Genomic DNA, 56523 nt, shown 5'->3' on the forward strand with positions numbered 1-56523 from the left:
GCGCAGTCCGTTTTGCTTCTGGTGTTTGAGCCAGGCAATCGTATCATCATAAGCATCCACCCCGCCTTGCTTCACCAATTCCTGAAAGTACATGTTTTTCAGATTCCCAAGTCCTCCTACCGTCTCTTCGCCTTCTTCATCTTCCGGTGTGCCCTCTGGCAAACTGATACCGCGTGACTCCAAAAAATTGCGCACCCCGTCATAGCGCGGAATCCCATCGATAAGCTCCCGGTAATCGGTTTCTATGTCGAGTGGCTCGTATAGCTTGCCATCTTTCTCACCACGCTGCTGCAGGTAGGCATCAAACATGCGCTTCCAGGCCTGGGCGTGTACACGGGCAGTTTGCGTCACGACACCGTCGAGATCAAAAATCAGGGCCTTGATGTTTTTCTCCTGGAGATTTTGCTGAAGGGTATTCATGTTTTCGATTGGTTTTAAAATCAGGATACCGAACGAGCCTTAGGCCCGGACATAACTGTAAAGTATACGCCTGGTGTACCCAGGCATGTACTTCACAAAAAATGGGTGATCGTTTAAGGAATACCTTCTGTGCGTTCGTGTGGGGGCACGTCAGGTCCCTGCTCCGGTCTATTAGCCGGATTGTCGCCGCCCGTAATATAACCCGTGTGGGCAGGAGGCGTGCGTTTGCCTTCGTCTTCGCGCAGTATACCTGTCTTCGGTTTATTTTTGTTTTCTGTTTCTTTTCTATTTTCCTTCATGTTCCTCTTCTTATATATAACAATGTCCTATACCTTACATACGCAACAATCTGACGCATTGAATGAAAGTATCCGGTTATAGACCTACGCAGGAGGAGGTTAAATGATACCAATTCGGACGACCTCCGAAATTTACTTTAACTTTACAGCCTGCCAAAGGCAATACCTTTACTTAAAATCAATAACCCGATAGTTGCTTTTAGAGTAATTTCAGCCATAGACATTTACACAAAATAAAACATGCTACACACGGACAACCCGACTACGACCAATGCCTGGAAAAAACTGGGAACACACTTCGCTGAGCTGAAGCACCAGCACCTGCGCGACCTGTTTAAAGCCGACTCAAAACGTTTCGAGAAATTCTCGTTCGAAGTAGACGGAACGCTGTACGATTTCTCTAAAAACCGCATCACGGAAAAGACGCTGGACCTTTTAGCTGAACTGGCCGAGGAAACGCAGGTGCCATCCGCTATTGAGAGCATGCTGCGCGGTAAGAAGATTAACGCTACCGAAGGCCGTGCCGTGCTGCACACCGCTTTGCGCAACTTCAGCGATCAGGAGTTGATGGTAGACGGAGAAAATGTGCTGGAGGAAGTGCGGGATGTGCAACGCCAGATGAAGGACTTCTGCGACCGTTTGCATAGCGGCGAGTGGACGGGCTATACCGGCAAAAAAGTAAAGCATGTGGTAAACATAGGTATAGGCGGCTCGCATCTGGGTCCGCAAATGGTAACCGAGGCGCTCAAAAAATACCAGAAACCGGACATCGAGGTGCATTTCATCTCCAACGTGGACGGCACCGATGCGGCAGAAGTGCTTCGCAAAGTCGATCCGGAAACCACGCTTTTCATCATTGCTTCCAAAACCTTCACCACCAAAGAAACGATTGCCAACGCCCACACGGCCCGCAGCTGGTTTTTGGAATCAGCCAAAGACGAGGCGCATGTGAGCAAGCACTTTGTGGCACTCTCCACCAACACCGAGGCGGTTTCTAAGTTCGGCATCGCGCCGGAAAATACCTTCCGCTTCTGGGACTGGGTGGGCGGCCGCTTTTCGCTCTGGTCAGCTATTGGTTTGTCAGTGGCCTGCGCGCTGGGATATGATAAATTTGAGGAATTGCTGCGTGGCGCCGAAGCCATGGACAAACACCTAAAAGAAACTCCGATGCGCCGGAACATACCGGTACTGATGGCCTTGTTGAGCATCTGGTATACCAACTTCTTTGAGGCGCAGTCGCATGCCGTGCTGCCTTACGACCAATACCTGCGCCTGCTGCCGGAGTACCTGCAGCAACTGCAGATGGAAAGCAATGGCAAGACTGCTATGCGCAACGGCGAGTACGTGAACTACCAAACGCAACCCGTGATCTGGGGAGCAGCTGGCACCAACGGGCAGCACTCGTTCTTCCAGCTGATCCACCAGGGCACTGTCCTGATACCTTCTGATTTTCTGGCCCCGGTGAACAGCCACAACCCGATCGGCGAACACCATCCGATGCTGCTTTCCAACTTCTTCGCCCAGACCGAGGCACTGATGAAGGGGAAAACCGAGGACGAGGTGCGCGCTGAATTAGAAAAGAAAGGTATGGCTGTTGAAGAACTCGAGCAACTGGTACCGCACAAGGTGTTCGAAGGCAACAAACCTTCCACCTCTATCATGTTTAACTCGCTCACCCCTTATGCCTTAGGTAGCCTGATTGCCATGTACGAGCACAAGACTTTTGTGCAGGGCGTGATCTGGAACGTGTACAGCTTCGATCAATGGGGTGTGGAACTTGGCAAGCAACTTGCCGGCGCTATTGAAGAAGAACTACTCAACAATACGGATACAGATCACGACAGCTCCACAGCCGGACTGATCAGCTATTACAGACAAAAACGCAAATAGCGAAAACCTTGCGACGAGGCTGCGTTTAAGGATGGTATCTATACCTTATGCAGCACTTATACCTTAAAACGACGCTTCTGCTGCTTCTCACGCTCTTGCTCAGCAGTTGCGTCGACGATAATTTTTACCAACAAGACGCTTTGGTGCAGCCGGGAGAGTATGACCTGCCCCCGGCTGGCACTGACAGCGCATGGGTAGTGGCAGGCCGTCACTACGACCGCAGCTGGCTGCACCGCCTTTTCTGGGGCGACCACCACCGCGATAGCTGGACCACTCCCGTTAAACTCCCTTTATTTGATCTGTCCCGTGTAAATGGCGGCATGAAAGTCGTGAAGAAAGGCGGTGGATTCCAGACGAGCAGTTTCCAGCTCCAGGACAGTCTCGGCCGCATTTACGCCTTCCGCTCCATCGACAAGGACCCCGTGCAGGTGCTGGCCAAATTCTGGCGACCCACTTTTGTCACCAACATCCTTCGCGACCAAATCTCGTCTGCCAACCCTTATGGGGCCTTAATCCTACCTGGCCTGGCCAAAGCGGCTGGTGTTTTCCATACCACTCCCATACTTTATTATGTTCCAAAGAATGATACCTCTTTCGGAGAATTTGCTGAGGCAGTGCAGGGCAAGGTATACATGCTCGAAGAGAAGTTTGAAGGTATAGCCGACACGTTGAATATGTTCGGAGGTGTCGCTGGGTTTGCAGATTCTGAAGATGCCCTTCGTAATCGCTATGAAACCAATACCCATCATTTTGATCAAAGGGCCTTTGCCTGCGCCCGCCTCCTGGATGTGCTTGTCGGTGACTGGGACCGGCACAAAGGCCAGTGGGATTGGGCCACTTACCAGGAGGGTCCGGAGATAAGGTATAAGCCTATACCCAAGGACCGTGATCAGGTCTTTCTGAAGATGGACGACGGCGCCATACCTTTCCTCGCCACCAGCAAGCTGATGGCCCGCAAGTTCAACTCCTTCGGACCGAAGATCAAAGATGTGAAAGCCCTGATGATCAATGCCAGCTTTATTGACGAGCGCCTGCTTCATGAATTGACGCGTGAAGAATGGTTAGCGATCGCAAAGGATATGCAAGTAAAGCTGACGGATGATGTGATTGAACAGGCTGTGAAGAATCTACCTACTCCCATCTATACTTTAAAGGGAGAAACCGCCACTCAAAACTTGAAAAACCGGCGCGATCAACTACCTGAAGTGGCCGAAGAAATGTATGAAATACTGGCCAAAGAGGTTACCATCGCTGGTACTGACCAGTCGGATATCTTTCGGGTACGGCGGCTGGATGATGACCGTACCGAAGTAACCTTAAGCCGCGCTGCTCAAACCGGTATACCTGAAAAGACGCTCTACCAACGGACATTCCTCCGAAAAGAAACAGAAAAGATTACGCTTCACGGCCTCAGCGGAGACGATGAATTTTTATTGGAAGGCGATGTAAACGAAGGTATACTGGTAGAGGTGTACGGGGGACTCGGGGAAGACGAAATCACGGACAAGTCCTCCGTTGAAGGCTGGCGCAAGATGACACACATTTACGATACCGAGCGCGGAAACGAAATCGATTTCGGGACCGAAGCCAAAGACCTAACCACAAGAGACGTTAAAGTCCACGCCTACGACAGGGAAGGGAATTAAAGTTGGGGAGTTCAGAAGGCAACAAATTCAGCGTTTGCGATTCTACAAACTGATTTACATACCAATACTTAATTTCAAAGTAATTGCCTATTAACTCCTAAACTCTCCAACTCCTAAACCCTTAAACTTTCATGCTTTTCTCAAGCATTTTCAGCACAAAATGCTCCATACTGCTCAGGTGTTCGATTTTCGATTTGGTGGGATCGTGCTTTTTGAGGAAGCTCATTAGTTTGTCTTCGCGAAAGAGGTTTACTACTTCGGGGTGGATGTAGTACTTGCTGCAAACCGTCGGGGTATTGCCCAAACCTTTGGCCACTTCTTTCACCGCTTCTTTTATACCTTTCTCTTTGTCAATCTCCGGGTCCTCGTCAATGACACGCTCCAGACACTCTACCATGCGCACGGTACCGCCCCAGGTCCTGAAATCCTTTGCCGTGAAATCATAGGCAGTCACCTCCCGCAGGTACTCGTTCACGTCGCCTGACTCCAACGTTTGCCGCTCACCATCTTCGTCATAATATTGAAACAGATCATAACCCGGAATGTCCTTGCACTTCTTTACCAATTGCGCCAGACGCCTGTCTTTCAGGTCGATCTTCTGCTCTACCCCTTTCTTACCCACAAACGAGAAAGTCACGGTGTGGCCATTGAAGGTAACATGCCGGTCGCGTAGCGTAGTCAGGCCATAGGATTTGTTTGACTTGGCATAAGCGCGGTTGCCGATCCGGATCAACGCATTATCCATGATCGACACTACCAGCGCCGTCACCTTGCGCTTGTCCAATTCGCGGGACTGTATGTCTTTCTCTATCTGCTCCCGCAGGGTGGGTAGAGACTTGCCAAAGGTAATCATACGGCCAAATTTGGTCAGATTGCGGGCATGCTGCCATTCTGGGTGGTAGATGTACTGCTTTCTTCCTTTGTCATCGCGGCCTGTGGCCTGCAGGTGCCCACGTGCCGCGTTGGATATCCATACCTCGGTCCAGGCAGGTGGTATCACCAGTTTGCTGATGCGGGCCAGTGTTTTTTCATCTGTCACTTTTTCCCCTTTGGAGTTTAGGTAGTAGAAGCCAGTACCGGCCTTTTTACGGGTAATACCCGGCCTTTCGTCTGAGGTATAGCGCAATCCCGCCCACTCCGCTGAGAGGGTAGGATTTTTATGTAAATCGTGTAGTTCTTTCTTCGTCATCCGCTGAGGCATTAGGCGCCATTTGCCTATAATACATTAAAGACATGCAAAAGTTATTCCCAGCTTACGCGCTTGGCCCGCTTTCGTAACTTCCTCCTTAAGATTTACCCTTATATTTGCCTCCGGATAAAGACATACTCATGACCATACATAAACAAATCTCTTACCTCTACGCCTTCTTTGGTGTGTTTTTGCTGGGCTGCGGCGCCGTAGCCGTCGATGTGGCTGGCGAACAGGCCCGAACTGCCCTCATCACAGGTATAGCCGGTGGTTTGCTGGCGCTGGTGGCAGGACATTTCCTAAACAGGAAGCACCGTTGGGGCTTTTTGCTCGGTACAGCTGAAGCGGGCTTGTTGACGCTGCTGCTTGGCTGGCGATCGGGCACCTACTTTATTCGTTTACTTGAGATGGTGCAGGAAGCGCCAGAGCCGAACTCTACACAAACGGCAGGCATGGCTTTTCTGCTCACAACCGCCATGCTGGTAGTGGCCTTACTGACCCTTGCCGTGTCCGTAATGTTTGCCAAACAAGTGTTTGCCGAGACAAAATAGGCGTTCGTCTATATTTTCTTATAGCATTAAACCTTTATGTGTTATATTGGTCCTAACACAAGACCAATCGTTCACCTAAAACAAATTATATGCTACAGAAAATCGGTTTGAGTATCGTGCTCACGGCCAGTGTGGTCAGTGCTGCCGAGGCGCAGACAAAACTCGTGGAAAAGGTAACCAAGAAAAGTGATGAGCTGGTTATACCTTACGAAAAATACAAACTGGCCAATGGCCTAACCCTGATCGTTCACGAAGATCACTCCGATCCGGTCGTGCATGTGGACGTAACCTATCACGTGGGCTCGGCCCGCGAAGAAGTAGGCAAGTCTGGTTTCGCGCACTTTTTTGAGCACATGATGTTCCAGGGCTCCGACAACGTAGCCGACGAAGAGCACTTCAAGATCGTGTCGGATGCAGGTGGTACGCTGAACGGCACCACGAACCGCGACCGCACCAACTATTTCGAAACCGTACCAAGCAACCAGCTGGAAACAGCCCTGTGGCTGGAAGCCGACCGCATGGGCTTTTTGCTGGACGCCGTAACCCAGAAGAAATTTGAGGTACAGCGCGAAACCGTGAAGAACGAGCGTGGCCAGAACTACGACAACCGCCCTTACGGTCTGGTGTACGAGAAAACCTCCCAGCACCTCTACCCGCACGGCCACCCTTACTCCTGGACCACGATTGGTTACATCGAGGATCTGAACCGCGTGAACGTGGAAGACCTGAAGAACTTCTTCCTGCGCTGGTACGGACCGAACAACGCCACTGTAACAGTGGGTGGTGACGTAAACCCGGCTGATGTAGTGAAGCTCGTAGAGAAATACTTTGGCTCTATACCTACCGGCCCGGCCGTGCAGGACATGAAGCCAATGGTAGCTTCACTTACCGCAGACCGTTACATTTCTTACGAAGACAACATCCGTTTCCCGATGCTGCGCATGACGTACCCGGTTCCGGAGGCTGGTCACAAAGACGAGCACGCATTGGATGTACTGGCCGAAATCCTGGGTCAGGGACGTAACTCTATCTTCTACAAAAACTTTGTGAAAGAGCAGAAAGCGCTGCAGGCCTCTGCCATGAACTCTACCTCGGAGCTGGCTGGTGAATTTGGTATTACCATTATGGCGTATCCAAACAGCACCTTGGCCCAGATGGAAGAACTCCTGCGCAAGTCTATCACGGAGTTTGAAACACGCGGTGTAACCGACGAAGACCTGCAGCGTTACAAAGCCTCTGCCGAGTCGAGCCTGGTGAACAGAATGGCAAGCGTGAGCGGCAAAGTATCACAGCTGGCTGCTTATGAAACCTTCCGCAACAACCCGAACTACCTGCAGGAAGAAATCCGCCGCATCAACGCGCTGACCAAAGCGGACGTGATGCGTGTGTACAACCAATACATCAAAGGCAAGCCTGCCGTTATCCTGAGCGTGGTGCCAAAAGGCAAACCAGAGATGGTGGCCAAAGCCGACAACTATAAGGTTGACACCAACGTGTCTGTAGCTGAGCCGCAGGATTACAGCGGACTGAGCTATACCAAAGCAGTTGATTCTTTTGACCGCAGCAAGCGCCCGGTAGCGGGTCAGGCTAAAGCGGTGAGCGTGCCTAACTTCTATACTGCCAAGTTCAAGAACGGCATGAAGGTGATCGGCACCAAGTCGGATGAGATACCAACCGTTACCCTGCAACTGACTATACCTGGCGGACACCGTCTGCTGGCCAACAACAGTGGCAAAGCAGGTATAGCATCCCTTACGGCGTCTCTGATGAATGAAGACACTGAAAACTATACTTCGGAGGCCTTCACCAGTGAGCTTGACAAACTGGGCAGCTCCATCCGCATCGGCTCTGGCACTGAAGACACCTATGTAACCGTACAGTCGCTGAAGAAAAACCTGGACAAGACATTAGTACTGCTTGAAGAGCGCCTGTTCCGTCCTAAGTTCGCGCAGGATGACTTTGAGCGTCTGAAAAAGCAGCAGCTCGAAGGTATAGCCAACCAGTCGACACAGCCTACGGCCATTGCCAGCAGCGTGTACAACAAACTGCTCTATGGCGAAAACCATATCATGGCCATCCCGACATCAGGTACTACGGAGTCAGTAACCAGCATCACCCTGGACGATGTAAAGCAGTTCTATGCAGCCAACTTCACTCCTACAGGCGCTGAACTGGTAGTAGTAGGCGATATCAACGAGAAAGAGATCATCGGCAAGCTGGACTTCCTCAAAAAATGGAAGAAGAAAAACGTGACCCTGCCAACTGATGTGAAAGCTCCGGCTATTGCAGGCACGAAGATCTACTTCGTAGACAAGCCGGATGCAGCACAGTCTGAGATCAGAATTGGCTACGTGGCCCTTCCTTACGATGCGACCGGTGAGTATTACAGAACTTCGCTGATGAACTTCGTGCTGGGTGGTGCCTTTAACAGCCGCATCAACCTGAATCTGCGTGAAGACAAAGGCTATACCTACGGTGCCCGCTCTGGCTTCGGTGGCAGTCGCTTTGCAGGTCCATACACGGCTTCTGCCGGTGTGCGTGCCGATGCTACAGCCGCTTCTGTGGTAGAGTTCATGAAGGAGATCAACGATTTCAGAACCAAAGGCATCACAGAAGATGAACTGCAGTTTATGAAAAACTCGATCGGTCAGTCAGATGCCCGCCAGTACGAAACGCCTGCACAAAAGGCGAACTTCCTGGGACGCATCCTGCGTTACGATCTAAAGAAGGACTACGTGAGCAAGCAGACGCAGATTCTCAACAACATGACGAAACAGGAAATTGACGCACTGGCCGCCAAGCACCTGCCAGCTGACAAGATGCACATCGTGGTAGTGGGCGACAAGAAAACTGTGTTGCCTCAACTGCAGAAGCTGAGCTACGAAGTGGTGGAGCTTGATACCAACGGCAACCCCGTAGGTACCTCATCCGTAAAATAGACCATACTACACTTGGAAAAAGCCCCTGAAATTCAGGGGCTTTTTTATTTGCACTAAATTCTGCGCTCTACCTCTTAGTTCTCCTTCCAACCAAGGCCAATTTTAATTCGTAAGCGCATACTAAAATCTAATCACGTTAGTTTTAAGCAAACTGCAGGGTACGCTTCTTAAGCTTATACCTGCGCACAGCTTTAACTAAATTTTACCACTCTTATTTACATGATGAAGCATATCAATCGTACTGCACCCTGGCTGTTTTTCTTTGTCAGCGTGTTTTTTATGAGCAGTTGCAAAGACAATGAAGGGGTGATCTTCTCTATCCAGGACGATATCCGGCTGGGTGAGCAGGTATCGCAGCAAGTAGACTCTACCTTTCGTGCACAAGGCAAACTATTGGAGCGCACTTCTACCAATGCCAACGTTCAAAAAGCTTACACCCACCTCGACCGTATTGTGAACCGTGTGCTCAACTCCGGCGAGATCAAGTACCGGAACGATTTTGCGTGGACGGTGAAGATCATCGACGACCGTGAGACCCTGAACGCTTTCGCAGCACCGGGAGGGTATATCTATGTTTATACCGGTCTGATGAAATTCCTGGATGACGAAGACCACTTTGCCGGGGTACTTGCCCACGAAATAGCCCATGCTGACAAACGCCATAGTGTACAGCAATTGCAGCGGCAATACGGCATCGCCATCCTGCTTTCTGTGGCATTGGGTAATAATCCGGGAGCCTTGCAGCAGATTGCCGCGCAATTGGGTGGCACCTTGGCCGGACTAAGTTTTAGTCGTGGTGCTGAAACCGAAGCTGATAACGCCTCTGTGCTATACCTGGATGGCACTGATTACTACGCCTGCGATGGAGCAGCCGGTTTCTTTGTGAAGCTCAACGCCGAGGCGCAGAGTAGCAACCCGCCAGAGTTTTTAAGCACCCACCCCAACCCGGACAACCGCATCGAAAACATACAGCAACAGGCCAAACAGCGTGGCTGCGCAACAGACGGAGCCCCTGACAATGACTTTAGCGAACTGAAAAGAAGTTTGAACCTGTAATCAGCAAAGGCCTGCCGCAGGGCAGGCCTTTCTGTTTGACCTCTATACCTGCAGACTATGAAAAAGATAAAAAACACGGCTGGAAAAGCTGCTTTAAAAGTTGAGGAGAAGTTTGACACCTTGACATTTAACCTGCGCCGCAAGCTCAACATGTTTGGTCCGCTGCACATCATGGCCTACCGCAGCTACGGCACTCCCACCCGCCTTTATGTGAAGGGCCGTGTGCTGGTCGATAAGGGCATCACCTTGTCAGAAGAAAATGATACGCTTTGGGAGAATATCCTGAACATGTACAAGCGGTTCAACAGTCGGGAGATACCGGGAGCACGCATAGAGCTGTGCCTGGGAGATCAGAAGCATGAAATCACGACTGACGTGGAAGGCTATTTTGTGCTGAACCTCGCTCCAGAAAAGCCACTTGTGCTTGAGGATGTATGGCACACAATTGATATCACACTTTCAGAATCTCCTGTAGAGTTTGAAGGTCCGGTAAAGGCACAGGCACATGTGCTGGTACCGCCCCCTGACGCAGAGTATGGCATTATCAGCGACATCGACGATACCATCGTGAGGACCGGTGCCACAAGTCTGTTGCAGACTGGCCGGAACGTGCTGCTCAATAATGCCCATACCCGCATACCGTTCCACGGTGTGGCCTCGTTTTACAAGTCCTTGCAACTAGGGCGCAACGGCAAGCGCAATAACCCCTTTTTCTACGTCTCGAGTAGTCCCTGGAACACGTATGATTTACTCTACCACTTTCTGGAGCTAAACGAGATACCGCAGGGCCCGCTCCTGCTCCGCGACTTTGGTCTGGATGAAAGCAAGCTCGGCGCCTCCGACCACATGAGCCACAAGTACAAAGAGATCGAGAACATACTGATCACTTACCCGGAGCTCAAGTTCATCCTGATCGGTGACAGTGGCCAGCAGGATGCAGAGATCTATGCCGAGGTTGTAAAGAATCACCCGGGCCGCGTTCTGGCTATCTATATTCGGGATGTGAACATCGAAAAACACACAACCAAGGTGGTCAGTATCTTCGACGAATTTAAGGACAGCAAAGAGGTGGAAATGGTGCTCGTAAAAGAGACCCTGGAAGCCGCCGAACACGCAGCCAAATACGGCTATATCTTCACAGAGGAACTCCCGGAAATCGCCAGAGAGACCGAAGTGGATGCCGAAGGAGATGAGTAGTTTCTAAATTGAGTGATGGAGTGGTTGAGTGATTTTTTAATTGTTAAATTATTGATTTTTGAACTATTAATTCAATGATTTAAATCACGCACTAACAAACTCTCCAACTCACTCAACCACCAATTCACTAAATCTCTAACTCGAATGGTCTGCTACGATCTTCCAGCCTTCGGGGAAGCGCTTGAGGATGATGGAGAAGTGGCCTTGTAGGTCGCCTAGTTCGGCCTTGCGCTGCAGGTGCCATTTACCTACCACGAGCATATGGTCTGCGGTCAGGTGGCGCATTTCCTTTAGGTCAAAGGTCAGCTTGCCCATGGCTGCCGGATCAGGGTAGCTTTTACGATAGTTGTCGAGGGTCTTCTGCCAGCCGTAGGTCAGGCCGCTTTTGCCCACAAACAGCAGGGAGTCCGATTTCCAGTAGTCCTGCATAAAACAATCAAGATCGCCCTGGCTCCAGCAGGCCGACTGCGAAGCCAGCATATCGCGCACCTGCGCTTCTGCTTCCGCTGTATCATGCATGGCAGGTGCGCTTCTGGCAAGTTCTATTTGCTTTTCATCCTGCTGCAGGCAGGCTGTCAGTGACAGGCCTATACCCAGGGCCAGTGCGCCGATAAACTTATTCCTTTTCATCTTTTTCGGGAAGTATGGTTTTGATGTAAGTGGTTCCGCCCAAGCGGCTCATGGCGCGGGCTATACGCACTTGTCTTCTCAATACGTAAGCCGATGGTCTTTCAGCAGAATAACGGATCGGGTTGGGAAGTACCGCCGCCAATCGTGCGGCCTGCTGACGCCCCACTTCTGATGCTGATTTCTTGAAATACTTCTGAGAAGCGGCTTCCACCCCAAACACCCCATCTCCCATCTCTGCGATGTTCAGGTATACCTCCAGTATGCGCTGCTTGCCCCACAGCATTTCGATCAGAAAAGTAAAATAGGCCTCCACCCCCTTGCGCAGGTAACTGCGGCCGTGCCACAGAAACACATTCTTGGCCACCTGCTGGCTAATGGTGCTGCCTCCCCTGATGTTAGTTCCCTTCTGGTTGCGCTTGAAGGCATCGGCAATGGCGTTGAAGTCGAAGCCGCTGTGCTCCAGGAAAAGCTGGTCTTCTGACGCTACCACGGCCAGCGGCAACTGATCCGACATCTCCTCCAAAGAAACGAACTTATACCTGATCGCAGGGTTATCCTTGCCCGCTGCACCGGCTTCGGCACGGCGCTTCACCATGTGTAGCGTGGCGGGTGGCGCCACCCAACGGTATACCAGCACCCACAGCACACTCAGGAGCACGAGGCTCAGCAAAAGCTTTGTGACGATAAGCCTGATCTCACGAAAGCCCAGCCGTTTCTTCTTCATTTTAAAAGGTCGAAAATAAGTGCGCAAAGCTAAGTGTTTTGGCTCATATTGCAACAAAAGCAGTCTGCTTGAATTGTAATACTTAACACGCACTTAATCAAACCCGTATTCCATATACAAAACCTGTACTTGCCTGTTATCCAGCTAAAAAAAAGACCATGCAAAAGTATTTGCCCTTGTTCCCTCTAAATATTGTGGTATTTCCGGGCGAGAAACTGAACCTGCACATTTTCGAACCCCGTTACAAGCAGTTGATCTACGACTGCCTCGAGAGCGGTGGTACGTTTGGTATTCCCACGTTCATCAACAACGGCGTGGGTGTCTACGGTACGGAGATCGAGCTGCTGCACGTTGAAAAGAAATACGAAACAGGTGAGATGGACATCCGCACGCAGGGCATGGGCATTTTCAAAATCATAGAGTTTGACAAACAGGCACCCGGCAGGCTGTACGCAGGTGGCCAGGTGGAGGAAGTGGAGAACCTGGCAGACGAAGACATCGTGACGAAGGAACGGATACGCGGTAAGTTGCAGGAGTTGTATTCCGCCTTAGGTATAGGCAATATCCTGATGGAATTACCCGAAAACTTCACCTCATACGATGTTGGTCATCATTTAGGGCTCAACACGGAACAGGAATATACCTTATTGCAGTGCAACAGTGAGGCCCTGCGACAGGAGATGATCCTGCAGCATCTCCTCCAGGTACTACCCATTGTAGCCGAAACCGAGAAGCTTAAGGAGCGCGTCAAACTCAATGGCCATTTCAAAAATCTCACGCCACCCAACTTCTGATGCTGCTATACTTTCTCATTATATCTACTGTTTTGTTTTTGGTGTTTGGGCTGTTCAGCTATTGGCAGGAACTCAAGTACCGTAACAAACCATTTTACAGACTCTCCGATGTAGGCTGGCGCAAGTGCTTTCCCAAACCGGAGGCGAAGCTGGTACACAGCATTGCCTTTATGGGTGATGTGGGCTATGTGGCCATCGACGGCACAGATCCCGTTATGCGGCTATTGGAAGAGTGGCAGCAGAATACAGGTCCGGATGGCAGCGTCCTGTTCCTGGGGGATAACCTATACCCGGTGGGGCTTCCTGCCGAAACGCACCGCCACTACCCTGCCGCCAAAGAGCGTCTGGATTTTCTGTTGGGACAAATGGGCGCTTACGAAGGACGAAAGATTTTTCTCAGTGGCAACCACGACTGGAACAAAGGGCGCAAAAAAGGGCTGGAGTATGTGCTGCGCCAGGAAAAACATGTGGTCGATACGCTGCAGGATGAAAGCAGTTACCTGCCCCGCCACGGTTGTCCGGGACCGGAGACCATACAATTGGCAGACGGACTGCTGCTGGTGATTATTAACACGCAATGGTGGGTGCAACGCGGCGAAAAACCCATGGGTACTGCGCAGGGTTGCCCTTATGATAACATTGAAGAGTTTTTTGTGCGCCTGAACCAGATCTTGCGCCGTAACCGACACCAACGCATCGTAGTAGCAGCGCATCACCCGCTCTACAGCAATGCCCTACACGGCGGTAAGTTTACGATCAAGCAGCACATTTTCCCACTCACTGCAGCACACAAGCGTATTTATGTCCCCCTGCCCATTTTCGGTTCGCTTTACCCTTTTTATCGCAAGTTGTTTGGTGCTTATGAGGATATGTCGCATCGAAAATACCGTAAGATGCGCAAGCGCCTGTTACGCATCTTCCACCAATACAGCAATATCGTGTACGTTGCGGGGCACGACCATAACCTGCAGCACTTCGAGGTGCGGGACAATCATTACATTGTGAGCGGGTCGGGCAGCAAAACCTCATTTGTCAAAAAAGGCGGCAAAGCCACCTTTACGCTGGAACAACGAGGCTTCTTTGTGCTCAACTACTATGATACAGGTGAGGTATGGATAGAAGCCCTTGCCGTTACGGAGGGTGAGGATGTTTCATTGCCCGGAAATGTCGTGTTCAGAAAAGAACTCCGCACCATTATGCAACCAAAGGAACTGACACAGCAGGTATAACCTGGTCTATGCTTCTTCCGGTATAGGCAGAATGACTTTCAGGCTTTTGGGGTGCATCGTCACTTTTATCTCCTCTCCCAACTCCACCGGCTCCCCGTCAATGTGCACCACTTCCTTGTCCACGTTGTAGACGGTAGCCCGGCGGCAACTAATGCGTCGGGTATAGATGGAGCCATCGATATTATCTGTGTACATCCGGTACAGCAAAACAGGTGCGGCAGCTTTTGGGAAAGGCTCGATCAGGCATATCTCAAAACGGCCGTCGTTTAGGATTCCACTGGGGTTAATGGCGGCATTACTCCCAAAGGCATTCGCATTGGCGATGGTCACCATAAATGCCTCTCCTTCAAAATTCTCCGTGTCGGTCTCTATGCGATAGAATTTCGGCTCGTAGTTCATATACTCCTGCAGGGCTATCCAGGCATAGGCGCCCGGGCCACGCTTTTCGCCTTCGCAAAAGCGCTTCACCACCAGCGCATTAAATCCCAGATCGCTGAGATGGATAGAAGGCTGTCCATTCAGGTCAATGGTATCGATGTTGCGCACCACATGTTCATGGATCAGCTGCAGGGCCTCTTCAGTATCCTGGGGTATGCCCAGGTCTTTTGAAAGTCCGTTACCGGAGCCCAGTGGAATAATTCCTAAGGGTATGTGCGTGTCAATCAGCAGGGCACCAACCAGACTGACGGTACCATCCCCTCCTACTGCAAATACAGCGTCAAAGGCATTCTCCTTCATACGCCGCTTTATCTCATCTACATCACTCTCCCCCGTTGTGCGGTATAGGACACAGTTCAGTTGATGATCGGCACAAATTGTTTTTATTTCATCCTCCAGTTCTTCTTTGTCTATATCACCCGCTATCGGGTTGATGACGAACAACAGGTTATGGAGTTTTTTTTGATGTTGCATACGCGTGTCGTGGTGTCAGTTTTATTTAGGTCACGTACTTATTCTACCAGGCCGGCAGGCAGACCGTTTGGATATTCCTGCTGGATGGCACGCTCAATTTCAGCGATCCTGTTGCCGGGGTTAGGATGTGTTTGAGCAAACTCTGGACCACTAGCCCCACCGCTGGCCTCCTCTAATATGCGCATCACCTCAATCATGGCCCTGGGGTCATAGCCAGCCTCGCCTGTAAGGCGCACCGCCAACCTGTCCGACTCCAATTCGTCTTCCCGGCCGTATCGCATGTTCATCAACTTGCCGATCATGGCGGCAGCCACAGCACCGGTTTGTGAAGCTGGATTATCCGGATCATAGGTAGCAATGGCTGCAGCACCCGTGAGGCCCTGTGTGAGCTTTGCTTTGGCTAACTGCTGGGCAGAGTGCCGCCCAACTACATGCCCTATCTCGTGGCCCAACACACCGGCCAGTTGCGCTTCGGTACTTAGCCGGCGGAGTAGACCCGCTGTAATAAAGATCTGCCCGCCAGGCAAGGCAAATGCATTTACGGTCTTTTCATCGGCCAATAAATGAAAGTCAAATTTGTACGGCGTTTCGCTTACGCGGGTATTTTGTACCAACCGCTGTCCTATTGCGTTTACCTCTGCTCTCGCCTGTTCGTCCGGGTGAAGTCCACCATACTGGGAGGCCATCTTGGGTGCTGTCTGTAACCCAAGAGCGATCTCCTGTTCTACGGTCATATCCACGTGCTGCACCTGGCCGGTAAATTCGTTTTCCTGCCTGTTGCACCAGTAAGTGACCAGCGATACCACCGCAATCAGAATAGCGACGATAAATTTCATGATTGCTTTCATTTTACTCGATATCTATTTTTCCTCATTATTAGGTTATGCTCTTCAGTTTACTGTAGCATAAATGCATTAGTATACGCCAGATGTGCTGCATCAGCGTATACTTTTAATGCTCTAAAAAGTATACGAAAGTGGCAGGAAATAATAGAACTGGCAGGAGGGCTATACCTTAAGAATTCATAAATAGCTACCCTATTTTATATGAATTTCGTAATACACTAAAATCGCTGCAAAAGCAGCTTCAATTAAAACAGAATATTATGAATATGAAAAGAACATTCGGTGCCATTCTGACCATATTAGGTATAGTCGGCATCATCTGGGGGGCTTATGCTTTTGTTATGGGAGGCGACGGCGCCGCTGTTGGCAAGTATACAGCCGCCGTTCCTTTTATTGTAGGCCTGATCTTTTTCTTTGCAGGCATCAATCTGGTGAAAACCACAAAGGACCAGACCTAACAGTAAAACTCCTTAAAAACAGAAAAGCCACACCGGGGACCGATGTGGCTTTTCTGTTTTATATTTAGCTAACTATGCATTCACCGGGAGTGTGTCCTGAAAAGATGCAAAGCCTTCCACCGCTCTTTCAGTGTTTAGGTAGTCAGAGGTATAGGCCTTGTCTGCGCTGTGTATATAGAGCACCGTGTTGTCCTTGATCAGTTCGATCACGTCACCGGAAATAGCTCTTGGCACTGCCGGGCAACCCAGGCTGCGGCCCAGCCGGCCATACTGCTTCACAAAATCTTCGCTCACATAATCAGCTCCATGCAGTACGATAGCACGCTCCATGGCTTTAGAGTTATACTGCTCGTCCATACCTGACAGGCGCAGTGAAAGTCCGTGCTTGCCATAATAGGTTTTATTGGTCAGGTAAAAGCCCATGCTGCTCATGTTAGAGTTAGGCTCGTTTGAAAATTTCTCGGCTTTAACGTTGCCTGTGTTGCGACCGTGCGCCACCAGGTTATTGTATACAACTTTATTGGCGTCCAGGTCTATGATCCACATGCGCTTCAAATTACTTGGTTTAGTAAAATCAACCACCGTCAGAATCTGCTTGTCGCTAGCTGTCAGTGCTTGCTGCTTGAAATTCTGATAACCGGTATAAGCACGCTCAAACACCCTGTAAGAAAGCCCTGCCTTTTGTAATCCTGCTCTGTTATATACTTCCTGCACATGCTCATCGAAAGCGATTTTCTTCTCAGCGAAAGACAGACTGGCAAGTGATGTAGAGGTTAAAACGGTTTCAGCTGTACGTCCCATTGGATCTGATTCGTCGTGACGCGCCCCACCTGGGGTGGCGATCAGCATGAAGCTTAGGGCAAAAGAGGTGACAATGGTTCTTATCATAGGTTAGTGTTTTCTATCGGGTTTTACGCAATTACTGTACTAACAGGGAAAAACACAACAATTGTTCCCTTGCGCAATGATTATGTCCAATTGGCAGGCCTTTTACTTACCATGTGTCCTTGTGTATATGCTAAACGTGTGTATACCTGTAACTTAGTATAAAAGGGCAGTATATTTTTTATCTTTTATATTTATCGGTTTTATAAATTAGGGCATTTACTTGTATGCCAAAATCGGAAACTGCAATTTTGAGGCAAGAGAATAGCACATGAAAACGTACATCCTTTATACCCTACTACTTATTATGTTTGTGGGCTGCGCTGACCCTGCCCGCATTTCTGGCTTTGACAGCGAAAAGTGGCAACAAGACAAAAAGGGTTGTAAGGGCCATCGAAGCACTATGGTGCAAGACTTTGATGCTATACGCCGCGACCTGTACGGTCGACCGGAAGCAGAGGTGAAGGACATACTCGGCAAACCCGATGCGGAGCAACTGATGCGCCGGGGGCAGCGTGTGTTTATCTACTACCTGGAGCCCGGTTCGCATTGTAATGAACGAAATAAGCTCTCTGAGGCAAACCGGGCTGAGGTTCGCTTCAATGCACTAAGCAAAGTGAGTGAGATCACCTACCTGCGTCCACTCCCTACTTCCAAATAAACCAAAAAGCCCGCCAAATGGCGGGCTTTTTTATGGTCATCCTTTTTGTCTTATTCTTCCTCTTTGCCGGTTAGTAAGTTTATGTGCTGGCGGCCTTCTAACTCCAGAAAGTGTTTCAGCTGCTTTTCATCCAGTATGCCAGCCATTACTTTATCGTGCTTTACCTGTATTTCTCTGTAGGCACGCTGCAATTGAAGCGGATCATCCTGTTTTGACTCCGCCTCAGACATAAGCTGGTATCGTTCTTCGTGAAGCAGTTCAATCTGCATGAGCTGCTCTTCGCTCAGATTCAATTCGCGTTTCATTTCCAGAATAGCCATCTGGGGGCCACTCAGACTGATAGCAAGTACTTTTTTATCAAGCTCGTCGTCTGTCTCTTTTAGCCGCTGAGCTTGCGTTGTACTTATGGTTAATCCAAGTATGATCAATAAAGGTATAATTCTTTTCATGGTATTCGGGTATTAAGCCATCACCTGGCTGCTGTAACGTTATATAGTGTTATGAACGGAATTATATTCTTTTAGTTCTGCCAAAAAAGAGACATTTTTTAGATTTTTCTAATAGCGCGGAATGTCTTATGATACCCGTAAATAGTAACTATTCAAAAATTTATTTAATTAAAAAAACAACTTGTATTCAAAAGAAGCTATATCGTAACTAAGCCTCCTTAGAACAGTATACAAAAAAAACGCTCAAAATAGTATTTTTAACAGTGGCTCCCGGTTTCGCAGTTGCGGCTCCCTCCATACAAAGTGAAAAAATCATGAAAACTAAATATTATAATCCCAGTTCGCTCGAAGTTAACTTCGCCAAGGCTTTTCAGGATCTGGCGCAGCAGCTCGAAGACAGGCTTGATGCAGGTAAGGTTGTCAATATCACGCCGATACATGATGCAGACAACCCAATGGTTATTTATAAACTTAAAGATGAGGAAGGCGATTTGCATGAAGTAGTTGTACAAATCATACAGCGGCCAGATAACCTGGTTAACTGATCTGGCAGTAAAATCCAAAAAACAGAGGCGGCCTGGTAGATTCCAGGCCGCCTCTGTTTTTTGTCTTAAGCAGGATCAAAATTCGATCAAGGACTTCCGGGAACTTTGTGGTCACGCCGCTTGAACCATTGCATGGCAATGAACGAAACCATGAAGCCCGATATCACACCCTCCAGCATCAATACCATAAAAATAACGATACCAGGCGTGATGGCCATTCTGTCACCGAAGAACTGCTCCCCGGCAAGTACTTCTAGCAGCCCGTCATCAAAGGCTTTGATATACACCACCATAAAAACGGCGAATAGCACGGTTGCCAGGGCCGAAGTAATAATGCCTGTTCCCAGTCCCTCGAAATAGCCTATATCGCCTTGCCGCATCTTCTTTAATCCCCGTATGGACAGGGTGACCCCGATTGCCATAATCAGGCCGTTGAGAAAACGTAACTCAATGATCTGCTCCAGGCCGATGAGTTTCATGAGCAAAAAGTAAGCGATCAATGCAAATGCCGTGAACAGGCCGTACTTGAGGCCAATTTTTTCCATGGTGGGATGCTTCGGGTGTTGTTGACTTTGTTAAATTATACGCTGCTTTATTGTACGCTGCAATCAGATACGCTCCGGTACAGTATGATCGGCCCGCTTAAACCACTGCATAGCCACAAAGGCGATGATAAAGCCCGGGATGGTACCATAAATAATGGTCAGCACGAAAAGCGATAGTACCGATAAACTAACCGGGAACAGAGAACTGGTTTGCAGGTTGGCCAGGTATGCCGTGTCAAGAACGGTTACATATAGAACCAGGAAAAGCGCCAGAATAGTAGAAGAAACCACACCAGTGGTAGCACCAATCGCCAGGCCCTGGAAGTAGTTGAGGCTACCACCCTTCGCTTTCTTGAACTGCGAGATAGCGACCGTTATACCTACGATCAGGAAGAGCGCACTCAGGAACGAAAGCTCCACCCTGTCCTGTAAGTTCAGCAAACGCATAATCAGGAAAAAAAGCACGTGCGCTATACCTACGAAAATACCATATTTCAGCGATACCTTTTGATATGTGATTTTTGAAAGTGCCATATGTATACTGTTTTGTTAAGAGTCCTTAGTTTTTTAAAATGAACAGATTAGTAACACGATTGGTTATAAAAAAGAGCTTTTCGTATGCAAAGCTCCCCAAAGCAGGTGCAATCTGCCGTATATAATTAAATCAATATACTAGAGAATGTGGCGTGGCGTTGTGATTTGAACCATAAATTTTTCGGAATACACCCCGAAGCGCTTCATTTAAAAGCAATTAACCCGCACTCTGTAAGCCCTTAGCCTATTGGTTTACAGCAATTTGAAAAAAAGACGGTTTTTATTTCGTAATTTTGCACCGCAATCGTTTCATATACTCATTTTAAGCTATCTATGATCAGCACCAACAATGTAAGCCTGTCTTATGGCAAGCGTACCCTGTTTGAAGACGTTACCATTAAATTTTTGCCCGGCAACTGCTATGGTCTTATCGGAGCCAACGGTGCAGGCAAATCCACATTCCTGAAAATTCTCTCGGGCGAGATTGACCCGAACACTGGCACTGTGGAGATACCAGCCAACGCCCGCCTGGCTGTATTGAAGCAGAACCATTTCGAATACGACGAGTCTCCGGTATTGCAGACCGTTATCATGGGTCACAAGCGCCTGTTTGACATCATGCAGGAGAAGGATGCCATTTATGCCAAAGAAGATTTCTCTGAGGCTGACGGCGTGCGTGCTGCTGAGTTGGAAGGCGAATTCGCTGATTTGGAAGGCTGGAACGCAGAATATGAAGCGGCTGAACTCCTGAGCGGACTTGGCATCACCGAAGACCTGCACTACGCCCTGATGAAAGATCTGAGCGGTAGCGAAAAAGTGCGCGTGCTCCTGGCCCAGGCCCTCTTCGGCAACCCGGACATCCTGCTGCTCGACGAACCAACCAACCACCTGGACGCTGAGTCGATCATGTGGCTGGAGAACTTCCTCGACAATTTCCAGAACACCGTGATCGTGGTATCGCACGACCGCCACTTCCTAGACGCCGTGTGTACGCACGTCGCCGACATCGACTTTGGCAAGATCAAGATGTTTGCCGGTAACTATGGCTTCTGGTACCAGTCAAGCCAGCTGGCCTTGAAGCAGCGCTCTGATGCCAATAAAAAGACAGAGGACAAGCGTAAAGAGCTCGAAGAATTCATTCGCCGATTCAGCGCCAACGCTTCCAAGTCGAAGCAGGCTACTTCGCGTGCCAAGTTACTTGAGAAGCTGACGGTAGAAGACATTCAGCCTTCTTCACGCAAGTACCCTTACATTGCCTTCAAGCCAGAGCGCGAAGCCGGTAACCAGATCCTGCATGTGGAGAACCTGACCAAGTCAATAGACGGCCAGCCGCTTTTCACGAATATTTCTTTTATGATTGATAAAGGAGATAAGATTGCGGTGATCGGTCGTAACGACATTGCCGCTTCTACTTTCTTTAAGATCCTGTTCAACGAAGAGCATCCTGATTCAGGAGATTTCAAGTGGGGAACTACCATTACCGCTTCGTTCTTCCCGAAAGATAACCAGGAGTTCTTCGACACGAACTTGAACCTGGTGGACTGGCTGCGCCAATACTCTGTGGAGAAAGACGAAAGCTTTATCCGCGGTTTCCTGGGCCGCATGCTGTTCTCAGGCGAAGAGTCGCTCAAGAAGGCCAACGTACTGTCAGGTGGTGAGAAAGTGCGTTGTATGTTCTCGCGTATGATGCTGCAGTCCGGTAACGTGCTGGTGTTCGACGAGCCAACCAACCACCTCGACCTCGAGTCGATCACGGCGCTCAACAACTCCCTGCGCGATTTCGATGGCACCATCCTGTTCTCTTCACATGACTTACAGTTTGTGGACACGATTGCTAATCGCATCATCGAGCTTACGCCACGTGGTATCATCGACAAGCGCATGGGTTACGAAGAATACCTGTCTGATGAAACCATCAAAGAGCTGCGCAAGAAAATGTACGCCACAGCCAAGGTATAGCGTATATACCAGCGACAACCTGTAAAAAAGCAAGATATGCCGCTACGCTATCGCTACAAAATACTGGTACTGTCCCTGTGCTGCCTGTTGGGTGGCACAGCGGCCATGGCCCAAATTGAACCTGACACGGTGCGCCGCAAACGCGAACTGCCCACAGGTCCTACTGTGGAACCACAGCAACAACGACAACCCCGCGTTACGCAACCCCAGCCGCAGTCAGAAGTGATTCGCCCGCAAGTGGTACGCCCTGGTGAGGAAGCCCCACAAGCGCTGATCGACCGTATGTTCTGGGGTGGTAGCTTTGGCCTGCAATTCGGCACCTTTACCAACGTGTCGCTTCTACCTGTAATTGGCTATCGGGCTACCGAAACGTTTTGGCTAGGTATAGGTGGTGTGTACCACTACAGAAGGTTCAGAGGTGAGAGCATGCACAATTACGGCGGCCGCATCTTCGCGCAGCAACAGATTTTTGAAAATTTCTTGATCCATGGTGAGTTCGAGCAGCTGAGCGTGGAGCTTCCTTTAATGAACTACAACACCGGTGTATACGAATTCAGCAGGCGCTTTATAGGTATACCTATGGCTGGGCTGGGCTACAGACAGCGAATTGGCGAACGTGGTGCTGCAGACATTCTGTTGCTTTACAACTTTAATGACTCTAATGCCTCCCCCTACTCAAATCCAGTCATCAGAGCGGGCTTTAGCTTTCCATTCAGAAAGTAGGCTGAAGCGCAAAGGTATAAACAAAAAAAGGCTGCAAATCTCTTTGCAGCCTTTTCTATTTTCAAAGTAATGATATTAGCCCCGTATGAGTCGTAAAAGAACTACGATCACGGCGATCACCAATAAGATGTGAATCAATCCACCAACAGCATCAGGGAATCCTAAGAATCCGATCAGCCAAAAGATTACTAGCACAACGGCTATGATATACAATAAATTTCCCATAGTTTTAAATATTTTAATTTCGAAAATAAAGTCTGATATCCTATCTAACGTAGTTCCGCTATATAGGTTAAGCACTTCTTATTAGTCGCAGCAACACTGCGATAACAGCTAGTACTAATAGTACGTGGATAATCCCACCTACGGCATCAGGAAACCCAAGGAATCCGATCAGCCAAAAGATCACTAGCACGACGGCTATGATATACAGTAAATTTCCCATAGTTGTTTAGTTTTATTTCTCCTTTTCAATGCGTTGAAAGCAAAACCGTCTGTCTGGCTTTCAAAACAGATCAACTGACCTGCTTTGCATTTTTTTGTTTTAAGCTTTTTACGAGCCCTATACTTTAAAGGATTTATATAATCGCATTTTTTTGTATACTTTACTATAATATTGTAAAAGTCAGGTATAAGAGCAATCGTAAAACAGGCCCTTATTTATTTGATTTACAGCCTGAACGCAACTTATCTCACAATTAGAATTGGCTAATATAATTTTGTATAGAATATTAACTATACCTAGTACCACTCAGGGGATGCCCTGTATCAAAAGGGCTTACAAAATTAAAGTATTCCAAGAGAAAAGTTTTTAAAACCGATGTTTGCCTGATTTCTGTTAGCTTTGTAATGGATTTTTAACTACACGCATATAGCTCTATGAAAAAAATAGCAGTCATTGGTTCGGGCACTATGGGCAACGGTATTGCCCACGTTTTTGCCCAAAATGGTTTCTCTGTTTCCTTGGTTGACATTTCAGAAGAAGCGCTGAATAAGGCACTCGCCACTATTACTAAAAACCTCGACCGCATCATGGCCAAAGGCAACCTGACGGAAGAGCAGAAAGGCCAGACGCTGGATCGCATCACCACTTATACCGATATGAAGCAGGGTGTGCAGGAAGCGGACCTGATCGTGGAGGCGGCCACCGAAAATGTGGATTTGAAACTGAAAATATTCAAGGATCTGGATGCCTTTGCCAAACCAGAGGCCATACTGGCGAGCAATACCTCCTCTATCTCTATTACCAAAATCGCTTCGGTGACCAACCGTCCTGACAAGGTAATCGGCATGCACTTCATGAACCCGGTGCCGGTAATGAAACTGGTTGAGATCATTCGCGGCTACTCAACATCCGACGAAGTGACCAGCCAGGTAATGGACATGTCGCTTCAACTTGGCAAAGTGCCGACCGAATGTAACGACTACCCGGGCTTTGTGGCTAACCGCATTTTGATGCCGATGATCAACGAGGCTATTTACTCCTTATATGAAGGCGTGGCCGGCGTAGAAGAGATCGACACGATCATGAAGCTCGGTATGGCGCACCCGATGGGGCCGCTGCAACTCGCCGACTTCATTGGCCTGGACGTTTGCCTTTCAATCCTGAACGTGCTGCACGAAGGCTTTGGCAATCCGAAATACGCCCCATGCCCACTGTTGGTGAACATGGTACAGGCCGGTCATAAAGGAGTGAAGTCAGGACAGGGATTCTATACCTGGATACCAGGCTCGAAAGAACTTGTCGTGGCGGATCGATTCAAGAAAAAGTATTTTGCGCAATAAGGATGGCACAGACCTTTAATGTTGTAGGCTGGTTCGAGATACCGGTGACTGATATGCCACGGGCCATTCGTTTTTATGAATCCGTGCTGGGCTATACCTTGCACTACCAGCCGATGGGCGAGGAAGAGATGGCCTGGTTTCCCTGGTCAAATGAAGGCCCCGGCGCTCCTGGTGCTTTGGTGAAGAGCGAAAAGCACTACACTCCTTCGGCTGAAGGCACATTGGTGTACTTCTCCTCTCCTTCCGGCGATCTGGCCAACGAACTCGCGAAGGTAGAAAAGGCAGGCGGAAAACTGCTGCAGGACAAAACCCTCATAGCAGAGGAAATCGGTTTTATGGCACTGTTACTGGACACTGAAGGCAACCGGGTTGCTTTGCACTCCAGAGGCTAGGCTATACCTTGAGATTAGCTTATACCTTAAAAAAGAAATCCCCCTGTCCAACCGGCAGGGGGATTTTCAGTTAAATAAAGGGAAGTATAAAAATTAGACCGCTACTGCATTTTCTCGGAGCGCATCGTTGAGCGAAGTCTTCAGGTCGGTGCTTTCCTTGCGCTGGCCGATGATGAGGGCACATGGCACCTGGAATTCACCTGCCGGGAATTTCTTGGTATAGGAACCAGGTATAACCACGGCACGCGGCGGCACATAGCCTCTGTACTCTTTCGGCTCGCTACCCGTCACGTCAATGATCTTGGAACTGCCCGTGATCGTTACGCCTGCACCAATCACCGCTTCCTTGCCAATGCGGCAACCTTCTACCAGAATGCTGCGCGATCCGATAAAGGCACCATCCTCAATAATGGTAGGGGCTGCCTGCACTGGCTCCAGCACGCCACCCAGACCAACGCCGCCGCTCAGGTGCACGTGCTTGCCCACCTGTGCACAGCTGCCTACAGTCGCCCAGGTATCCACCATCGTGCCCTCGTCTACGTAAGCGCCGATGTTCACGTAAGAGGGCATCATGATCACACCTTTGGCGAGGTAAGCACCATAGCGCGCCACAGCATGCGGTACTACGCGCACACCCAACTGTGCATAGTTCGTTTTGAGCGCAATCTTGTCATGAAACTCAAACGGACCCACCTCAATCGTCTTCATCGCCTGGATCGGGAAGTACATAAGCACCGCCTTCTTCACCCACTGGTTTACCTGCCAATCATCCCCAACGGGTTCTGCCACGCGCAAACGGCCTTTGTCCAACTCTTCTATCACGGCACGAACCGCTTCTATTGTGTTATGTTCTTTCAGCAAGTCACGGTTTTCCCAGGCCTGCTCTATTATTTGCTGTAATGCCATGCTATTTTTCGTTTTTAGAGAATCAATGCGTAAAAGTATTAAATTTAGGCGATGTCTGAAAAGAGAATCCTGCTGGCCTCGCTGCTAAAGCCCATAAATGACACCCGGCTCTACGAAAAGCTGGGTCTGTCACTTAGCAAAATTTCAGGAGTGAGCATCCACATAACAGGCTATGAAGCGCCTATACCTGCCGAAGCGCCTGCCAACATGCATTTCCACCCTATCTTCCGGTTCAGCAGGCTCAGTGCCGGACGCATAGCCGCTCAGCGTGCTCATTACCGTCTACTGCAACACATTCAACCACATATGGTTATTGTGAGCACACACGAACTGCTGCTGCCTACCCTGCTATACAAAGCCAGGTATAGCAACGTCCGGATAGTATACGACATTCAGGAAAACTATAGCCTTAACCTGCGCGCGCAGCACAACTACAGCTGGCCGCTCAAACACCTGCTGGCGCTGAGCATTCGCACCATTGAAAAGATGACAGCCGGTAGTATCGATCACTTTCTTTTGGCCGAGCGCAGCTATGCCGAAGAACTACCTTTTTTGGGCGATCGCTATACCTTTATAGAGAACAAGTACAAAGCCCATCAGGAACTGTCAGCCCTTGCTACGCCTGTTAGCTTACCAACTACGGGTACGCTCCGCCTGCTCTACAGCGGCACTATTGCAGAAGAATACGGTGTCTGGGAAGCAATTGAATCGGCAAAACAGCTGCAGGCTATTCGGCCTGCGTCAAAACTTACTATTATCGGGTACTGTGCCAACAGCGATACCTTGGCAAAGCTCCGACAGGCTTGCCTGGCGCTCCCTTTCGTAGAACTGATCGGTGGCGATAAGCTGGTGCCGCACCGGGATATATTGCAGCAAATAGAGAAAAGCCACATTGGACTGTTGCCTTACCGACCCAATGCCAGCACCTTTCGCTGCATCCCGACGAAGCTCTATGAGTACATGGCACATGGGCTGCCAATCATGATCCAGGAAAACCCGCTGTGGCAAGGCATAGTTGCGGGAAACGATGCCGGACGTGCCGTTGACTTTAGACGAATTAACATAGAAACCCTTTACCATGAGTTGAGTACCACCAACTTCTACAAACATGGTATACCTAATGCTATTTATTGGGAAAGCGAAGAAGAAAAACTGCTGCAGATCATCATACCGTTGCTTTCTCAAGTACAGGAAAAGTAAAAAATTATTTTTAGACGAATCTAAATTTAGACAGAATCAGTATATTTGTAAAGCTAAACCTTATATTATGCGAAACTCAAAGATAGCTGGCGTTGGCCATTACGTACCTGAAAAGGTAGTCACCAATTTTGACCTGGAGAAAATCATGGAAACCTCAGATGAATGGATCCGGGAGCGAACAGGTATACAGGAGCGTCGCTATTTCCAGGAAGGTGTAGACACGACTTCCAATATGGGAGCCAAAGCCTCTATGAAAGCGCTGGAAATGGCCGGTTTGAAACCAGAGGATGTGGACATGATCGTGTTCGCCACGCTCAGCCCGGACTATGTGTTTCCAGGTTCCGGTGTGTTGATGCAGCGCGAAATGGGCCTGAAAGAAATTCCTGCGCTGGACGTGCGCAACCAGTGCTCCGGCTTCGTGTATGCCCTATCAGTGGCTGACCAGTTCATCAAAACCGGTATGTACGACAATATCCTGGTGGTAGGCTCAGAGATCCACTCCAATGGCCTGGACTTCTCAACTCGTGGCCGAAACGTGTCAGTGATATTTGGCGACGGCGCTGGTGCGGTGGTGCTCACCCCTTCTGAAAGCACTGAACGTGGCATTCTATCCACGCACCTGCACGCCGATGGCGAGTTTGCCGAAGAACTGGCCGTGATCGACCCGGGCAGTACCAAAAAGGACCGCCTGACTCACGAGATGATCGACGAAGGCACCGTTTACCCTTACATGAACGGTAACCAGGTGTTCAAGCATGCCGTGACGCGCTTCCCGGAAGTGATTGAAGAAGCACTTAATAAGAATGGCTATAAATCAACTGATGTTGACATGCTTATACCGCATCAGGCCAACCTTCGCATTACCTCTTACATTCAGCAGAAGATGGGTCTGCCAGTTGAAAAAGTGATGAGCAACATCCACAAGTATGGCAACACCACGGCTGCTTCCGTACCAATCGCGCTGAGTGAGGCCGTGCAGGAAGGACGCATCAAAGAGGGTGACCTGGTATGTATGGCAGCCTTCGGCTCCGGCTTCACCTGGGCCTCTGCCCTCATCCGTTGGTAAATTTTTAGTTAAGCGATTGTGTTAGGGAATTGTTAAATTGTTAATTGTTTTATCGAGCGATATAATTTTTGAAAGTAGAAGGTAAGAAAAGGTAGATGTAAAGCTGTAGGGCCAGGTCGCGACCTGGCCGAATCGTGCACAGATAATCATGCGGAGAGCCCTCTCCGAATCGTGCACCAAACAATTTAACCCTCAACAATTTAACAATTCACTAACTCACTCAATCACTCATTCACTCAATCTTTTAACCGCGTGCACAGCTTTACTGAAGAGAACTACATCAAGGCTATTTACAAGCTATCGGATGGCGGCACCCGCGAGGTGAACACCAATGCGATAGCCGATGCGCTGGATACCAAGGCGGCCTCCGTGACGGATATGCTGCGCAAGCTGAGCGCCAAAGGTATAGCCGACTATGTCAAATATCGGGGCGTGACCCTAACAGAGCGCGGCGAGCGGGTAGCTTTGCAGATCATTCGCAAACACAGGTTGTGGGAGGTATTCCTGGTGGAGAAGCTGAAATTCAACTGGGACGAAGTGCATGAGATGGCCGAGGAACTGGAGCACATCAACTCTGATCTGCTTATCCGGCGGCTAGACGAATTCCTTGGCTATCCAAAGTTTGACCCCCACGGCGACCCGATTCCGACGGAAAACGGCGAGATGAACACCAAACAGCAGCGCCTGCTGGCAGAACTGGAAGTGAACAGTTCAGGCACGGTGGTAGGCGTTAACGACTCCCAGCCGCTCTTCCTGCAGTATCTGGACAAGATGGGAATATTCCTGGGCGCTAAGATTAAAGTAATAGACAAGATCCCGTACGACAACTCATTGGAGATCAATTTGGAAAACAAGAAGAACATGGTTGTATCCAGTGAAGTGGCACGTAATATTTTCCTGTCCGCTTAGTATGAAAGCAACTGCTTTTTATCTGTGCCTATTGCTGGCCATGCTGCTAGGAACAGCCTGTACGCAGGTAGACTCCCGAGGCGAAGTGCCGGCCGGAGAGCGGATGCGCATTGTAACCACGACAGGTATACTGAAAGATGCTGTTGTGAACATTGTGGGTGACGCGGCCGATGTAGAAGCGATTATGGGCAGCGGTGTGGATCCGCACCTTTACAAGGCGACCCAGGGTGACCTGAACAAGCTGACGGAAGCAGATGTGATCATTTACAACGGCCTGCGCCTGGAGGGCAAAATGGGCGAAGTGCTGGAAAAGCTGAGCCGCTATAAAACTGTGCTGCCGGCTACAGCAGGTATACCGCAAACGCATCTGTTAAGCTCTGCCGATTATGCTGACAGCCACGACCCGCACGTGTGGTTTGATGTTTCACTCTGGATGGAGGTAGTCGGGCACCTGAGCAGCGAACTACAAAAAAAAGACCCGCAGAACGCCAAGGTATACCAGGAGCAAACGACAGTGTATTTGCGCGAACTATCAGCACTGCACAACGAAACCAAGTCGGCCATCGCATCCATACCTGAGCAGCAGCGCATCCTGATCACAGCGCACGATGCCTTCGGCTACTACGGTAAGGCTTATGGCATAGCGGTGCGCGGACTACAGGGCATCTCCACCCTATCCGAGTTCGGACTGCAGGATGTGTCTTCGCTCGTTAAGTATATTGTAAGCAACAAGATCAAAGCAGTATTTGTCGAATCTTCGGTATCACCTAAAGCCATAGAGGCGGTGGTGCAGGGCTGTAGCAAACGAGGCCATACGGTATTGATAGGCGGCACACTCTACTCCGATGCCATGGGCGAAGAAGGAACACCGGAAGGCACCTACGTTGGCATGGTACGCCACAACACAAGCACGATTGTAACTTCCTTAAAATAAGAAGGCTAACATATGATACTTCAAGTAGATAATCCAGTAGTAGAAGTACACGACCTGACAGTAAGTTACGACCGCAAACCCGTGCTGTGGGGCATCGACCTCACCCTGCCAGCCGGTGCGCTGGTGGGTGTGATCGGCCCGAACGGGGCAGGCAAATCTACCCTGATCAAGGCGATGATGAACCTGCTGCCGGTGAGCAGCGGCTACGTGCGCATTTTCGATCAGCCCCTAAAGCAGGTATACAGCCGCATCAGCTATGTGCCCCAACGCGAGTCAGTGGACTGGGATTTTCCGGCCTCCGTATTTGATGTGGTGCTTATGGGCAGGTATGGCCAGTTGGGCTTGTTTAAGCGTCCACGCAAAGCAGACCAGGATGCTGCCATGGAAGCCCTTGAGAAAGTAGGAATGCAAAGCTTTGCCAACCGACAGATTTCCCAGCTTTCCGGCGGACAGCAGCAGCGGGTTTTTCTGGCGCGGGCACTGGCTCAGAATGCCGACGTCTACTTTATGGATGAGCCTTTCGCAGGCGTCGACATTGCCACCGAAACCGCCATCATCCAGTTGCTTCGCCTGATGCGTGACGAGGGCAAGACCGTGATCGTGGTGCACCACGACCTACAGTCCGCCTCCGAGTACTTCGATTGGGTGGTGCTGCTGAACATGCGCCTGGTAGCCTCCGGCCCTACCGAACAGGTTCTGAACCAGGAACTACTGGAGCAGACCTACGGCGGCAAGCTAACTCTACTCAGCAAAGTGGGTGACCTCCTCCGCAAACAGGAATTCCCGGCGAGGGAGAAAAGCTAAATTGTTAAATTGTTGAAGGTTAAATTGTTAATTGTTTTTATCGAGCGATGCGATCTTACAAAAGTAAAAAGTATAAAAAGGTAGATGTGTATCCCGTAGGATGGGATCGCGACCTGGCCAATTATACCCCAAATAAAATCAACCATTTAACAGTTTAACAATTCAGCCATCAACCATATAACCATCAACAATTAGCAATTAAACACATGCAGGACTTCCTAGAGTTTTTCTCGTTTACGGATGCCAACATTCGGTACGTGACGCTGGGCTCGGTGCTCTTGGCTGCGAGTTCGGCGGTGGTGGGCTGTTTTACGCTGCTGCGCAAGCGGGCGCTGGTAGGTGATGCGGTGGCACATGCCGTACTGCCGGGTGTCTGTCTTGCTTTCATCCTGTCAGGCACCAAAAATCCGTTCATCCTGCTGATCGGTGCTTTTGTAACAGGCTGGCTTTCCCTGGTAGTGATCGACTACATTACCTCCCGCTCCCGCATCAAAGAAGACACAGCCATTGGATTAGTGCTTTCCGTTTTTTTCGGAATCGGAATTCTTCTTCTCACCGCTATTCAGCAGACAGGTAACGCCGCCCAGAGCGGACTCGACAAGTTTTTGTTCGGCAGTGCGGCATCCCTTATCGGAGAAGATCTGATCGCATTTGGGGTGGTTGCCGTGCTACTCCTGGTTGCCGTAGTGCTGTTTTACAAAGAACTCACGCTGCTCTGTTTCGATCAGGCCTATGCCCGTACCATCGGTTTTCCGGTCCGGGGACTAGAGTTGCTGCTCACCACCCTCACAGTGTTTGCTGTTGTGGTAGGTATACAGGCTGTAGGAGTTGTGCTGATGGCCGCCATGCTGATCACGCCAGCTGCAGCGGCCCGCTTCTGGACGGAAGACTTGAAGGTGATGCTGGTGCTCGCTGCTCTGATAGGCGCTTTCTCAGGTATAGCAGGCGCATTTGTTTCCTACACCGCCCCTTCCATGCCGACCGGACCCTGGATCGTGCTGATCGTGTCGATGATCGCGATCCTGTCTTTTGCCCTGGCTCCCGGTCGTGGTTGGGTGGCCCGCATCCTGCGGCAGCGGCGCAACAAAACACGCATCCTGGAGGAAAACCTGCTCAAGTTGCTTTACCAGCTTGGCGAACTCCGGCAGGACTACGGCAGCGCCCGCAGTCTGGATGAATTGCTCGAGCGGCGCAACATACCGAAACAAGAAGCCCTAAGTGGATTGCAGAAGTTAAAGAGACAAGGCTACCTCCAGAAGGAAAATCAGCGCTGGCTGCTGACTCCGGAAGGTGAGAAACGCGGCCGTCGAGTAGTGCGCCTCCACCGCCTCTGGGAGCTATACCTGACACAATACCTGCACCTGGCCTCCGACCACGTGCACGAAGACGCCGAAACGATCGAGCACATCATTACTCCGGAACTGGAACAGCGCCTCATCGAGGAACTTAATTACCCCGACCTCGACCCGCATAGCGCCAGGATACCTTAAGTGAGTGAGTGATGGAGTGGTTGAGTGATTTTGAGAGTTAGCAATAGGAAGTTAAGAAGTAAAATGTAGCGACGTGATACTGTAACGGCGAGTTGAAGTTGCAGATAGTTTTTAGCTAGGTATAAAACATAACAACTTATAGGGACAAGTCGCGACCTGTCCGAATCGTGCACAACTTATTTGTTTGAATCAGGATTTGCAGGATTAAAGAGGGCCCCTACCCCCACGGATTTACAAGATTATTAGAAACAATTGTTCATAAAATCAATCCTGAAAATTTTAAAATCATAAAAAAATCGTTCAACCACTCCACCACTAAATCACTAAATCAAAAAGCATGAACGCATTCTGGATCATATTGACGGGTAGTTTGGTAGCGACGTGCTGCAGTCTGTTGGGTTGTTTCCTGATACTGCGGCGTATGGCCATGGTGGGCGATGCTATTTCCCATGCGGTGTTACCGGGTATCGTGGTCGCGTTTATGTTCACGGGCTCCCGCGATACAGTGCCGATGCTGATAGGGGCCGGACTACTGGGTGTACTCACCACTTTTCTGATCGAGTTCTTTCACCGCTTTGCACGTGTACAGGCCGATGCAGCTATCGGTGTCACGTTTACCTGGCTCTTTGCCATTGGCATCATCCTTATTTCCGTATTTGCAGGACAGGTGGATCTGGACCAGGACTGCGTGCTGTACGGCGAAATTGCCTATGTGCCGCTCGACCTCATCATCATCGATGGCGGCCTGAGCATGGGTCCGCGCACTGTCTGGATGCTGGCGGTAGTGACCCTGCTGATCGGCGCTTTCATAGTGCTGGGGTATAAGGAGCTTTTCCTGACTACCTTTGATCCGGCCTTCGCGGCTGCCATCGGCATCTCCACTACCCTTTGGTATTACCTATTGATGGGCGCGGTGTCGCTCACAACGGTAGCTTCCTTTGAGTCAGTTGGGGCGATTCTTGTGGTGGCTTTCCTGGTTGCCCCTCCTGCCACGGCATACCTGCTAACCGACGATTTTAAGACGATGCTAGGAATATCAGTAGCCTTGGGCATCATTGCCTCTTTTGCAGGTTACTACCTGGCGGTATGGCTCGATGGATCCATCGCCGGGGCTATCGCTACCGTGACAGGTATAGAGTTCCTGATGGCTTTCCTTTTCTCGCCAACGCATGGCAGATTGCGCAGACAGAAACGTGTGCAGACAGTAGGACACTAAACTGAATACTATACCCTTAAGATGAATATATCCAAAGTAGTGCTTTAAGCGTTTTGATTCAAAGAAAATCCACCATGCTAAAGAAAACTTTCCTGCTGCCTTTGCTCATTTTAATGCTGTTGGCTTCCAGCTATACCTGGCATAAGAGTACACCAGTTGATAAGCCAAGCCAGAAAGGAGCCAAAATCAACTGGATTAGCATAGAAGAAGCTGCAGAGAAGATCAAAAAGCAACCCCGTAAAGTAGTCATTGATGTGTACACCGACTGGTGCGGCTGGTGCAAAAAGATGGACAAATCTACTTTTAGCGACCCTGCTGTGGTGGCCTATATTAATAAAAACTACTATGCCGTGAAGCTTGATGCTGAGGGCAAGACCCCGATCACGCTAAACGGCCATACCTATACCTTCAAAGAACAGTACCGGGCACACGAACTGGCGGTGGCGTTGCTACAGGGACAGATGAGCTATCCGACCACCGTTTACCTGGATGAGAAATTCAACATGCTCACGCCCGTTCCCGGCTATATCGATGCTTCTACCTTCCGCCAGATTCTAACCTATTTCGGGGACAATCACCACAAGTCTAAAACCTGGGAAGAATATACCAAAAAGTAGGATTGGCAAATGTTTGGTGCAGAATGCCTTATAAATCCGTAATTTTGAGCTTTAAAACACCTGCTATACCTTGATTCATCAGTTTTTACATACCGATACCATTGCCGCTGTCGCCACGGCGCCCGGTATAGGCGCTATTGCGGTTATCCGGCTCTCGGGACCAGGGGCCATTACAATCACCAATTCTGTTTTCAAAGGCAAAGACCTGACGGAGCAGGCCAGCCATACCATCCATTTCGGCACGATCCGCGAGGGCAATAAGATCATCGATGAAGTGCTGGTTTCGCTGTTTGTGGCGCCTCACTCCTATACCAAAGAGAATGTGGTGGAAATCTCCTGCCACGGCTCTGACTTTATTGTGCAGCAGATCATGCAGCTGCTCCTGAAGAAAGGCGCTCGTCTAGCCAACGCCGGCGAGTTTACAAAGCGTGCCTTCCTCAACGGACAGTTTGACCTGGCACAGGCTGAGGCAGTGGCCGACCTGATCGCTTCCGATTCTGCCCTTTCGCATGAAGTAGCCATGAAACAGATGCGCGGTGGTTTTTCACAGGAGATCAAACGATTAAGGGCCGAACTGGTGCATTTCGCTTCGATGATCGAGCTGGAGTTGGACTTTGGCGAAGAAGATGTGGAGTTTGCCGACCGTGACCAATTGCGCACCCTGATCCTGAATATACAGCAGATCATACGCGAGCTGCTCAAATCATTTGAGCTGGGCAATGTGATCAAGAACGGCGTTCCGACTGTGATCGTGGGCAAGCCCAATGCGGGCAAGTCTACCCTGCTCAACAAACTGCTCAACGATGAGAAAGCCATCGTATCGGATGTACCGGGTACGACCCGCGACTTCATCGAAGATGAGATCAACATTGGGGGTGTCACATTTCGTTTCATCGATACGGCCGGTCTCCGCGAAACCACGGATAAGGTAGAAGCAATTGGTGTAGAACGTACTCATCAGAAACTGAGTCAGTCTTCGCTTATTATTTATTTGTTCGATGTGACCGACACGACGCCGGCAGAACTACAGTCTGAACTGGAAGTGCTCAACCCTAAAAAACTGCCATTCCTGCCTGTCGCCAACAAAATAGACCGGGCCACACCTGAGAAGCTAGCCGAATTTGCAGGTATAGAGGGGTTGGTGAAGATCTCCGCTGCGGAGGGCGCACACCTGGAAGACCTGAAACAGGCGTTGGTAGACAAAGTGAACTTGGGCAAACTCAACACACAGCAGCAGACCATCGTGACCAACCTGCGCCACGTCGACAGCCTAAACAAAACCTACGAGGCCTTGGATGATGTGCTCAACGGCATTGGTCTGGGTATGAGCGGCGACTTGGTGGCAGCCGATATACGCCGGGCACTTTACAGCCTGGGTATGATCACGGGTGAGATCACAAATGATGATTTGCTGGATAATATTTTTACAAAGTTCTGCATCGGCAAGTAGATTCTCAAAATAAGTCAATATCAAAATAAAGCAAAAGCCTGATTATGATTGATAATCAGGCTTTTTTGCGTCTATACCTGTTTGTTAATCAAAATTGATATTCTTAAATTTATAGTACTGTTGTACCTCGTTCGTACCCAAATTACAGTATTTGTACCCCACTACTGAAATCGGGGGAGATTATTTGACTTATTTAACACTAATGATACTTAAATAACTCTAACTGCCCTTATCAGCCATGAGTTCTAACATCAGAATACAGCGTATTTGCCAGCAATGCGGACAGGAGTTCACCGCCAGAACGACCGTCACCCAATACTGCGGCGACAACTGTGCCAAGCGCGCTTATAAAGCCAGGAAGAAGGCCGGCAAAGTGGAGGCCAGCAACAGGGAAACAGAGCGCATCCGGAATAAGCCATTGGAGGACATCAAGGCAAAGGAGTTTCTGACCATCCGTGATACGGCCCTCCTGATCAACTGCAGCAGGCAAACGGTTTATAACCTGATCAAGGGCAATATCCTTCCCGCCGCTCAGCTGTCTGCCCGCAAAACCATCATCAAGCGGGCTGACATTGACAAACTGTTCCAGCTTACACCTCTGGCCCAAACGGCGGGGCAGCTCGCGCCACCCGCTTTCAACCCTGCCGAATGCTATACCCTGACACAGGTTCAGCAACAGTACAGAATCTCTGAAAAGGCGCTGTATGACCTGATCATACGGCACAACATACCGAAGTACCGGCAGGGCATTTATGCCTATGTCCCCAAAAAACCGATTGATGTACTCCTGGGCCCTATTTTATGATTTAAACCAAATTCCCGCTATCATGACAAAAGTAGCCTTACGACGCAAGCCGATCTCTAAAGAAAGGCTCTCGCTTTACCTCGACTTTTACCCCCCTATTCCCCACCCCGATACGGGCAAGCTGACCCGACGGGAGTTCTTGGGGCTTTTCCTGTTTGAAAAGCCCAAAACGCAGCTGGAGAAGCACCACAACAAAGAAACGCAGGCCCTTGCTACTAATATTTGTGCGCAACGGCAGCTGGCGATACAAAATCTGAACTTTGGATTCCTCGCCAAAGAAAAGCAAAAAATCACGCTGCTCGATTATTACAGGAAAGAGGCTGCCAGACACAATGGCTCTAACGGACAGGTGTGGCAAAGTTCACTGCTTTACATGCAGGACTTCTTCTCTGAAGGGCAGAAATTATTTGAGCTGACCGTCGCCGACTGTAACGCCTACAAAGACTTTCTGCTCCACGCCAAAAGCCAGCGTTGCAAAAGGAAAGCGAAGATCTCCCGCAACACGGCGGTCTCCTATTTCATTAAGTTTAAATCGACTCTTAAAAAGGCCTACAGAGAGGATCTTCTCAAATCAGACCTGAACACAAAAGTGTCCGCCATCGAGCCAGCTGAGACAAAACGGGAATTTCTCACCCTGGAGGAGCTGCAGGCGCTGTACGGAACGGACTGCCCCCTGCCTGTCCTGAAGAAAGCAGCCATTTTCTCCGCCTTAACAGGCCTTCGCTTTTCAGATATCAAAAAGCTCACCTGGCGTGAAGTGCAACACAGCCAGGCAGAAGGCTACTACCTGCAGTTCAGGCAGCAAAAAACCCAGGGAGTGGAGCTGCTTCCCATTTCTGAAGAAGCCCTACAGCTATTAGGAGAGCGCGGATTGCCTGACACCCTGGTTTTTGATGGGCTGGAATATTCTGCCCAAAACAACAACCTTTTGCGCGATTGGGTTAAGACTGCCGGCATCACCAAATACATCACCTTCCACTGTTTCAGGCACACCTATGCCACCCTTCAACTTTCCCACGGAACCGACATCTACACCGTGTCCAAGCTCCTCGGGCACCGGGAGCTGAAAACGACGCAGATCTATGCGAAGGTGATCGACCGATCCAAGCGGGAGGCGGCTAATCGTATTACACTGAAGATAACATGATTACCGACTGCTACTTAAAGACTTACACGAAATAAATAACACAGTCAATCCTATCAATTTTGTGCTTCATCCCTCATTATAAAGAAAACAGATATGGAAAATTTAACTTTTGAAAAACTCCCTCAGGCCGTCAGTGAACTGCATAACAAGCTAAGCCGCATAGAGCAACTCCTTCTGGAGAGGCAGGGCCCGGAAAAGGAGGAGGAAATGTTCACCGTCGCGCAGGCTGCAGCGTTTCTCAAGATTTCCGTGGGCACGGTTTACCTCAAAGTCAGTAGCAGGGAAATCCCGGTCAACAAAAGGGGGAAACGCCTTTATTTTTACAAGTCTGAGTTGGAGGAGTGGGTAAAAGGGGGCAGAAAGAAAACGGTGTCAGAGTTACAGCAGGAAGCACAGCAGTATGCCGGAAAGGGCACCAGGCACAGGCGGTAAAGCAACAGGTCGGGCAGTCCCAAATTAAAGTTAAAGTATTGTCAGTAGCATCCAGTGATCCATTGCTCGAGCAGCATCCATTTTTGACGGGCAAAAGGACAAAAGTGAAAGGATCGATCCAGCATACTTAGGGTAACCTTTACTATGTTTCATGGACAGCTTGCTTGTATAAACAATGAGTAAAGCGTGCAGTCCTCTCGCAAAAACGCGTCAGGTGCATATAGGCCAAATCGACTGTCTGCCACTGCATAGCCCCCTTTAGTATTATAGCTTCCCTGCTCCAGTATGCTATACCTTACCAGGAACAGGCCTTCTATGATTCCTCACCATTATACCTGATCAGGTATAATGGATTCTAACTAAATTATCTTTATACCCGATAAGGTATAAAGCATGTCACTAAACGAATTTGTAAAGGAGCGGCGGAAGGCAGCCGGGCTCACCCAGCCTGAGCTGGCAGCAAAGGCCGGCGTGGGTCTCCGTTTCGTACGCGACCTGGAGCAGGGGAAGGAGAGCCTGCGCCTGGACAAGGTGAACCAGGTGCTGCAGCTCTTTGGCTATCAGGGCGGCGCGTTGCCCATCAACCGAAACGAATTGCTCCCATGAGAAAGGCAGAAGTCAAATACCAGGATAAAACAGCCGGCTGGCTCACACAGGATGAGGCCGGGTATCATTTCAGCTATGACGCGGCCTACCTCCGCTCAAAAAACCCGGAGCCCATCAGCCTGACCCTTCCCCTGCGGGAGAAGCCTTACACCGACCGGGTGCTGTTCCCTTTCTTCGACGGGCTGATACCGGAGGGCTGGCTGCTGGACATAGCCGAAAAGAACTGGAAACTGAACCCCAGGGACCGGATGGGGCTGCTGCTGGCCTGTTGCAAGGACTGCATCGGCGCTGTAAGCATTCACCCTGTGACAAAGGAGGATAATTCATGAACAGATGCCTATACTGTTACCAGCCCTTACCGGGAGGCGAAGTAGATTTCCATCAGAGGTGTAGCAAAAAACTCTTTGATCAGGCTACCCCTCCCTTCCTGCCCTACACCGAAGAACAGATGGAGGAGCTGGCAAGGCAGACAATACGGAGCCAGATCGCGGTGACCGGCGTGCAGCCCCAGGCTAACCGTGGCGTCTACACCTCATACTGCCTTGGACACGGTGGCAATCGCACCGGCCAAGAGGTAGATCAGGCACATGGTCACGATCCTAGCGTCGCCGCAACCGCGAATCAGCGCTTCTACCTTGGCGTTGACAGGCCCTTTGAGGATCAGGAAGGCAGCGACAATGCCGACCACCACGGCAACCGGCGAAGACAGGGCGTAAAAATCCTGCAGCCAGATACCCGCCCCTAAAAAAGTAAGTACAAATATCAAAAGGGGACCAAAGCGATTCCCCCGCCCTTTTGCATTCTATTCATGCGTTCTAAAATAGAAATAACAGTTTTTTAACTCCTGCTGGGGGAAGCCAATGGCGACACCTGTCCCATTGGAAAACACTGCCCGCTGGCAGCACATGCCCCCTTAGCACTCTATTAAATCCCATTCCCCGAATCTCTTCAAAGCTAAGATCCAACGTCACATGATTTGCCGCAAAGGTAGCCTTGCGGTCCGGACACGGGAGCAAGGTAGTGCCAACAAAATGGGTATCCACCTGCGGCGGACCCTCCGCATTTTCCCGGCCTCCACCTTGCCCTTAGTCCGGCGCCGAAGGCAGCGGGGGCACCATAATCAATTTCCTCACACTTAAAAGATCAACGATTATGGAAAAGCACATCAACACCTCCGCCTTCACCAGAGCAGCCGAAATCAAGCTCACCTACCGCAACAAAATCGCACCCGCAGAAAGACCGCAGGTCACCTCCTCCACCGACTGTTACCAGGTGCTCAAACAAAGTTGGGACCCAGGTAAGCTCGAGTTTGTAGAGCAGTTCAAGGTATTGCTCCTAAGCAGGGCCAACCGGGTGCTGGGCATCTACGAGGTCTCCACCGGGGGCGTCTCGGGCACCGTGGCAGACCCCAAGCTTATCTTTGCAGCCGCCCTCAAAGCCTGCGCCTCGGGCATCATCCTCTCCCACAACCACCCCTCGGGCAACCTCAAGCCCAGCGCGGCGGACCTGCAGCTCACCAAAAAGATGAAGGCAGGCGGGGAGCTGCTCGACATCGCCGTCCTCGACCACATCATCCTCACCAGCGAGGGCTATTACTCCCTGGCAGACGAGGGGCTCATGTAGCCCCTCTTTCTTTGGCAGGAGCCGGGAACGGCTCCTGCCCCCTTCCATTCTATCTCATCAATTAAAATCTAATCCTATGAACGCCTATCAGAAATTCAACCACCTGGCCGAACAGGTGACCAATGAAATCATTGCTGAACTACAGAAGGGAAAAGTCATCTGGCAAAAGCCCTGGAGCTCATACGGACTTCCCAAGAACTACGCCTCCGGCCGCCCCTACGAGGGCTTCAACGCCTTTTACCTCCACCACGTCACGGAGAAAAACAACTACACGGCGCCATACTTTCTCACGTTTAGGCAGGCCCAAGAGATGGGCGGCCGCGTCCGGAAGGGTCAGAAAGGCAATCCCATCGTCTACTGGAAGATCTATGAGGCGAAAGAGCAGGAGCAGCCAGCAGATCAGGATGTGGCCCGTAAAGAGAAGAACAGCAAAAAATTTGTCCCCTTCCTCTGGACCGTGTTCAACATCGACCAGGTGGAGGGCGTGGACTTCCACCTCCCCGAAAAGCTCAGGCGATCCGGCCAGCAGCTCATCGAGGCCTGCCAGCGCGTGGTGGACGGCTTCCCCTCCCCGCGCCCACGGATCCTGCACGGCGGCTCGCAGGCCTGGTATGCCCCGGGCACGGACACGGTGCAGGTACCGGAGCCTAAACGCTTCCTCTCCCCCGAGGCCTTCCACGCCACCCTCTACCACGAGCTGATCCACGCCACCGGCCACCACGCTCGTCTCAACCGCTTCAACCGGGATGAAACGCCGGCCCGCTTCGGGGACGAGGCCTACAGCAAAGAGGAGCTCATCGCCGAGATGGGCGCCAGCTTCCTCTGCGCCCACACCGGCATCCGGAAGGCAGTCTTCCAGAACTCGGTAGCCTACCTGCAGGGCTGGATCAGCCGGTTCCGGGAGGACAAGACGATGCTCATCTACGCCGGCACCCGGGCTTTCAAAGCGGCCGGTTATATTCTCAGCCTCCAGGCCAAAGCCGATGAAGAAGCGCTTCCTGCAGAGCAAGCGGCTGCGTAAGCAGCGCGAAGGGCTGTCAATTCAATGGTAGCCCTTCGCGCCCGCTCCAATCAAGGGCTGATACCCCGGGGGAAGCAGGAGTCAATACTAAATCCACAGGCCACCCGTTCCGGCATATTACCTGGTAGGCCCCGTGTCCACACGTGCCTCGAGCACGGCTTCAATCTGGTCAGGAAGCGCGGAAAGCAGATCATAACCCGTCTCCCGCTCAATGGCATCGACCGTAGTGCGGTAGGTGCCCCAGTCCGCCAGCACCTGGTTCGTGTTGGGCGTGTTGACGGCGATAATCCTGGTATTGGCAGTGATACGCTGCAGGTCGTCCTCCCCTTCCTCGAGCACTACCAGCACTTTCCAGATCATGGCGGGCACGGCAACCCGGCCCTTGTCGATGGTCGTAGCCGCTCCGTTGCTGCCCGTGCCGCCTATACCGTAACTGCCCATGATCACGTACACCTCCATCCCCTGCCGAACCAGGTCCCGGGTGTAGTCCTCCAGGCTGGCCCAAGTAACGCGGTTGTGGTTTGGAGCCTGTGGGATCATGTTAGTCATCAGGAAAGTGGCCGAATTGTCTTCCACCGTTCTGGTGCGGTCGGCCGATGGGATGTTGTGCCCCCGGTCGAAGCCCGAGCCAGTGTAGGCCGAGGGCCCGACCCGGTACCAGCCCGCGGGCAGCGTCGCGTCCGCACGGAAATCATCCTGTCGCAGGGCGTTTCCCACCCAGTGCCGGCTCACGTGCCAGCTCACCCAATTGGGCGTGCCCCGCTCCCGGTTATATGAGAACACGTACTGGTCTTTGACCATCAGGAAATTGGCGGGGTCCGTCCCGTCGGCTGTGGCCTGGCTCGGGTTACCCAGCGCCACATGCGCGCTTATTGGGGTGTAGATGGGCTGTTGCGGGATTACCTCCGTCTCCTTACACCCAGCAAGGACTAAAACAGCAGCTAAAACAAGATAGAAACGGTTCCTCATAAGCATATGCATCAGACAAAAAAGGCATGATCTGTCCTACGGCAAAACAGGTGCGGCGACAATTATTGCCCTCAAATTAATTGTTAGGCTGGCAGGATGAAAGCGTTTATACGTAAAGTGGAAGAGTAAAATAGGAAGTGGAACCCATAAGCATCAACACCATGTGCGGAAGATATTCTGTCCTACCCAAAGCCAAGGGCAAATCACGCGCCGCCAAACTCCTGGCCAAAGCATTGAAAGAGGCGTACTACAATGCGGCACCTTCCCAGGAGTTGCCCGTGATCACCAACTACCAGCCGGCTACCGTGCAGTTCTTTTCATGGGGCTTGCAGCCTTTCTGGTCAAAGGACGCCAGAGCCGTGAAACGCTCCATCAATGCCCGCGCGGAGACGATCACTGAAAAACCCTCCTTCCGCCACCTGCTCACCTCCAAGCGCTGCCTGGTGCCGGCCGACGGTTTCTTTGAATGGCAGCTCACCCGGCAAGGCAAAGTACCTTATCGTTTCCTCCTGAAAAACGAGGAGCTATTCTCCTTTGCCGGTCTGTGGGATGAGTGGGTGGATCAGCACACCGGGGAGGTGCTGCACACTTTTACCATCATTACCACGGAAGCCAATGAAGTGGTCAAACCCATTCATGACCGCATGCCGGTCATCCTCTCCCCCGAAGCCGAGGGGCTGTGGCTGGACACACACGGAACGCAGGAGGAACTGTTAGCACTGCTGAAGCCTTTCGAAGGGGCTCAGATGAAGACATACCCGGTCTCTACGCTCGTCAACTCTCCCACCAACAATACGCCGGAGGTTATCAACTCGCTTTAAGGCAAGTTCATACTCTAGGACTTATCCCAAAATAGGCAACCCTTCACAGGAAGAACTTGCAGCGTGTCCGCCTAAAGCGAAACCAGAAAATACCAGGTCTTTCCTTCCTACGTGCTGTACGGTCACAAATTGGACTGTGTGATGCAAACACGCTCCCTGTTCACCTCACAGGTGAAAGTCTACGCTTTCGACGAGCGCCTCCTGGATCTGGACGACTTTAATCCGTCATGCTGTACTCCTAGGCTTGGGAAAACAAGCTCACAGCCACGCATTGGATGGGGGGCCCGCTTTACTTGTACGTGGCCCCACCAAGGATTTGGCAAAGGTACCTAACAAGCTGGTCGGGAAATCCAGTCAGGCAAAGGGGCCCGGTAAATCATGCTCATATCCAGCCGGAGAAGCAGTGCTATAGGAGGACAAAAACACGCATCCGAACAGGGACAAGTCAGGAATCGGGTAAGGCCAGATCCATGTAAAACGATGGTTGTTAGGCCGTCATCTCCTGTTCAGCTAAGTGCGTTTCCGCCTCTTTTATCAGGTCATCAATCAGGTGCGTACCCGGATCTGCTAGTTTTGACTTCCTGAACTGTTGCAAGGCATCTCTGTACGCTTGCCTGTCCAGGTGGTAGATGCCCAGGTTCCGATACCCGTACGCGTGATCTGCCTCCAGCTCAAAGGAGCGCCTGATGTCCTGAAGACCTTCCCCCTCCCGGCCACACTTCAGCTTTGCCAGCCCCCGGTTACTGTAGGCGTTAGCAAAAGAAACATCCACTTCGATCACCTTGTCGAACAGCACAACCGCTTCCTGGTAGCGTCCGAGCAAATGAAGAGTATAAGCCATGTTATGCAGCGTGTATTTATTCGTGGGATCAAGCTGAAGTGATTGTTCAAAATAAGGCAACCCTTCCTCGTGCATCCCCAATTGGGAACAGACCAGGCCCGCATTTCCATAGTCGTTGGAATTCAGTTTGTAGCAGGCGCTGAACCGCTCGATGAGTTCCCGAGCCGCTTCGTAGTGACCTAGCTGCAGGCAGCACGAAACAGCCGCCCGATACGCTTGCTCATCCTGCAGTCCCTCTTGCAGCATGCCCGTAAAAAGCCTTGCCGCTGCTGCATAGGCTCCTTGATTATAAGCGTCTACCGCCCTATCATACGCTTTGGGCAAACGCCTGCCAAGCAAGAGTTGCTTCAGCCTGTAGCCATCGTTATAGGCAACGCTTCCATCATAAAGCAATATGGGCGTGCTGCTTGGCACCAGGTTCACCACCAAGTCCAGTAAAGCGCAGCCCAGAAAGACCAGGCAAATCAGTTTGACAGCGCCGTGCAGCTCCAATGCGAAAGTAAGGTAGCATGCCGTCAGGGCAATTAAAGTAGAAGCAAGCGGCCCAGCCAGCACAATCAGCAGCTGTCTGGTGACAGAGAGATCCCGGGCAGAGATAACACAGAGACCGGATTGCCAGGAAAAGAAGTTATACCTGAACCAGATTTCCAACAGACCGGCATTCATCCGAAGCCCCTTCCGTTGATCCCCATAGGACCCTACATACACCGTCACTTTCTGCCTGGTGAGCAGCAGGGCCGTCAGCGCATGTCCCAGCTCATGTAAAAGTGCCGTGAATGGTCTGACCAGCAGGACCAGCGCAGCCAGCAACAGGGTTACAATGGTAGCAATACTCATTAGCTTCGTGTTTGTTTTATGTAAGCTCTCATGCGCTTAGGATACCGCATCCCCGATACCTGCCAGAAATTCGCCGATCACTTCCAGCGCCCCCAAAGTCCAGCCATGAGGCGTCTATGTCAAGGCCCGGAATGGCAAGCCAGGTGCCGTCTCCCTCTATGACCAGCCCATGCAGCATCACGGATTTCATGTCAGCGTAAGGGCATACCTCCCCGGTGTGCTGGTGAAAGGCATCAAAATCAGGTCGTCCGGAAAAAACGCTCATGCCCCAACATGAGCAACCACGCTCATAGCCAATGGACTTGCTTCACCTCTTCAGGCTTGTAGTACACTTTCTTCCCATGCTCTTTGACAAGTATAGTTCTTAACTCCTTGGCATAGGCCTTCTTGTTTCCCGGCTCTAGCTGACAGGCTGGCGTCATACCCTTCCTACGCTTCAAAATGAGCGTCTTCTGCAATACCTAGTTTGTTACCAGGAATTAGGTTACCAGAAGAATAGTTTGTTGAATTAAATAAAACGGCTGCAAATTCATCATAATTTGACAGGCATCACCCTGGCCCGAAGTGATAACCCCGGTTCGCACAAAGGCGGTCAGGGAAGCAGGAAGGGTCCGGCGGACTGTTTGTCCAGCGGATGTGCGATGCAAACCACCGCAGCATCCGGATGCTGCTTCAGCACCCAAAGGTGCCGGCCTCTCTTTTTATCAATCCGGCCAAAGACCCACCTGGGCGCTACGCTCCGCGGCACCGCATGACAGACTTGTTCCTCCGGCGCTTTGGTTTGCGGGAATAGACTTAGCTGCATTTCGTTCATTCGCATGATCTGTTGAAAAGCTTACAGGCCACTAGGTATTGGCCCGGTGAAGCATGGTAGCGAAGCCACCACACCGGGTAACCCCCTCCCTCAAATATAGTCCAACTCCTATATAATACCTAGAACGATATGCTTATTTTTCTGACGATTTCAGCCTCAGCGCCGCGGTGAAAATCCACCATGGCGCAGGCAGACAACCTGATAGTCTTCCCTTAAAACACCTTTCATCCGCCAGCATACAAGCCTCCGCTAGCAGTGAGCCGCAAAGCGGATTAGCTTCATCAGGGGGTAAGGCAGCACAGCAGCCTGTCAGCTGCCTGTCCAGTGCGTCGAACAAGATTTTTTACCTTCCTGCGAGCAGCCCCGCAGGCTCTCCCGAAAGCGTGCCAAATCATATACAAAGGCTTTGATGCCATCAGCCGTCATAGCGGGAAAGTAGCGTTCAAATCCTTTTTTTGACGTATGCCGCATTCATTTACTGCTCGAACTGCCCGCCGATCAGAATGGAACAGTCGGGTTTGCGCAGGAAGACGGCTTCGCTGAGCGGTGAGAAGCCCCCATTGGCCAATGCCGCTTTCATCGTGGTCAGGTCCCAGATAATACCTGCCTGGCTGGTGCTTGTCGGTCCAGGAGGAAATGCTCTCGTAAAATCAACGTTATCTCCAGGATCTGTTTTCGGCCGTCAGGCGGTACCTCGCTGGTACGCGCCTTCCTGACCGGAGCATCCAAGAAAGAGGTCATGAGGGATAGTGTTCTCTCACAGGTATCCAATGTATACAGCCTTTCAAATACTACAAAGACAGGACAACTGCTTGAGGAGTTGTTAGAGGCTTTCTAATACTCAAAACGGTGCATTCTGCCCTCTATAAAACCAGTAGACCGTATTTCAAGAATAACTAAATCCTGTGTCGCATCGGTGGGCCTGGATAGAGATAAACCCTAAACCACTTCATAAAGTAGGCGTTGGCCGGAGTCCATACCTGCTCCAAAAGCTAAGCTATATCAAATCTCCCTGCTCCAGCCACTCCAGCCCTTCGGGCAACTCCCGGTTGTTGAACTCCAGGTGAATGACGCGGCGGTGCTTGTTGTTCTCTGTTTTAGAAGAGGCGTGCAGGGTCAGCGGTTTAAGCAGATGTACCCCGCCCTGCTTTACTTTGCAGCAGGCGCTGTCGGTGGTGTCTCTGATCTCAGCGATCTCCTGGTCCGACAGAATGCCCAGGTGCGTACGCGGGATCACCTTCAGCGCCCCATTTTGCTCGTCGGTATCATCCAGGTGGATGCGCAAGGTATAGGCGCTCTGCAGGTACTCCAACGGTGGACGCACGCTCACCAAACCGGCCTTGTTGGTCCAGCCGCTGAAACCTTCGGTTTCTTTCTTTTCCTGTACATTGATCGGCAAGTCCTGGTGCCAGGTCACATACCAGTTTGATTTGGGCGGCTTATCAAAATAAATAGCTTTGGTCAGAAAGTAATCTGGTCCGAATCCTTCCTTGATTAAGGTACAGAGGTTACTATTAAAAAGCAGCTGCTTCAGGTTCGGAACCTCCTGCAACAGGCAACGGATGGCAAACAGGTCTTCGCTCCTGCTGAACTTTTCTTCATCGGCCGTTGCCTTGGCAATCATGGAGCACATCCGGCTCACTTCCTTGCTGGTGTATAGGTTCTCCAGCACGGCATAGCCTCTGCGCTTCAACTTCATCATGCTGTGCGCCAATTCCGACAGATTCAGTTCCTTGTCGTACTGCTCCGACCCATGGCGCATGCGCTCGTAAATACGGCGTTTGAGTTTATGCGGCTTGAGCACTTTCACACAGTCCCCGAAGCCAAGAATCTCCCGCTCCAGTTCGAAGTTAAGCTGTACCTGCAGCTGAATGATAATGCCATTAGCCGTTTTCTCCAGCAGTTTCTGTGAGTGATGGATCGGTTTGGTCATGACATAGGGGGCGTTCTCCCGATTTACAAACAACTCCACTTCCTCCGGCCCCTCGTTCGGATTCACCGACACCCCCACCACATGTTCAAAGTATGCTGCCAGGTTCAGCCCCTCGTTTTCCAGGTAGGGTTCATGCGACTCCCCTACTTCCATGATGCGGTCCAGCGCCAGCAGCAGCACTGGTTGACTACGCTTCTTGATGCCCAGCACAAACCAGCGGTTGCGGTACTCCTTCAGGAAATACGGGTGGAAGGTAAAGACCTGCGCTTCCCGCGCCTTGAAGGACTGGTAGGTCAGCTTTACCGGCCGCTTCTGAATGATAGCCTGGTAGAGTATATCGATGTGCTCCAACCCTTTCAGGTGCTCGTTCTTCTCCAGGTCAATCACGGGTGCTTGTTTGGTTTTGGCCGTGTGTATGCGGTCCTCCAGGCGCTGCACCATCCCGTTGAGCTCCTGGAAATGCGTAAAACCCTTGAACTGCCGCAGGATGCCCGCCACCTCCGTCAGCTTGCCCAGATCCTGCTCAGTGAGCGGAATATTGGTAATGGAGTACTCCGGATCCTCGTAGGTGTAGTACTTCTTATCGGTAATGATAATGGGCGCATTGTAGCCCAGTTTATCCGAGCGCATCAGTTGCAGATCCATCTGCACCGTGCGACGACTTACGCCCTTGTCTATACCTTCGAATTCGTAGAGTGCCTCGGAGCAGGCGTCAATCAGGTCTTCCAGCGTCCACTTTCTATACCTGTTGCGCAGGCAGTTGTCGATGGTGCGGTAACGGATGAGGGCATTGCGGTTGGCGGGCATGGGCAAGTATATTTTTGTGAAATATAGAAAATAATATCTCCTGCGCAAAAACACTGCGCAGTGCCTCTCTACCTTTGGCACATAAACAACAAAGGTCATGCAAGAACTGATACTACAAAAGCTAAGGGAGATAGAACAACAGTACGAGGTGCAGATCCTTTTCGCCTCAGAAACCGGCAGTCGGGCCTGGGGCTTCCCCTCCCCCGACAGCGACTACGACGTGCGCTTCATCTACCGCCATACCCGCGACTGGTACCTGAGCATAGACGAGCAGCGCGACACCAACGAGTACCTGAGCGGCGACCTTGACCTGGTGGGCTGGGACATCCGCAAGAGCCTGCGCCTCTTGCGCAAAACCAATGCGGCGATGTTCGAGCGCCTGCAATCGCCGATCGTATACCTGCAGCAGACCGATTTCAGGGAACAGCTGCTGGCGCTGGCACCAGCTTACTTCTCCTGCCGCGCCGGACTGCACCACTACCTGAGCATGGCCAACAACTACTACAAAGCCTGCGAGGCCGAAGACCAGGTGAAGCTGAAGAGCTACTTCTACCTGCTGCGCACCACCCTCTGCAGTCGCTGGATCGTGGAGCGTCAAGGTATACCGCCGCTGCAATTCCGGGAGCTGCTGCCCTTGGTAGAAGACCAGGCGATGCGCGACAAGATAGAAACGCTGCTCGTGCTAAAGGCGCAGGTAGATGAGTCCTTCCGTCACCCAAAGGAAACAGAGTTGGAGCTATACCTGAAAGGCATCCTCGACTACTGCGACTCCCAGGCAAAAGATCTTGAGAAACACCAGGGCGAGACGGAGCCGCTGAACGAATTATTCAGAAAAACGATAGCATACCCATGGCACTAACCATAGACGATCTGAAGCGAAAGAACCTGCTGCTGTTTGAGTGCATCAGCGGCAGCAGGGCCTATGGCCTGAGCACCCCTACCTCTGACACCGACATCCGCGGCGTGTTTGTGCTGCCGGAACAGGACTACTTTGGTTTGAACTACGTGGAGCAGCTAAGCAACGAGTCGAATGACATTGTGTACTATGAGCTGCGGCGCTTTGTGGAGCTGCTTTCCAAAAACAACCCGAACATGCTCGAGCTGCTGGCCATGCCCGAAGACTGCATCCTGTACAAGCACCCACTCCATGACAAATTCCAGGCTGAGGATTTCCTCTCGAAGCTGTGCAAGACCACCTTCGCCGGCTATGCGCTCACGCAGGTAAAGAAAGCCCGGGGGCTGAAGAAGAAAATCGTGAACCCGGTGGAGCCAGAGCGCCGTTCGGTGCTGGACTTCTGTTATGTAGCGCAGGGACAGGGCTCGGTGCCGGTGCAGGAATTCCTCGAGCAGCAGGGCCTGCGGCAGGAGGACTGCGGCCTGGCCCGCATCCCGCACATGCCCGACCTGTACGCGCTCTTCCACGAACCAAATACCCGACTTAAAGGCATTGTGCAAAGCGAAAAGGCAAACGACGTGTCGCTGAGCTCTATACCCAAAGGGCTGCAGTCGCTGGCCGTGATGAGCTTCAACAAGAACGCCTACTCCACCTACTGCAAAGAGTACAAGGAGTATTGGGAGTGGGTGGAAAAGCGCAACCAGGCTCGCTACGAGAACACGCTCTCGCACGGCAAGAACTACGACGCCAAAAACCTGATGCACACTTTCCGCCTGCTCGACATGGCCGAGGAGATCGCCACGCAGAAGCAAATCATCGTGCGGCGCCCCAACCGCGAGTTCCTGCTCCAGATCAAGGCCGGCGCTTTTGAGTATGCCGAGCTACTAGCGATAGCCGAGGAGCGGATTGCTAAAATGGATGCGCTGTATGAGGCGTCGGATCTGCCGGAGGAGCCGGATGTGGAGCGGTTAAATAAGGTGCTGGTGGAGGTGCGAAAAGATTTTTACAAAATAATTTAAGTGCGCAAAAAGACTGCGCAGCTGGTCAATTCCTTTGTATCATCACAAAGAAATAAAACTATGAACACACTGACACTTACAGGGAAAGACCTGCTTGAAATCGGCTTTAAACCAGGAAAAGCAATCGGCATTGCCATCTCCATCATGGAAGAAACCCATCCTGAAACTTCCAAAGAAAAGCAGCTACTGCTTCTGGCTAAAGTGCTTGCCTCGCCCTCCGATTACCAGGAAGATGAGGTTCTGGCTCCGCTTGCAGAAGCATTGCTCCCGCCAAAGCAGGAAGAAATCATTTCCCTTATGCCTGAGGCAAAGGAGTACACCATTTATGGGGCAGCCGGAATCGAAGCGGGTGTTCTGAGCCAGATGGATACTGCTATGCGCCTGCCTGTTTCTGTAGGAGGAGCCTTGATGCCGGATGCGCACCAGGGCTATGGACTTCCGATCGGTGGCGTGCTGGCTACGAAAGATGCAGTGATTCCCTATGCGGTAGGGGTTGACATCGGCTGCCGTATGAGCATGAGCCTTTACGCCATCGACGCGGATATTCTGACCAAGCAATCGGAGCAGCTAAAGCGCATGTTGCTCGACAACACGCGTTTCGGAACGGCTACTTTTAAAAACCCGAAAGACCACGCCATCATGGAGCGTCCAGAGTTCGCTGCTATACCTGTCGTGAAGAGCCTGAAAGACCGTGCCTATAGCCAGCTTGGCTCTTCAGGTGGTGGTAACCACTTCGTGGAGTTTGGCGTGGTGGAGCTGCATGATGCGCAGAACGAATTCGGGTTGCCAACTGGTCACTACCTGGCGGCCCTCTCCCACTCCGGCTCCCGCGGTATAGGTGCCAGCATTGCCGGCCACTATACCAAATTGGCGATGCAAAATTGCCGCCTGCCACAGGAGGCACGGCACCTGGCCTGGCTGGACCTGAACACAGCCGAAGGACAAGAGTATTGGTTGGCGATGAACCTGGCGGGCGACTATGCCTCGGCCTGTCATCACCAGATACATGAGCGATTAGCAACAGCTTTAGGTGAGCAGCCGCTGGCGGTCGTAGAGAACCACCACAACTTTGCCTGGAAAGAAAAAGACGCGGCTGGAAACGAGGTGATCGTGCACCGCAAGGGCGCCACACCAGCAGGTCAGGGCGTGCTGGGTATTATTCCAGGCTCTATGGCTACACCAGGTTTTATTGTGCGTGGTAAGGGTGAAGCAAGCTCCCTGAACTCTGCTTCACACGGAGCAGGCCGGGTGATGTCCCGAACCAAAGCCAAACAGACGCTCTCGCTGCCACAGGTACAGTTATACCTGCAAGAGGCCGGCGTGGAAGTGATCGGATCAGGCCTGGACGAAGCACCTATGGTCTACAAGGACATCCGCCAGGTGATGCAGTCACAGCAGGATCTTGTGGAAGTAGTAGGAACTTTTAATCCGAGGATTGTACGGATGTGTGGAGATGAGATGTATATGGAGAAGGATTAAATTTAAGTCTTTGTTTTACACATTAAAAAGCTCCTGCCTTAGGTTAAGGCAGGAGCTTTTTAATGTGTAAATAATTTCAATATTTATTGGTTCCTTAAAGGACATAAATTTCATTTAAAGTACCTGGATCCCCCTAGCACTACACAATGTATTGTTCAATAATATATTATTAATATTTAGCAAATACCCTTATTTTATTTTTCTTCTCAATGAGTTCGAATCGAATTATCATATCTCTTCCTTGAAGCTTTGTAAATAGTGTTCTATTATATGGAACATTGTCCAACAAAGGTTTATGCTGCTTCATAAATATTCTTGTATAATCACCTCCGATTTCTTCGATCAAAATTTGAATTTGATTATCATCTAAATTGTCAAAATGTAAAGTAAGAAGCGCTATACGTTTTTGAACAGAAGTATTAGCCTTGAACATAGCATTTAGCACTTCAAACTTTAATGAGATGAATTCATCTACTGGCAAAAGGTTACAGACTGTACTAGCTATCAAAGGGTTTTCAACAATAGTACTATCATCAAAATTTTTGATGATAGATAACTTATTTGACAAGCTCATTCTATTTGATATTAAAACCTGATTCCAGTCCTTAGCATCTAAAGAAAACTCACCCATCCTTTCTAAAAAGTCGTCTTGGTAATTCTCGATTAGTTTAATATGCAGATCTTTTCCTTTTGATTTCAGACCATCGAAATTATCACATGAGAGTGTTAAGAATTTCTGCGCAATCATAACCTCAATATGCGCAATGCTCAATTGGTTATATTTTACACGACTATACACATAAGGAATACTCTTTATCAGAAAAGAAAATGCATCTAGACTCAATTCATTGTTGTGTATTATTTTTAAAGAAAAATCTTTAATGTATTCAAGTTCTTTTTTAGTCTCATTATTTAACTTACTCCTAGATAGAACAGAATAATTTTGCTCAGAATTTAGGAATGTGATCAATGGTTCATCAAATTCATCGGCTTCTAAGTTCTCTAAATAGTCAAAAATGTTTTGCCAAGTTGGTTTAAGCTTGTTCTCAATAAGAAGAACTCGCCTAATTTCATTCTCATTGACTTCCTGTATAGAACCAATCATTGCCGTTTGGCTAATTAATAGTTTAGATCTAACTTCAATACTACAATCCTCTCTGTTTAAAATGGAAAGAATTGTAGTTTCATCCTCCAATACATTATCATTAATTTTTAGCAATACATTTTTAATATACTCTTCAAGATTATTAGATAAATATATTGTAAGGTTATCTAGCCCTGAATTTAAAAGAGTTGTATAGTGTGCTTTATTTAATTCCACAATGTTTGTAGAAATCCTATAGTGTTTTACTAATACAGAGATGTTATGATCATTAATTATGTAGAGATTGTTTTTATAAATATGATCAAATAATGTCTCAATTGAGCTATTAGGCAAATCAAGCTTTTCAAATAAAACCTTATTCTCCGTAATAAAAACTCGGATAGTATCTGTCTTCTTAAGGGCAGAACAGAAAGCCATAAAATCCTCCATCTGCTTCAGAAACCCTAACAAAGATTCAATTCCATCGAATTTGCTTATTGATTCTTTATCTCCGAAATCAAAAATCAGGATAAGTAGACTCCTTATTTCTTCTTCAGGTAATCCAGATTTGGAATATAAGTACTGCCACAATGTAGGCTTATAAATGCACAGAGCCTTTATAAAAAGGCCGAGCCCATCTGAATTACGTTTTACAAATCCAAAAATAAATTGAAACTGCTTTTCCCCATCAACGGCAAGCCCTTTAAAGAAATTATCATACTTGCCCCAATACCTTTCCTTGTTCACAATCAAGCATTCAGCTAGATCATAATTCAATATTTCTTCCCTTTTAAAGTATTTATCAGGCAATCTTTTGAGCAGCGTATCACTTTCGGTTAATGGATATTCAAAGTCTAAATTAATGCCACTTTTTACTTTTCTCTCAAATACAAAGTCATCTTTAGTTAAACTTATTTCATGGAAAAGTGAGATATAATCATCATAATGCTCATCAATATAACCATTAAGCAAGAGGTTACGAATGAGATAATTCTCCTTAAACTCCGCTAAATATTTTTCTATTTCAACTAGTTCAAAAATTTCCTTTATGCTAAAAGACTCAATCTCAGATATTTTATTTTTTAATTTTTCCTTTTCTCCTTTTAGAATATTGATTTGATTATTTGCCCTTGCCACCAAAAGATTTTCCCTTTGACTATAGCTAAGTTTAGAAACTTCATTTTCAATAAATGAAAATCTGACATCACTTTCTCTAGTATAAGAATCATTACACCTGTAATATTCGATTTTATTGGAGTTTTTAATTGATTCGAAATTTTCGTCTGTTAGAGCCTCAATAGTGGATACCCGCTTATAGCCGATGGAGAAACTTTGAAAATTATTAATTTTCGAGACCAGTCTATTGATATATACCGCTCTAAGTTCCTCAATAGGTTTCTCCTGTTCGGATTCTAGCAAAGCAATGTGCTCATCAATATCCTTGATTTCAGAGGTGATTTCATTTACTAAGTCTTGTGAATATAAACCTTTCCCAGAGAGAAATTTATAAAGCTTTCCTTTTCGCTTTCCTAATTCTCCAAAATCATCTGGATACATATTTTTATATACAATAATTGCGAAAAGATTATCCTGCACTAAATCTTTACTCAAGTTTTCTCTGTAAATCAAAAATTCATGAAAAATATTGATGAGTAACCTCATGTCTATATCATCAATAAAAGTTACTACATCAGAAGTAAAATCAGGAGAAAGAACACCTTCAAGATTTGCTTCGCTAATCAGTTTTGCCAACTGATCACCTGCGTTCGATGGATTAATGAAAGGAATAACAGGAATTATAAATTCAAAAAACTTAACTCTTTCATTCTTGTCAGAGAACATCTCATCTTTGATGGCATAGATGAATTTTACTTTGCGTTTGATCAGATTCGAGTTATTAATTAAGTTATTGATTTCTCTAAGTTTAGTAAAGATGTCAGTGCTTTCAAACCTGTCAACATCTTCAATAACTATTACATTAAAATCTGTTCTTTCAAAAAAATACAGTATCTCCTCTAAATGCTGGTTAAAGACAGATTTATCAATTGCCTCGCCAAGTTCAAATTCTCCCTTAATATTAAACTTGTTGATTTTAGAATTGCTAAAAGCTCTGTAAACGTTTTTAATAAAAAACCCAATACCCAGAAAAAAGAGAAGTGTTGATATAAAGGCCACCCAATCTAATTGATAATTAAAATACCATACCTCTGGATTGAGTTTATCTATTTTATTGAACTTGAATAAAAATAAAACACTTAAGGCCCAAGCAATTATAAAAAATGTTAGGGCTATCAATTTACCTGTAGTAATATTAACTATTCTCTTAAATCTTGAATCTGGAACAACAGAGGGTTCTACATGATAAAATATTTGTTGCAGAATACTTATTTCCAATTTTCTTTCTAGAGCTTCATCAGCTTTATTATCTTTAAATGAAGCGAGGGAGACATTAAGGTATTTATAGTTAGGGTATAAGTGCTGGAAAGTTTTAAGTATTGTGCTCTTCCCACTTCCATAGCTGCCAGTTAAAGCGATATTATTAACATCTTTTGCATCAATAGCTTGTTTTAAACTATCGATATATGGCTTAATCTTTTTAAGGTCGTTCTGATCTGTTAAAATTCTCGGAGCTAGTGTATTTATAGTAGTGTTGGTTTCATGCTGGTTAATCTGGTTTCTGTTTTCAAGGTGATTAATAAGCTTTTTTAATTTTCCTATTGTCAATTCTGTAAAAGAATACATTCGTTTTGATATTATAGCTTAACTGATTTATATATAGATTGATAAAATATTCTGAAGTTATATTACCAATTTAATATATTAATCTTTCACTTCATTGATTAGGTTAAAATTTTCAAAAAAATTAAATTTAATCCCTCCTGCGCAAAAAGACTGCGCACTAGTCCCTGAACTTTGGTCTATCATTAAAGCAAAAGGCCATGAAGTTCAACTTTCTCACACGCAAAAAGCACCAGACCGCAAACCACGAAGGAGCGCTGGCCTGGAAGATAGGACCAGCCGCCGATCTGTATGCAGCCGTTGTTACGGCCTCGCTGAGCGACACCTTCTACGAGAGCGGAAACCAGCGTCCGGCGCGCATCCGGGAGCTGATCGCGCAGAACGCCCCGGTGTTTGTGGCGAAGCTGGCCGTGTACGCCCGCACCCACATGCACCTGCGCAGCGTGCCGCTCGTGCTGGTAGTGGAGCTGGCCAAAGTGCACGCCGGCGACGACCTGGTGAGCCGCACCGTGGCCCGCGTGGTGCAGCGTGCCGATGAGATCACCGAGCTCCTGGCCTACTACAGCCTGAGCAACGGGCGCAGCGGCACTAAAAAGCTGGGCCACCTCTCCAAGCAGCTGCAGAAAGGGCTGGCCGTGGCCTTCAACCGCTTCGACGAGTACCAGTTTGCCAAGTATAACCGGGCCACCGAGGTGAAGCTGCGCGACGCGCTGTTCCTGGTGCACCCCAAATCCAAAGACGACACGCAGCGGGCGCTCTTCGACAAGATCGCCGCCGACACGCTGGCTATACCTTATACCTG

58 protein-coding genes and 1 pseudogene (2 of these 59 only partly in view) are annotated in these 56523 nt (G+C 49.6%); 37 read left to right on the forward strand and 22 right to left on the reverse strand.

Annotated elements, in window-relative coordinates; genetic code table 11:
* Window positions 1–420, reverse strand: the 5' portion of a protein-coding gene (locus C8E01_RS11285) for an HAD family hydrolase (RefSeq protein ID WP_116543545.1). 327 nt of this gene lie to the left of the window's left edge; 420 of the gene's 747 nt are visible here — the first part of the coding sequence; its start codon is at window positions 418–420; the stop codon falls past the left edge of the window.
* A gap of 113 nt (window positions 421–533) precedes the next feature.
* Window positions 534–719 carry a hypothetical protein gene (locus tag C8E01_RS11290; RefSeq protein ID WP_116543546.1) on the reverse strand — a complete coding sequence of 62 codons (186 nt, stop codon included), beginning with the start codon at window positions 717–719 and terminating at the stop codon, window positions 534–536.
* Between the two features lie 240 nt (window positions 720–959).
* Here C8E01_RS11290 and pgi point away from each other — a divergent pair, with 240 nt between their 5' ends.
* Window positions 960–2609, forward strand: a complete 1650-nt coding sequence (gene pgi, locus C8E01_RS11295) for a glucose-6-phosphate isomerase (protein ID WP_116543547.1) — start codon at window positions 960–962, stop codon at window positions 2607–2609.
* 47 nt (window positions 2610–2656) lie between these two features.
* Entirely contained in the window at window positions 2657–4255 is a 1599-nt protein-coding gene (locus C8E01_RS11300) for a hypothetical protein (RefSeq protein WP_116543548.1), read from the forward strand.
* 121 nt (window positions 4256–4376) lie between these two features.
* Here the strand turns inward: C8E01_RS11300 and C8E01_RS11305 are convergent, their stop codons facing one another.
* Window positions 4377–5444 (reverse strand): DNA topoisomerase IB, encoded by a 1068-nt coding sequence (locus tag C8E01_RS11305; RefSeq protein ID WP_116543549.1) that lies wholly within the window; start codon window positions 5442–5444, stop codon window positions 4377–4379.
* Between the two features lie 140 nt (window positions 5445–5584).
* Between C8E01_RS11305 and C8E01_RS11310 the strand changes: the two genes are divergently transcribed.
* From C8E01_RS11310 to C8E01_RS11325, 4 genes are all read left to right on the forward strand, one after another.
* Window positions 5585–5995: a hypothetical protein gene (locus tag C8E01_RS11310; protein ID WP_116543550.1), complete on the forward strand. Its 411-nt coding sequence runs from the start codon at window positions 5585–5587 to the stop codon at window positions 5993–5995.
* Window positions 5996–6084: 89 nt separating this feature from the next.
* Window positions 6085–8934: a M16 family metallopeptidase gene (locus C8E01_RS11315; RefSeq protein WP_116543551.1), complete on the forward strand. Its 2850-nt coding sequence runs from the start codon at window positions 6085–6087 to the stop codon at window positions 8932–8934.
* A gap of 219 nt (window positions 8935–9153) precedes the next feature.
* Complete coding sequence (locus C8E01_RS11320; RefSeq protein WP_116543552.1) at window positions 9154–9990, forward strand: M48 family metalloprotease; 837 nt, start codon at window positions 9154–9156, stop codon at window positions 9988–9990.
* 57 nt (window positions 9991–10047) lie between these two features.
* Window positions 10048–11187: an App1 family protein gene (locus C8E01_RS11325; protein ID WP_116543553.1), complete on the forward strand. Its 1140-nt coding sequence runs from the start codon at window positions 10048–10050 to the stop codon at window positions 11185–11187.
* A 135-nt stretch (window positions 11188–11322) separates the two neighbouring features.
* On the opposite strand, the gene C8E01_RS11330 is transcribed toward C8E01_RS11325, so the two are convergent.
* Both C8E01_RS11330 and mtgA read right to left on the reverse strand, forming a co-directional pair.
* Window positions 11323–11817: a YybH family protein gene (locus C8E01_RS11330; protein ID WP_116543554.1), complete on the reverse strand. Its 495-nt coding sequence runs from the start codon at window positions 11815–11817 to the stop codon at window positions 11323–11325.
* Complete coding sequence (gene mtgA / locus C8E01_RS11335) at window positions 11804–12541, reverse strand: monofunctional biosynthetic peptidoglycan transglycosylase (RefSeq protein ID WP_116543555.1); 738 nt, start codon at window positions 12539–12541, stop codon at window positions 11804–11806. The genes C8E01_RS11330 and mtgA overlap by 14 nt, the downstream gene beginning before the upstream one ends.
* A gap of 158 nt (window positions 12542–12699) precedes the next feature.
* Between mtgA and C8E01_RS11340 the strand changes: the two genes are divergently transcribed.
* Window positions 12700–13335, forward strand: a complete 636-nt coding sequence (locus C8E01_RS11340) for an LON peptidase substrate-binding domain-containing protein (protein ID WP_116543556.1) — start codon at window positions 12700–12702, stop codon at window positions 13333–13335.
* A complete protein-coding gene (locus C8E01_RS11345) occupies window positions 13335–14564 on the forward strand; it encodes a metallophosphoesterase (RefSeq protein WP_116543557.1) in 1230 nt (409 codons plus the stop codon). The genes C8E01_RS11340 and C8E01_RS11345 overlap by 1 nt, the downstream gene beginning before the upstream one ends.
* 6 nt (window positions 14565–14570) lie before the next feature.
* On the opposite strand, the gene C8E01_RS11350 is transcribed toward C8E01_RS11345, so the two are convergent.
* On the reverse strand, window positions 14571–15476 hold the full coding sequence (locus tag C8E01_RS11350) for a diacylglycerol/lipid kinase family protein (protein ID WP_116543558.1): 906 nt from the start codon (window positions 15474–15476) through the stop codon (window positions 14571–14573).
* Between the two features lie 38 nt (window positions 15477–15514).
* Complete coding sequence (locus tag C8E01_RS11355) at window positions 15515–16312, reverse strand: M48 family metalloprotease (protein ID WP_243409538.1); 798 nt, start codon at window positions 16310–16312, stop codon at window positions 15515–15517.
* Between the two features lie 275 nt (window positions 16313–16587).
* On the opposite strand from C8E01_RS11355, the gene C8E01_RS11360 reads away from it, so the two are divergent.
* Window positions 16588–16779, forward strand: coding sequence for a hypothetical protein (locus C8E01_RS11360; protein ID WP_229733734.1), 192 nt, complete (start codon window positions 16588–16590; stop codon window positions 16777–16779).
* A gap of 72 nt (window positions 16780–16851) precedes the next feature.
* Here the strand turns inward: C8E01_RS11360 and C8E01_RS11365 are convergent, their stop codons facing one another.
* A complete protein-coding gene (locus tag C8E01_RS11365) occupies window positions 16852–17667 on the reverse strand; it encodes a murein L,D-transpeptidase catalytic domain family protein (protein ID WP_116543561.1) in 816 nt (271 codons plus the stop codon).
* A gap of 268 nt (window positions 17668–17935) precedes the next feature.
* Here C8E01_RS11365 and C8E01_RS11370 point away from each other — a divergent pair, with 268 nt between their 5' ends.
* On the forward strand, window positions 17936–18325 hold the full coding sequence (locus C8E01_RS11370) for a hypothetical protein (RefSeq protein WP_116543562.1): 390 nt from the start codon (window positions 17936–17938) through the stop codon (window positions 18323–18325).
* Between the two features lie 50 nt (window positions 18326–18375).
* Here C8E01_RS11370 and C8E01_RS11375 read toward each other — a convergent pair whose 3' ends face one another.
* Window positions 18376–18774, reverse strand: a complete 399-nt coding sequence (locus C8E01_RS11375; protein ID WP_116543563.1) for a hypothetical protein — start codon at window positions 18772–18774, stop codon at window positions 18376–18378.
* Between the two features lie 314 nt (window positions 18775–19088).
* Here C8E01_RS11375 and C8E01_RS11380 point away from each other — a divergent pair, with 314 nt between their 5' ends.
* The gene (locus tag C8E01_RS11380; protein WP_116543684.1) at window positions 19089–19319 is read left to right on the forward strand and encodes an SH3 domain-containing protein; all 231 of its coding nucleotides are present in this window, start codon (window positions 19089–19091) and stop codon (window positions 19317–19319) included.
* 86 nt (window positions 19320–19405) lie between these two features.
* On the opposite strand, the gene C8E01_RS11385 is transcribed toward C8E01_RS11380, so the two are convergent.
* Window positions 19406–19864: a DUF4199 domain-containing protein gene (locus tag C8E01_RS11385; RefSeq protein ID WP_116543564.1), complete on the reverse strand. Its 459-nt coding sequence runs from the start codon at window positions 19862–19864 to the stop codon at window positions 19406–19408.
* A 63-nt stretch (window positions 19865–19927) separates the two neighbouring features.
* A complete protein-coding gene (locus C8E01_RS11390; RefSeq protein WP_116543565.1) occupies window positions 19928–20398 on the reverse strand; it encodes a DUF4199 domain-containing protein in 471 nt (156 codons plus the stop codon).
* A gap of 333 nt (window positions 20399–20731) precedes the next feature.
* Here C8E01_RS11390 and C8E01_RS11395 point away from each other — a divergent pair, with 333 nt between their 5' ends.
* On the forward strand, window positions 20732–22357 hold the full coding sequence (locus C8E01_RS11395) for an ABC-F family ATP-binding cassette domain-containing protein (RefSeq protein ID WP_116543566.1): 1626 nt from the start codon (window positions 20732–20734) through the stop codon (window positions 22355–22357).
* A 36-nt stretch (window positions 22358–22393) separates the two neighbouring features.
* Window positions 22394–23080 (forward strand): hypothetical protein, encoded by a 687-nt coding sequence (locus C8E01_RS11400; RefSeq protein WP_116543567.1) that lies wholly within the window; start codon window positions 22394–22396, stop codon window positions 23078–23080.
* 75 nt (window positions 23081–23155) lie between these two features.
* Here C8E01_RS11400 and C8E01_RS11405 read toward each other — a convergent pair whose 3' ends face one another.
* Together C8E01_RS11405 and C8E01_RS11410 are read right to left on the reverse strand one after the other, a co-directional pair.
* A complete protein-coding gene (locus C8E01_RS11405) occupies window positions 23156–23305 on the reverse strand; it encodes a lmo0937 family membrane protein (protein ID WP_007660460.1) in 150 nt (49 codons plus the stop codon).
* Window positions 23306–23372: 67 nt separating this feature from the next.
* Window positions 23373–23525, reverse strand: a complete 153-nt coding sequence (locus C8E01_RS11410) for a lmo0937 family membrane protein (protein ID WP_108212983.1) — start codon at window positions 23523–23525, stop codon at window positions 23373–23375.
* Window positions 23526–23959: 434 nt separating this feature from the next.
* On the opposite strand from C8E01_RS11410, the gene C8E01_RS11415 reads away from it, so the two are divergent.
* Entirely contained in the window at window positions 23960–24865 is a 906-nt protein-coding gene (locus C8E01_RS11415; RefSeq protein ID WP_116543568.1) for a 3-hydroxybutyryl-CoA dehydrogenase, read from the forward strand.
* Between the two features lie 2 nt (window positions 24866–24867).
* Complete coding sequence (locus C8E01_RS11420; protein WP_116543569.1) at window positions 24868–25257, forward strand: VOC family protein; 390 nt, start codon at window positions 24868–24870, stop codon at window positions 25255–25257.
* Between the two features lie 93 nt (window positions 25258–25350).
* On the opposite strand, the gene C8E01_RS11425 is transcribed toward C8E01_RS11420, so the two are convergent.
* On the reverse strand, window positions 25351–26163 hold the full coding sequence (locus tag C8E01_RS11425) for a 2,3,4,5-tetrahydropyridine-2,6-dicarboxylate N-succinyltransferase (RefSeq protein WP_116543570.1): 813 nt from the start codon (window positions 26161–26163) through the stop codon (window positions 25351–25353).
* A gap of 51 nt (window positions 26164–26214) precedes the next feature.
* Here C8E01_RS11425 and C8E01_RS11430 point away from each other — a divergent pair, with 51 nt between their 5' ends.
* From C8E01_RS11430 to C8E01_RS11510, 17 genes are all read left to right on the forward strand, one after another.
* Window positions 26215–27363 (forward strand): glycosyltransferase, encoded by a 1149-nt coding sequence (locus tag C8E01_RS11430; protein ID WP_116543571.1) that lies wholly within the window; start codon window positions 26215–26217, stop codon window positions 27361–27363.
* Between the two features lie 67 nt (window positions 27364–27430).
* On the forward strand, window positions 27431–28429 hold the full coding sequence (locus C8E01_RS11435; protein ID WP_207774893.1) for a 3-oxoacyl-ACP synthase III family protein: 999 nt from the start codon (window positions 27431–27433) through the stop codon (window positions 28427–28429).
* Between the two features lie 252 nt (window positions 28430–28681).
* Window positions 28682–29338, forward strand: coding sequence for a metal-dependent transcriptional regulator (locus tag C8E01_RS11440; protein ID WP_116543572.1), 657 nt, complete (start codon window positions 28682–28684; stop codon window positions 29336–29338).
* A 1-nt stretch (window position 29339) separates the two neighbouring features.
* A complete protein-coding gene (locus C8E01_RS11445) occupies window positions 29340–30272 on the forward strand; it encodes a metal ABC transporter solute-binding protein, Zn/Mn family (protein WP_116543573.1) in 933 nt (310 codons plus the stop codon).
* 12 nt (window positions 30273–30284) lie between these two features.
* Window positions 30285–31076, forward strand: coding sequence for a metal ABC transporter ATP-binding protein (locus C8E01_RS11450; protein WP_116543574.1), 792 nt, complete (start codon window positions 30285–30287; stop codon window positions 31074–31076).
* 206 nt (window positions 31077–31282) lie between these two features.
* Entirely contained in the window at window positions 31283–32566 is a 1284-nt protein-coding gene (locus tag C8E01_RS11455; RefSeq protein ID WP_116543575.1) for a metal ABC transporter permease, read from the forward strand.
* Window positions 32567–32903: 337 nt separating this feature from the next.
* Entirely contained in the window at window positions 32904–33782 is an 879-nt protein-coding gene (locus tag C8E01_RS11460) for a metal ABC transporter permease (protein WP_116543576.1), read from the forward strand.
* Between the two features lie 74 nt (window positions 33783–33856).
* A complete protein-coding gene (locus tag C8E01_RS11465; RefSeq protein ID WP_116543577.1) occupies window positions 33857–34399 on the forward strand; it encodes a thioredoxin family protein in 543 nt (180 codons plus the stop codon).
* 70 nt (window positions 34400–34469) lie between these two features.
* On the forward strand, window positions 34470–35849 hold the full coding sequence (gene mnmE, locus C8E01_RS11470) for a tRNA uridine-5-carboxymethylaminomethyl(34) synthesis GTPase MnmE (protein ID WP_116543578.1): 1380 nt from the start codon (window positions 34470–34472) through the stop codon (window positions 35847–35849).
* Window positions 35850–36087: 238 nt separating this feature from the next.
* Window positions 36088–36654, forward strand: coding sequence for a helix-turn-helix domain-containing protein (locus C8E01_RS11475; protein WP_116543579.1), 567 nt, complete (start codon window positions 36088–36090; stop codon window positions 36652–36654).
* A gap of 22 nt (window positions 36655–36676) precedes the next feature.
* Window positions 36677–37801, forward strand: a complete 1125-nt coding sequence (locus C8E01_RS11480) for a site-specific integrase (RefSeq protein ID WP_116543580.1) — start codon at window positions 36677–36679, stop codon at window positions 37799–37801.
* 93 nt (window positions 37802–37894) lie between these two features.
* A complete protein-coding gene (locus tag C8E01_RS11485; protein ID WP_116543581.1) occupies window positions 37895–38233 on the forward strand; it encodes a helix-turn-helix domain-containing protein in 339 nt (112 codons plus the stop codon).
* Between the two features lie 393 nt (window positions 38234–38626).
* Complete coding sequence (locus tag C8E01_RS11490; protein ID WP_116543582.1) at window positions 38627–38839, forward strand: helix-turn-helix transcriptional regulator; 213 nt, start codon at window positions 38627–38629, stop codon at window positions 38837–38839.
* Window positions 38836–39168, forward strand: coding sequence for a HipA N-terminal domain-containing protein (locus tag C8E01_RS11495; RefSeq protein WP_116543583.1), 333 nt, complete (start codon window positions 38836–38838; stop codon window positions 39166–39168). Before C8E01_RS11490 ends, C8E01_RS11495 begins: the two co-directional genes overlap by 4 nt.
* Window positions 39165–39584: a hypothetical protein gene (locus C8E01_RS11500; protein ID WP_116543584.1), complete on the forward strand. Its 420-nt coding sequence runs from the start codon at window positions 39165–39167 to the stop codon at window positions 39582–39584. Before C8E01_RS11495 ends, C8E01_RS11500 begins: the two co-directional genes overlap by 4 nt.
* A gap of 407 nt (window positions 39585–39991) precedes the next feature.
* Complete coding sequence (locus C8E01_RS11505) at window positions 39992–40462, forward strand: JAB domain-containing protein (RefSeq protein ID WP_116543585.1); 471 nt, start codon at window positions 39992–39994, stop codon at window positions 40460–40462.
* Between the two features lie 76 nt (window positions 40463–40538).
* Window positions 40539–41483: an ArdC family protein gene (locus C8E01_RS11510; RefSeq protein WP_116543586.1), complete on the forward strand. Its 945-nt coding sequence runs from the start codon at window positions 40539–40541 to the stop codon at window positions 41481–41483.
* A gap of 117 nt (window positions 41484–41600) precedes the next feature.
* On the opposite strand, the gene C8E01_RS11515 is transcribed toward C8E01_RS11510, so the two are convergent.
* The gene (locus C8E01_RS11515; protein ID WP_116543686.1) at window positions 41601–42452 is read right to left on the reverse strand and encodes a DNA/RNA non-specific endonuclease; all 852 of its coding nucleotides are present in this window, start codon (window positions 42450–42452) and stop codon (window positions 41601–41603) included.
* A gap of 161 nt (window positions 42453–42613) precedes the next feature.
* Here C8E01_RS11515 and C8E01_RS11520 point away from each other — a divergent pair, with 161 nt between their 5' ends.
* Window positions 42614–43273: an SOS response-associated peptidase gene (locus C8E01_RS11520; protein ID WP_116543587.1), complete on the forward strand. Its 660-nt coding sequence runs from the start codon at window positions 42614–42616 to the stop codon at window positions 43271–43273.
* A gap of 487 nt (window positions 43274–43760) precedes the next feature.
* Here the strand turns inward: C8E01_RS11520 and C8E01_RS11525 are convergent, their stop codons facing one another.
* The 6 genes and pseudogenes from C8E01_RS11525 to C8E01_RS11540 form a co-directional block, all read right to left on the reverse strand.
* On the reverse strand, window positions 43761–44951 hold the full coding sequence (locus C8E01_RS11525) for a M50 family metallopeptidase (RefSeq protein ID WP_116543588.1): 1191 nt from the start codon (window positions 44949–44951) through the stop codon (window positions 43761–43763).
* A 28-nt stretch (window positions 44952–44979) separates the two neighbouring features.
* Entirely contained in the window at window positions 44980–45216 is a 237-nt protein-coding gene (locus tag C8E01_RS21470) for a hypothetical protein (RefSeq protein WP_133242758.1), read from the reverse strand.
* Window positions 45217–45238: 22 nt separating this feature from the next.
* Window positions 45239–45373 carry a hypothetical protein gene (locus tag C8E01_RS22065; RefSeq protein ID WP_262509642.1) on the reverse strand — a complete coding sequence of 45 codons (135 nt, stop codon included), beginning with the start codon at window positions 45371–45373 and terminating at the stop codon, window positions 45239–45241.
* A 170-nt stretch (window positions 45374–45543) separates the two neighbouring features.
* A complete protein-coding gene (locus C8E01_RS11530; protein WP_133242759.1) occupies window positions 45544–45771 on the reverse strand; it encodes a hypothetical protein in 228 nt (75 codons plus the stop codon).
* Between the two features lie 469 nt (window positions 45772–46240).
* Window positions 46241–46369, reverse strand: a pseudogene (locus C8E01_RS22150) (glycosyltransferase family protein); the annotation flags it as partial.
* Window positions 46370–46762: 393 nt separating this feature from the next.
* Window positions 46763–48505 carry a phytanoyl-CoA dioxygenase family protein gene (locus C8E01_RS11540; protein ID WP_116543687.1) on the reverse strand — a complete coding sequence of 581 codons (1743 nt, stop codon included), beginning with the start codon at window positions 48503–48505 and terminating at the stop codon, window positions 46763–46765.
* A 97-nt stretch (window positions 48506–48602) separates the two neighbouring features.
* Between C8E01_RS11540 and C8E01_RS11545 the strand changes: the two genes are divergently transcribed.
* Genes C8E01_RS11545 through C8E01_RS11555 form a run of 3 tightly spaced genes read left to right on the forward strand, consistent with a single transcriptional unit; the run spans window position 48603 to window position 51898 of the window.
* On the forward strand, window positions 48603–49364 hold the full coding sequence (locus tag C8E01_RS11545; protein ID WP_116543591.1) for a nucleotidyltransferase domain-containing protein: 762 nt from the start codon (window positions 48603–48605) through the stop codon (window positions 49362–49364).
* Window positions 49355–50419 carry a nucleotidyltransferase domain-containing protein gene (locus C8E01_RS11550; protein ID WP_116543592.1) on the forward strand — a complete coding sequence of 355 codons (1065 nt, stop codon included), beginning with the start codon at window positions 49355–49357 and terminating at the stop codon, window positions 50417–50419. The genes C8E01_RS11545 and C8E01_RS11550 overlap by 10 nt, the downstream gene beginning before the upstream one ends.
* A 60-nt stretch (window positions 50420–50479) precedes the next feature.
* Window positions 50480–51898 (forward strand): RtcB family protein, encoded by a 1419-nt coding sequence (locus C8E01_RS11555; RefSeq protein ID WP_116543593.1) that lies wholly within the window; start codon window positions 50480–50482, stop codon window positions 51896–51898.
* 169 nt (window positions 51899–52067) lie between these two features.
* Here C8E01_RS11555 and C8E01_RS11560 read toward each other — a convergent pair whose 3' ends face one another.
* Window positions 52068–55724 (reverse strand): YobI family P-loop NTPase, encoded by a 3657-nt coding sequence (locus C8E01_RS11560; protein ID WP_116543594.1) that lies wholly within the window; start codon window positions 55722–55724, stop codon window positions 52068–52070.
* Window positions 55725–55921: 197 nt separating this feature from the next.
* On the opposite strand from C8E01_RS11560, the gene C8E01_RS11565 reads away from it, so the two are divergent.
* A protein-coding gene (locus C8E01_RS11565) for a TROVE domain-containing protein (protein WP_116543595.1) crosses the window boundary here: on the forward strand, window positions 55922–56523 show its 5' portion. Its footprint extends 916 nt past the window's final position; 602 of the gene's 1518 nt are visible here — the first part of the coding sequence; the start codon lies at window positions 55922–55924; its stop codon lies off the right edge, out of view.

This window comes from Pontibacter virosus, assembly GCF_003096355.1.
Taxonomy (GTDB): Bacteria; Bacteroidota; Bacteroidia; order Cytophagales; family Hymenobacteraceae; genus Pontibacter; species Pontibacter virosus.

Bases quoted from the DNA above. Each gene is read 5' to 3' on its own strand.
- C8E01_RS11290 (WP_116543546.1), bottom strand. From the start codon at position 719: ATGAAGGAAAATAGAAAAGAAACAGAAAACAAAAATAAACCGAAGACA.
- pgi (WP_116543547.1), top strand. From the start codon at position 960: ATGCTACACACGGACAACCCGACTACGACCAATGCCTGGAAAAAACTG.
- C8E01_RS11300 (WP_116543548.1), top strand. From the start codon at position 2,657: ATGCAGCACTTATACCTTAAAACGACGCTTCTGCTGCTTCTCACGCTC.
- C8E01_RS11305 (WP_116543549.1), bottom strand. From the start codon at position 5,444: ATGACGAAGAAAGAACTACACGATTTACATAAAAATCCTACCCTCTCA.
- C8E01_RS11310 (WP_116543550.1), top strand. From the start codon at position 5,585: ATGACCATACATAAACAAATCTCTTACCTCTACGCCTTCTTTGGTGTG.
- C8E01_RS11315 (WP_116543551.1), top strand. From the start codon at position 6,085: ATGCTACAGAAAATCGGTTTGAGTATCGTGCTCACGGCCAGTGTGGTC.
- C8E01_RS11320 (WP_116543552.1), top strand. From the start codon at position 9,154: ATGATGAAGCATATCAATCGTACTGCACCCTGGCTGTTTTTCTTTGTC.
- C8E01_RS11325 (WP_116543553.1), top strand. From the start codon at position 10,048: ATGAAAAAGATAAAAAACACGGCTGGAAAAGCTGCTTTAAAAGTTGAG.
- C8E01_RS11330 (WP_116543554.1), bottom strand. From the start codon at position 11,817: ATGAAAAGGAATAAGTTTATCGGCGCACTGGCCCTGGGTATAGGCCTG.
- mtgA (WP_116543555.1), bottom strand. From the start codon at position 12,541: ATGAAGAAGAAACGGCTGGGCTTTCGTGAGATCAGGCTTATCGTCACA.
- C8E01_RS11340 (WP_116543556.1), top strand. From the start codon at position 12,700: ATGCAAAAGTATTTGCCCTTGTTCCCTCTAAATATTGTGGTATTTCCG.
- C8E01_RS11345 (WP_116543557.1), top strand. From the start codon at position 13,335: ATGCTGCTATACTTTCTCATTATATCTACTGTTTTGTTTTTGGTGTTT.
- C8E01_RS11350 (WP_116543558.1), bottom strand. From the start codon at position 15,476: ATGCAACATCAAAAAAAACTCCATAACCTGTTGTTCGTCATCAACCCG.
- C8E01_RS11355 (WP_243409538.1), bottom strand. From the start codon at position 16,312: ATGAAATTTATCGTCGCTATTCTGATTGCGGTGGTATCGCTGGTCACT.
- C8E01_RS11360 (WP_229733734.1), top strand. From the start codon at position 16,588: ATGAAAAGAACATTCGGTGCCATTCTGACCATATTAGGTATAGTCGGC.
- C8E01_RS11365 (WP_116543561.1), bottom strand. From the start codon at position 17,667: ATGATAAGAACCATTGTCACCTCTTTTGCCCTAAGCTTCATGCTGATC.
- C8E01_RS11370 (WP_116543562.1), top strand. From the start codon at position 17,936: ATGAAAACGTACATCCTTTATACCCTACTACTTATTATGTTTGTGGGC.
- C8E01_RS11375 (WP_116543563.1), bottom strand. From the start codon at position 18,774: ATGAAAAGAATTATACCTTTATTGATCATACTTGGATTAACCATAAGT.
- C8E01_RS11380 (WP_116543684.1), top strand. From the start codon at position 19,089: ATGAAAACTAAATATTATAATCCCAGTTCGCTCGAAGTTAACTTCGCC.
- C8E01_RS11385 (WP_116543564.1), bottom strand. From the start codon at position 19,864: ATGGAAAAAATTGGCCTCAAGTACGGCCTGTTCACGGCATTTGCATTG.
- C8E01_RS11390 (WP_116543565.1), bottom strand. From the start codon at position 20,398: ATGGCACTTTCAAAAATCACATATCAAAAGGTATCGCTGAAATATGGT.
- C8E01_RS11395 (WP_116543566.1), top strand. From the start codon at position 20,732: ATGATCAGCACCAACAATGTAAGCCTGTCTTATGGCAAGCGTACCCTG.
- C8E01_RS11400 (WP_116543567.1), top strand. From the start codon at position 22,394: ATGCCGCTACGCTATCGCTACAAAATACTGGTACTGTCCCTGTGCTGC.
- C8E01_RS11405 (WP_007660460.1), bottom strand. From the start codon at position 23,305: ATGGGAAATTTATTGTATATCATAGCCGTTGTGCTAGTAATCTTTTGG.
- C8E01_RS11410 (WP_108212983.1), bottom strand. From the start codon at position 23,525: ATGGGAAATTTACTGTATATCATAGCCGTCGTGCTAGTGATCTTTTGG.
- C8E01_RS11415 (WP_116543568.1), top strand. From the start codon at position 23,960: ATGAAAAAAATAGCAGTCATTGGTTCGGGCACTATGGGCAACGGTATT.
- C8E01_RS11420 (WP_116543569.1), top strand. From the start codon at position 24,868: ATGGCACAGACCTTTAATGTTGTAGGCTGGTTCGAGATACCGGTGACT.
- C8E01_RS11425 (WP_116543570.1), bottom strand. From the start codon at position 26,163: ATGGCATTACAGCAAATAATAGAGCAGGCCTGGGAAAACCGTGACTTG.
- C8E01_RS11430 (WP_116543571.1), top strand. From the start codon at position 26,215: ATGTCTGAAAAGAGAATCCTGCTGGCCTCGCTGCTAAAGCCCATAAAT.
- C8E01_RS11435 (WP_207774893.1), top strand. From the start codon at position 27,431: ATGCGAAACTCAAAGATAGCTGGCGTTGGCCATTACGTACCTGAAAAG.
- C8E01_RS11445 (WP_116543573.1), top strand. From the start codon at position 29,340: ATGAAAGCAACTGCTTTTTATCTGTGCCTATTGCTGGCCATGCTGCTA.
- C8E01_RS11450 (WP_116543574.1), top strand. From the start codon at position 30,285: ATGATACTTCAAGTAGATAATCCAGTAGTAGAAGTACACGACCTGACA.
- C8E01_RS11455 (WP_116543575.1), top strand. From the start codon at position 31,283: ATGCAGGACTTCCTAGAGTTTTTCTCGTTTACGGATGCCAACATTCGG.
- C8E01_RS11460 (WP_116543576.1), top strand. From the start codon at position 32,904: ATGAACGCATTCTGGATCATATTGACGGGTAGTTTGGTAGCGACGTGC.
- C8E01_RS11465 (WP_116543577.1), top strand. From the start codon at position 33,857: ATGCTAAAGAAAACTTTCCTGCTGCCTTTGCTCATTTTAATGCTGTTG.
- C8E01_RS11475 (WP_116543579.1), top strand. From the start codon at position 36,088: ATGAGTTCTAACATCAGAATACAGCGTATTTGCCAGCAATGCGGACAG.
- C8E01_RS11480 (WP_116543580.1), top strand. From the start codon at position 36,677: ATGACAAAAGTAGCCTTACGACGCAAGCCGATCTCTAAAGAAAGGCTC.
- C8E01_RS11485 (WP_116543581.1), top strand. From the start codon at position 37,895: ATGGAAAATTTAACTTTTGAAAAACTCCCTCAGGCCGTCAGTGAACTG.
- C8E01_RS11490 (WP_116543582.1), top strand. From the start codon at position 38,627: ATGTCACTAAACGAATTTGTAAAGGAGCGGCGGAAGGCAGCCGGGCTC.
- C8E01_RS11495 (WP_116543583.1), top strand. From the start codon at position 38,836: ATGAGAAAGGCAGAAGTCAAATACCAGGATAAAACAGCCGGCTGGCTC.
- C8E01_RS11500 (WP_116543584.1), top strand. From the start codon at position 39,165: ATGAACAGATGCCTATACTGTTACCAGCCCTTACCGGGAGGCGAAGTA.
- C8E01_RS11505 (WP_116543585.1), top strand. From the start codon at position 39,992: ATGGAAAAGCACATCAACACCTCCGCCTTCACCAGAGCAGCCGAAATC.
- C8E01_RS11510 (WP_116543586.1), top strand. From the start codon at position 40,539: ATGAACGCCTATCAGAAATTCAACCACCTGGCCGAACAGGTGACCAAT.
- C8E01_RS11515 (WP_116543686.1), bottom strand. From the start codon at position 42,452: ATGAGGAACCGTTTCTATCTTGTTTTAGCTGCTGTTTTAGTCCTTGCT.
- C8E01_RS11520 (WP_116543587.1), top strand. From the start codon at position 42,614: ATGTGCGGAAGATATTCTGTCCTACCCAAAGCCAAGGGCAAATCACGC.
- C8E01_RS11525 (WP_116543588.1), bottom strand. From the start codon at position 44,951: ATGAGTATTGCTACCATTGTAACCCTGTTGCTGGCTGCGCTGGTCCTG.
- C8E01_RS21470 (WP_133242758.1), bottom strand. From the start codon at position 45,216: ATGAGCGTTTTTTCCGGACGACCTGATTTTGATGCCTTTCACCAGCAC.
- C8E01_RS22065 (WP_262509642.1), bottom strand. From the start codon at position 45,373: ATGACGCCAGCCTGTCAGCTAGAGCCGGGAAACAAGAAGGCCTATGCC.
- C8E01_RS11530 (WP_133242759.1), bottom strand. From the start codon at position 45,771: ATGCGAATGAACGAAATGCAGCTAAGTCTATTCCCGCAAACCAAAGCG.
- C8E01_RS11540 (WP_116543687.1), bottom strand. From the start codon at position 48,505: ATGCCCGCCAACCGCAATGCCCTCATCCGTTACCGCACCATCGACAAC.
- C8E01_RS11545 (WP_116543591.1), top strand. From the start codon at position 48,603: ATGCAAGAACTGATACTACAAAAGCTAAGGGAGATAGAACAACAGTAC.
- C8E01_RS11550 (WP_116543592.1), top strand. From the start codon at position 49,355: ATGGCACTAACCATAGACGATCTGAAGCGAAAGAACCTGCTGCTGTTT.
- C8E01_RS11555 (WP_116543593.1), top strand. From the start codon at position 50,480: ATGAACACACTGACACTTACAGGGAAAGACCTGCTTGAAATCGGCTTT.
- C8E01_RS11560 (WP_116543594.1), bottom strand. From the start codon at position 55,724: ATGTATTCTTTTACAGAATTGACAATAGGAAAATTAAAAAAGCTTATT.